We start from the raw sequence: 57,671 nt of genomic DNA on the forward strand, positions 1-57,671 counted from the left end.
CGCTGCGCAAGCTCGTCTTGACGGCATGAGCGACATGTCGATGTCGGCCGACATGCCCTGCTGCCCCGACGACCAGAAGAGCAATGACTGCCTGGACTGCCCGCTGCTTGCGATGTGCGTTCTGAAGACGACCCAGGCGGGACCCTCCGCGGCCGTCGCTTTGCCGCTGCGACACGCGATCCGGACCACCCACTCGGTGGCGGACGATTTGGTCGGCGACGGTTTGGTCCGTCCACCTCCCGACCAACCCCCTCGAACCCTGGCCTGAGCGGCGCTTGACGCCGATCGCGTCCGTGCGCCTCGCGCGCGCGGATGACGCGCGCCGCCTCGGCGGCGAATTCAGGACATCGAGGATACAACATGAAGACGTCTACCTTCGCGCGCGCCGTCCAGGCCGCGTTGATCGCTGCGGCCATCGGCGGCGCAAGCTCGGCCGCATTGGCCGACATCAAGGACTATAAGTTCGAGCTCGTCGACCAATCGGTGCAGGCCGGGCCAGACAAGGTCGTCACCGTCCGGCTCGTGAACACCAAGACCGGCAAACCGGTGCCGGATGCGGTGATCTTCGCCAGCCGTTTGGACATGGCTCCGGACGGCATGCAGGAGATGGCGACCAAGGTCGCGCCCATGCCGGGGACGGAGCCGGGCACGTACCGCTTCAAGGCGACCTTCGGCATGGCGGGGCGGTGGCAGCTTTCGCTCGGAGCCAAGGTCCAGGGCGAGACCGGCACCGTCGAGAACAAGCTCGTCATCACGGCGCAGAAGTGACCCGCCCCATCGCAGCAAGCCTGGCCGCCGCGTTGATCGCGGCGGCGGGCATCGCGTTCGTCGTCGCCGGCCCGCAGCGGCCGACGGCGCGAATCGCCGCCGTGATCGGCCCCGCTGCGGCCGAGGAGAGCGGCGCCGCGATCTACTACCAGGATCCGGACGGCAAACCGTCGTACTCGCTGGTGCCGAGAAAGACCCGGGATGGCCGGGATTTCCGCGCGGTGCCCGCAGGCGCCGACGTCAGCTTCGACGACGAGCAGGTGGCAGCCCCGCCGCCGGCGACACCGGCCGGCGCCTCCGGAGAGCGCAAGATCAAATACTACCGCAATCCCATGGGCCTGCCGGACACATCGCCGACGCCGAAGAAGGATTCGATGGGAATGGACTACATCCCCGTCTACGAGGGCGACGACAGCGACGACGGGTCGATCAAACTCTCGCCCGGCAAGATCCAGCGGGCCGGCGTCAAGTCGGAGCCCGCAGCGATGCGCGTGATCCGGACCGTCATCAGGGCGCCGGGCACGATCGCGCTGGACGAGCGGCGGATCTCCGTCGTCGCCATGCGGGCGGAAAGCTTCATCCTGAAGGTCGCCGACGTCACGACCGGATCTCACGTGATCAAGGGGCAGCCGCTGATGGAGGTCTACAGCCCATCCGTCTCCTCTGCTGCCGCCGAGTACCTCACCACCATCACCTCGAAGACGACCAGCGGCGACGTTCAGTATGGCCGTGGATCGCGCCAGCGCCTGATGAATCTGGACGTGCCCGATGCTGCGATATCGGCGATCGAGAAGAGCCGGACCGTGCCGACGTCGATCGGATGGAGTTCGCCGCGCGACGGCATCGTGCTGGAGCGCAACGCCATCGAGGGCATGCGCGTCGAGCCGGGCGGCGTCCTGTTCCGGATCGCTGACCACTCGATGGTGTGGGCCCTGATCGACGTCGCCGAACGCGACCTCGGCATGATCGCCACGGGCCAGCCCGTCACGGTCAAGGCGCGGAGCTTTCCGGGACGGGAGTTCACGGGAAAGGTCCAGGTCATCTACCCCGAGATCAACAAGGAGACCCGGACGGCGCGCGTGCGGATCGAACTGCAGAATCCGGACCTGATCCTGCTGCACGACATGTACGTCGACGCCGACATCGACACCGGCAGCGGCGATGCCGTCCTCGCAGTGCCGGAGAGCGCGGTGATGGACACCGGCAGCCGGCAAGCCGTTTTCGTCGATAAGGGCCAGGGTCGGCTGGAGCCTCGTGAGGTCAGGCTCGGCCACCGGGGCGGCGGCTTCGTGGAGGTCCGTCAGGGTCTCGCGGAGGGCGAGGCCGTGGTGGTCTCGGCGAATTTTCTGATCGATGCCGAAAGCAACCTGAAGGCAGCGCTGAAGGGCTTTACCGAGGGGGCGCAGCAATGATCGCGCGTCTCATCGCCTGGTCCGCCCGCAACCTGCTGCTGGTCCTGTTCGGGACCGGCTTCGCCGCCGCGGCGGGGCTGTACGCGCTTCTGCATCTGCCGCTCGATGCCATCCCGGATCTCTCGGACACCCAGGTCATCGTCTACACGGAGTACCCGGGCCAAGCCCCGCAGGTGATCGAGGACCAGGTCACCTATCCGTTGACGACGGCGATGCTGACCGTGCCGAAATCGAAGGTCGTGCGCGGCTTCTCTTTCTTCGGCGTCTCCTTCGTCTACGTCATCTTCGAGGACGGCACCGACATCTACTGGGCGCGCTCGCGCGTGCTGGAATTCCTCAACGGCGCCAGCGCGCGCCTGCCTGCCGGCGTGAGCCCCACGATCGGCCCCGACGCGACCGGCGTCGGCTGGGTCTACCAGTATGCCGTGATGTCGAAGGAGCTGAATCTCGCCGACACCCGCACCATCCAGGACTGGAATCTGAAGTTCGCCCTGGCGAAGGCCGAGGGTGTCGCCGAGGTTGCGAGCGTCGGCGGCTTCGTCAAGCAGTACAACGTGATCCTCGATCCGCAACGCATGCGCGACCGCGGCATCACCATGCAGAAGATGCGCGATGCCATCCGCGCCAGCAATGCCGACGTCGGCGGCCGGACCGTCGAACTGTCCGAGTTCGAGTACGTCATCCGCGGCAAGGGCTACATCAAGTCGACCAACGACCTCGGCGACATCGTCCTGAAGACGAACAACGGGACGCCGGTGCTGCTGCGCGACGTCGCGCGTGTCGAACTGGGCCCCGACGAGCGGCGCGGCATCACGGAGCTGAACGGCGAGGGCGAGGTCGCCAGCGGCATCGTACTACAGCGCTTCGGCGTCAATGCGCTGGAGGTGATTGAGAACGTCAAGAAGCGCTTCCGGGAGATCGCCTCCAGCCTTCCGAAGTCGGTCGAGATCGTGCCGGTCTACGATCGCTCCAACCTGATCTACGCGGCCATCGACACGCTCAAGCACACGCTGTTCGAGGAAAGCGTCGTGGTCGCGCTGGTCTGCATCGTGTTCCTGCTGCACGTCCGTAGCGCCCTTGTCGCGATCCTGATGCTGCCCATCGGGGTCTTGATGGCGTTCGGCGCCATGAAGCTGCTGGGCTTAGGCTCCAACATCATGAGCCTCGGCGGGATCGCGATCGCGATCGGCGCCATGGTCGACGCGGCCATCGTCATGATCGAGAACGCCCACAAGCACCTCGAACGCGCCGAGCCGGGAAAGCCCAGGATCGACGTCCTGATCGCCGCCGCCTCGGAGGTGGGGCCTGCACTTTTCTTCAGCCTGCTGATCATCACTGTGTCCTTCATGCCGATCTTCACGCTGGAATCGCAGGAGGGGCGGTTGTTCAGCCCGCTGGCGTTCACGAAGACGTTCTCGATGGCGGCCGCTGCGCTCCTGTCGGTGACGCTGGTGCCGGCTCTGATGGTGATCTTCGTGCGCGGGCGGATCGTTCCGGAGCACAGGAATCCGATCAACCGCGTCCTGATCTGGATCTACTGCCCGGTGATCAAGGGCGTCATGCGCGCCAAGACGCTGGTGGTGGTGCTCGCGCTCGCCATTCTGGCCGTGAGCATCTGGCCGGCGCGACAACTCGGTACCGAGTTCATGCCGAACCTCAACGAAGGCACGCTGCTCTACATGCCGACGACGCTGCCGGGCATCTCGGTCACGAAGGCCGGCGAACTGATGCAGACCCAGGACCGGATCATCCGCTCGTTTCCGGAAGTGGCCTCGGTCTACGGCAAGGCAGGGCGCGCCGCGACGGCGACCGATCCGGCACCGTCCGAGATGTTTGAGACGGTGGTCAACCTCAAGCCCAAGCAGGAGTGGCGGCCCGGTGTGACCATCGATGGACTGATCGCCGAAATGGACAAGGCACTGCAGTTTCCTGGGGTCTCCAACGCCTGGACCATGCCGATCAAGGCCCGCATCGACATGCTGTCCACGGGCATACGAACGCCGATCGGCGTCAAGGTGATCGGGACCGACCTGGTCGAGATCGATAAGCTCGCCAAGCAGATCGAGCAGGTCCTCAAGGCCGTGCCGGGCACCTCATCGGCCTACGCCGAGCGCGGTATCGGCGGCTACTATCTGGAAGTCACCCCGGACCGTGCCGCGCTGGCGCGTTACGGCATCATGGTCCAGGACGTTCAGGACACGATCGCGACTGCACTCGGCGGCCAGACCGTGACCACGACCGTGGAAGGGCGGCAGCGCTTTACCGTGAACATGCGCTATCCGCGCGATCTGCGCGACAATCCGCAGGCCATCGCCAACGATGTGTTGGTGCCGATGCCCGCCGGCGGCGCGGTACCGCTCGGCGAGGTCGCGAAGGTCGCGCCGGCGCGCGGGCCGACCTCGATCCGGACCGAGAACGGCCAGCTCGCGACCTACATCTACGTCGACATCCGCGATCGCGACCTCGGGGGCTACGTCGCGGACGCTAAAGCCTCTGTGCAGGCCAGCATCAAGTTTCCGCCGGGCTACTACGTGATGTGGAGTGGTCAATACGAATATCTGGAGCGCGCAACCGCGCGGCTGAAGATCGTCGTGCCCGTGACGCTGCTGATCATCTTCCTGCTGCTGTACCTGAACTTTCGTTCGATCGCGGAGACGATGATCGTGATGCTCTCGCTGCCGTTCGCGCTGGTCGGCGGGCTTTGGCTGATGTGGTGGTTGAGCTTCAACCTTTCAGTGGCGGTCGCCGTTGGCTTCATTGCGCTCGCTGGCGTCGCCGCAGAGACCGGCGTCGTCATGCTGATCTATCTCAATCAGGCGCTGGCTGAGACCGCGGCCAGGCGTGCCGCCGAGGGGCGGGCCCTGACCCGCCGCGACCTCTATGACGCCATCATGGATGGCGCGGTGGAGCGCGTACGCCCCAAGATGATGACAGTCGTCGCGATCATGGCGGGCCTGCTACCGATCATGTGGAGCAGCGGGACGGGCTCGGAGATTATGCAGCGCATTGCGGTGCCAATGATCGGCGGGATGATTTCGTCGACCCTGCTCACGCTGATCGTCATCCCGGCCATATTCGGGCTTGTAAAGGGTATTGGCTTGCCAGGTGACGAACAGGGATGTTTTGGGCTGGCCAAGGTGACCGACAAACGAACAGGAGAGCGGGGCAGATTGCAGCACTGATCTTCACGCTGGCGGCGGTGGTGCTGGCGAGGCGGTGGGGCCATTACTCCGCGGCGACAATCCGCACCAGCTTGCCAGCCGGGGCGACGTCCTGCCGCCGGCCCAGCCAGACCTGCCAGGCCTGCGCGGCCAAAGCGAGGGAGCAGATGCCCCAGAACACCGGATATTCGTATCCGCCCGTGTTCCAGGTCCAGCCAAAGCCCTTCACAGTCTGGAGCGAATAGACCGCCACGGCCATCAGCCCGACCGAACCGAGCGCGGCGAAGCGCGTGCAGATGCCAAGCGTCAGCGCAATGGCGACCGACAATTCGGCCGCGGCGGCGACGTAGACCCAGGCCTCGGGCGGCGACAAGCCAGCAGACGCGAAGAACTTGACGATGGCCGGATTGAGAACGCCGAAGCCGACGAACTTTCCGGCGACGTGAGGAAGATAGAAGGCGCCGCACGCGATGCGAATGACGTTGTCCATTCGCATGAGGTCGAAGTTGTCTGCTTTGATCCGGAAATCGTCGGGCGCTATGAACATGGCTGCTCTCCTTTCGAACAAGCCTAAACGTCGAAGCGGCAGACGTCCTTGATGCAACTCAAGTCGAGGCTTTCGCAAATGCCTGGGACGGACGCGAAGAAATCGCCGGCCAGGAAAGCTGCGCGATTAGCCTGGCCGAGCTGCGCAAGATCCGATGCGACTGGATCAGTCGAGAAGTGTGAGTGCTGCCGGTGACGACATCGTCGGGATCTCCTGCCTGTTATCTTGCGTCACGGATATCGACCAACTGACGTATTCCGGCGAGCCAACTCCGCTGCCGCTCGATTCCGGCCCTCAATTCGCTTGCGGTTCCGGCAAGCACGTTGTGCCCGCCGGCTTCGAGCTTGCGACGAACCTCGCTGTCTGCACAGATGGCGGCAACGTCGGCCGCAATCCGCGCCTTTACGATCTCCGGCATGTTGCGGCCGCCATAGATTCCGGCGAGACCATCGATCTCGAGTTCGGGGTAGCCAAGCTCGCGCACGGTTTTCACCTCAGGCAATAGCGCAGCTCTGCTTGGATTGATCACCGCCAAGAAGTGCGCCTTGCCGGTTTGCACGGGAGATTGGGATGCCGTCAGCGAGGTGACAAGCACCTGGATTCTGCCCTCTCCCAGATCGGCTTGCGGCTGAGCTCCGTCGCGATAGCTCACATAGTTCATCGAGAGCGAGTGACGCTTGAGAAAGCCCGCAAACACGTATCTCGGCAGCGTGGGAGCCGAAGCCCAGGCATACTTGCCGGGCTGCGCCTTGAGGACGTCGATTAATTCCGGGATGGTACCGACGCCAATGCCGTTGCTAACCGTGAGAGTGAGAACGATCGATGTAGTGGAGGCGATCGGCAGCAGATCGCGATCCACATCATAAGGAAGCTTGTCGATCAGCAGCGGCGCGACCGTCACCGAACCGATTACAGTATAGAGCAGGGTGTGATCGTCCTGCGCTGAAACGAACGCGCCGACGCCGATTGTCCCTTCGGCACCCGTTCGATCTTCGACGATCACCGGTTTGCCCCACCGTTTGGACAACGCATCCGCGAAAATACGTGCTGCCGCGTCGTTGGCGCTGCCTGGAGGAAACGTCACCACGATCTTCACAGCCCGCTCGGGCCATTCGGCCATGGCTGCCTTTGGCAGCACAGGCGTCAGGCTGCAAAGCAGCAACATCAACAAAGTCCAGCGCTGACGACGCATGACATTCTCCTCAAGACACAGGATATGAGCCGGACCGCTTTGGTTACAAAACGAGGCAGCCGTCGACTGACGACTTCGAAACGCCTAGCCCGTCGGGAGCCCGGCGACATGTCGTTAAAGCTGGCTTCCTCATCACGCTTCCTCGACAATGCAAATTCTGGGATGCAGCGTAGGCACCAGGGCCGGTCGCGTCGAGAAGCTTTGACGAACTTCAGTCGTGAGTTAATATCACGAATACGGGTACCGCCAAGCTTGTGAGGTTTCGTCTTGAATCGCGGCCGTCGCCTCGAAATGCTGATCTGCGCCGCCGACAGCGGCAGCTTTGCTGCGGCGGCACGGATCATGGAGCTGACACCGTCGGCGGTCAGTCGCGGTATCGCCGAGCTGGAGCGCGAGCTTAAGGTCCCCTTGTTCAACCGGACGACGCGTCAGCTCAAGCTCACCCAGGAAGGGATCGACGTCTATCGCAGGGCCGTGGACATTGTTGCCCGCATTACCGAGCTAACAGAAGGCTACACGAAGAGGCATGGGCGGATCAGCGGAATTGTGCGGGTAGGCGTGCAGGCGCCTCTCGCTCGCTATGTCCTGATGCCGAGGCTGGCCAGTCTGAACGATCGATACCCCGAGTTGCTCGTCGAGACGCGGCTGACCCAGGATCCCCGCGACATGCAGTCTGAAAACCTCGACGTTCTGCTGCATGTCGGCGAACCTCCGCCGTCCCGGCTGGTGGCGCAGCGGCTCGGTCAGGGTAAGCCGGCCGCGTATGCCTCGCCGGACTATGTCCGTCGTTTCGGCGCACCGGAGCAGCCTGCCGACTTCGTCAATCATCGCTGTCTGCTGTTTCGTCCAGCTTGGTCGATTGGTTCCGTCGACCATTGGAAATTCGAACGCAATGGGATGCTCGAAACGATCCAAATCCGACCTTCGTTCGTCACACCGGATCGCGAAGGCCTGATCGTGGCGGCCTGTGCAGGCGTCGGCGTCATCTACATGGCCTGCTTCGATCCGACTTTCCTGACGTCGGGTCGGCTCACGCGACTGCTGCCGGAATGGTCATGCCCGCCAAGCTTCGGCATTCATCTTTTATACCGGCGTGGCAGCGCCGGCATTCCGCGCGTGGCGGCATTCTTGCGCTTCATGCGCGAGGCGTTTGCCGAGTTCGATCCTCATGAGCTCACGGTGCTTCATGCCAACACGGGGCAAAACCCCGTGCATCGCCGCGGTTGGTAAGGACCTGAACTCTGGGGCTGAACCCGATCGGCATCGATCGACGGCCAGTTCTAGCTAAACTCCTGCTGTCCGAAGCCGTTGCTCAGAGAGAAGCATCATACCAGAAGGCCACTCGCGGGGAGATCTCCTATGTTGCCGGCGGGCGCAGTGGACTTTCCGCCTTCTTCCGGTCAGTCGGGTCGTGCAGCGGGCCGGCCGACCGGCTTCGCCTCGGACGGGATTGCCAACCCTGCCCAAAGGCGATCCAGTCTGCACCAGGAAGCTGAACAGGCCATAGAACATTCCCGGCATTTATTCACCGCTCCGACGCAGACCTGTACAGCGGAATGACCGCAAGGGTCCACAAGCGAGAATGCCAACGAGCAGCTCCTTGCTCGAGCCTCACAGCGCAAGGAACGGGTGGAGTTATCTCGCTTCAGGCGCTTGGCAGGCGCCGAGTAAGGAGCTGCCGGCGAGCCTTCTTCAGATCGGTCGCCAGTTTTATTTTCTCTCTCAAAACGAGGATTTCGGAATATTCCTTTTGGATCTCTGGGCGGGTGCGGAGTGCTTCAAGCTGCTGGGCGGTCAGTTTCAATATCGCGGCAATATGCGTACTCTGGATGTGGTGCATGGCAATCAAATCCGCTGTTGGAAAAACGGAACGATACAGCGAACTGCGGTGCGGCGTCGCTGGAAATAAACAGCCAGCCTTACTGTCGTTTTTTGCAGCGCGTCACTGCCCTCGTCAGGTAGGGGGCTGCCGTCTGCTGAAAATGAATTTCTTGACTGCATCAATCGTGCGAGCAAGTTGTCGCGGCCGGCGCCTACGCGGCGGAGTGACTAGCACAACGAAGAGCACGTTCAGCAGCAGCCAGCAGCCGACCGCGATGAAAATGTACTTCATAACTCCTCAAGGGTGCCCTCGGAAGAGCACTGCAAGAAGAGCGGCAGCAACGACCGCCAGCCAGATCATCGAAACAACGAAGCCGGCGAAATGCCAATCTACGTCGCGGCGCCTGGGCTGCATTGTGTCTCCTTCCGGAGGCCGTGCGTCGTCGTCTCAGCGGCCTCTATCGTCCTTGCCGTTGGGGCTGCCGTCTCCGCCGCCGTTGCCCCAGCCGTTGTTACCGTGATGGTGATGGTCGTGGTGGACCGCGCCTGCGCCCGACTTCGCGATTGCATCCGATGTGAGGGATGTCGACAGGAGTAGGGTGATGGCTGGAGGCGTCACCGCCGCGAACCTTCCGCAGGTTTTTAAGAACTCGCGACGGTCGTCCTGATCCGGCATGCGTTTTCTCCGTCCAGAGGTAAGCCCAAAAATTAAATCACAATAACTAAATTAAATCAATTTAATTTGGTTCCAGAAGAAAGCGGCCCGCCGACTCGTCCACTCCTTTAGGGGCAGCTCGACGCGCGAGAGTCCGCTGTGGTCACAAGCCGCGGATCACGCCCAAGGTGGGAGCTTCCGCTTTGCCTTGGTAAGCCCGACGTTTACGAGGTCACGTCCTAGGCGAGAGCGGCTTCGACCGTTCGGCTCGGCGTCAGGCCAAGAGCAAGTCAGGAACTGGTCCAAGCGTTGCGGATTAGCTCTGTCGCCCGGACTGAGTGCCCCTATCGAGACGGTTATGGCGAGCGAGCGCAATACATTCCTCGGCGTCGCGGCGTGCGACCTTGCTCTGCCTGTTCCGCTGACTCTTGGCGAAGCCGACATTGTCATCTTCGGAGCTGCGGATGCCACGCCGCATTTGAAGGGCAGGACGAGCCATGCCGCGAACGGCCCAGCGGCCATTCGCAATGCGTTGCGCGTTTACCAGACCGACCTTGCCAGGTGGGATTTCGACCAGGACGGAATCCTGCTCGACCCGGAGCAAATCCGGGTCGTTGATGGCGGCGATCTTGCCACGTCACCCGATGCCTCCGAGCAAAACCGGAATGCAATCAGGACGGCCACCAAAAAGATCCTGAGGTCCGGCGCGGTACCCATGCTGCTGGGCGGAGATGATTCAGTGCCCATACCGTTCTTCGGGGCGTTCGAAGACATGGGCAAGCTGACCATCCTGCAGATCGACGCGCATCTGGATTGGAAGGACCGGCGCGACGGCTCAGCACATACTTTTTCCAGTACGATGCGGCGCGCCAGCGAGTTGCCTTGGGTCGAACGCATTGTGCAGGTTGGTTTACGGGGTATCGGCGGCTCGGGCTCGCAGGAGCTCAGTTGCGCGCGGAATTGGGGCTCCAGGATTTTTACAGCACGAGAGGTCAAAAGCCGGGGCGTTCATGTCGTCCTGAGTGCCATCGAGGAAAACGCGAATTGCCTGATCACGATCGACTGCGACGGCCTGGATCCGTCCGTCATTCCGGGTGTGCTTCTGCCGCAGCCTGGCGGCCTGTCCTATTTCGACGTCATAGACCTGATCGCGGGCGTCGCCTCGAAGGCCAGAATTGTCGGTCTCGATCTGGTCGAATTGGTGCCGGAGCGTGATCTGCAGAATATTGGGGCGATCTGCGCAGCGCGGATCATCTGCAACGCCATTGGATGTGTCGCCAAGCAGAAGCGCTAGCCGACCGGCATGTTTCCGAGCGCCTTCCGGATCATCTCGGCGAGCTGGTTGCGGCGGTAGGGTTTTGTCAGGAGCATGACGCCGTCGTCGAGCTTGCCATGGTGGACGATGGCGTTGTCGGTGTAGCCGGAGGTGTAGAGCACCTTCACGCCGGGGCGGATCGTCGCCACCTTGTCCGCGAGCGCGCGCCCGCTCATGCCGCCGGGGATGACGACGTCGGTGAACAGCAGGTCGAACGGCTGGCCGGCCTGGATCAACTCCAGCGCGGCCTTGCTGTCGGGCGCGGCGACGGTCCGGTAGCCGAGGCTCTGGAGCTGCACGGTGACGAAGTTGCGCACCAGCGGATCATCCTCGACCACGAAAATGGTCTCGGCGCCGCCTTCCGCCTGCGGAGTCGTGGTGGGGGCAACCTCGGCCATGCCTTCGCCCGGCGGCAGATAGAGCTTGATCGTGGTGCCGTGGCCTTCCTCGCTGTAGATCTTGATGTGGCCGCCGGACTGCTTGACGAAGCCGTAGACCATGGAGAGGCCGAGGCCGCTTCCCTTGCCGACCTCCTTGGTGGTGAAGAACGGCTCGAACGCCTGCTGCTGCACCTCGGCCGGCATGCCGGTGCCGGTGTCGCTGACGGCGAGCATCACGTAAGGGCCGGGCCGCACGTCGGGATTGTTTTGCGCATAGGCCTGGTCGAGCACGACGCGGTGGGCCTCGAGTAGCAGCTTGCCGCCGTTCGGCATGGCGTCGCGGGCGTTGATTGCCATGTTGAGCAGAGCATTGGTGAGGCGGGACGGATCGATGTGCGCGGTCATCTGCCCCTGTTCGAGCACGGTCTCGATCTCGATCTGCTCGCCGAGAGTGGGGCGCAGCAGTTTCGCGATATCCGCAACCGCGCCGTTGATCTCGACGTTGCGCGGCTGCAGCGGCTGCCTGCGCGCAAAGGCGAGCAGATGCTGGATCAGCTCGGCGCAGCGTTCGGCGGCCTCGTCGATCAGGCGCGCCACGCGCTGGAGCTCGGGCTGCTGCTTCAGGCTTGCCACCAGCGTCTCGGTATTGCCGGAGATCACGGTCAGCATGTTGTTGAAGTCGTGCGCGACGCCGCCGGTGAGCTTGCCGATCGCATCCAGCTTCTGTGACTGGTACAATTGCCGCTCGGTCTCGCGCGACGTGGTCGCGTCGTGATAAACCAGCACCGCGCCGGAGACGTTGCCTTGCCCGTCCAGCATCGGCCGGCCGCTGATCATGAGATGGCGGGAAGGATTGCCGCTGTGCGGGCGGACGATCATCTCCATATTCTCGAACGGCTCGCCGCGCAGCACGCGTGCCGACGGCAGCTCGTCGGGCTTGAGCGGGGTGACGCCGTCGCCGTGAAACACGCTGGACAGCGCGCGCAGATTGCGCAGGTTCATGCCGGTCCGGTGCAGCAGCATGCGCTCCGCGGCGGGATTGGACAGAAGGACATTGCCTTCGGCATCGATGACCAGCACCGCCTCCGCCATGCTGTGAAACGTGCTCTGGAGCACGTTGACCGACAGACGCAGCTCGTCATGCGCGGTGACCAGATGCTCGGTGCGCTCGGCCACTGCGGCCTCGAGCTGCTGCTTGGCGGCCGTAGTCTCCAATAGCGTGCTCTTGAGTGCTCCCTCGGTGCGCCGGCTCTCACGCATCATCATCACGACCAGCAGCAGGATCACCAGCGCGCCGGCGACGTCGATGCCGAGCAGCACGATGCCGGTGCGGCGCGAATCCTGGGAGCGCGCCGCGAGCAGTCGTTCTTCCTCTGCGCTCAAATGATCGAAATTGCCCATCACCGTGTCCATGAGGCCACGGCCCTCGCCCTTGCCCTGGACCGCGGCAATCCCGGCCTGATCGTTTCCGGCGCGCAGGCGCATCACTTCGGCGGCGATCTCAATCCGGCGCAGCGCCAGCGGCTCGGTGCCCTCGAGCAGCGCGACATGTTCGGGAGTGTCGCGCACGCTGCGCTTGAGATCGGCGAGTGCCGGTGCGATCCGGGCGTGCACCGCCTGGAATTCTTCGCTGAAGCTCGGGTTGCGATAGATCTCGTAGCCGCGTGCGGCGCTCTCGGCACTGCGCATCAGCACGCGCAGGTCGGAGATCTTCTTCAGCACCTCGACTGTATGATTGACCCAGGCCGCATCGGACCGTGACTTGACGTCGAGGCCGATCGAGGCTGCGGTGATGATCAGGAGGATGGCAAGTCCAGCACCGAGAATGACGCGCTGCGTTGGGATCAAGGGGCTTCTTTCTTGTCCTTCGGCTGTGAGCCATCGCCCGGCTCGGCGATGCATTCCCGGATCGTGGTCAGCAGCGCGTCCGGCGTGAACGGCTTGCGCAGGCAGCGGGTCGCGCCGAGCTCCAGCGCCATCCGGAGGAAGTCGGGAGAGGGCGAGGCGGACGACGCGAAGGCGTAGCCGGACATCGCGATCAGCGGAACCGCCGGCGCGCGCTCGTGAAAGATGCGAATGGACTCGAAGCCGCGCATGTGCGGCATGAAGATGTCGACCAGCATCACGTCGAAATTCTGAGTTTCGAGCGCAGCCAAACCCGTTTCTCCGCCGTCAGTCAACGTGACGTCGAAGCCCTGACGTTGGAGGAGGACCTCGATGGTCGCACCGACCATCGGATCGTCATCAACCACGAGAATGCGCGGCATGACACTTCCCAGTCATCGAAGTCCCCACAGCCAAGTTGATACAGGTGAATCGCGCGTCGGGTCAATTTGGGATTAATAAGGGTGGATATGCACGGTGCGGTGAATAGAGGTCCACTCGCATCGATTGTGCGCGGCATCGCCGATGACGAAGACGAGGCGACCGACACAGGTGACGTGCCTGAATGAAAAAAGCGCCGCATCGCTGCGACGCCTTCTTCTTCAAGTGCTGCAGGTCGTGTTACGGGCAGGGATGACGCTGGCCGTCATAGCCGAGATAGGTGCCCGACGCCGGATCGTAGGACTTGTAGCGCTGCGCGCAGTAGCCCGCGGAATCGCCGCCGCTATCGGGCACGACTGCCACTGACGGTTCGTCATAGTAGCTGTCGCCATAGTAGTAGGGATCGTCATAATACCCGCCGCCGTAATAGGCGTAGGAGCCGAGTCCGCCGATCGCAGCACCCGTTGCGAAGCCGGGCCAGAAGCCGCCGCCGTGACGATGATGCCACGGACGACCACTCCAATTGCCGCTACCGCCCTGCCAGTTGCCCGCAGTCGCGACGCTGCGTGTCCCGCTGTAGGACGGCGAGAAGGCCGGTCGGCTCGCCATGCCGCCTACGAAGCTGCCACCGCCGGGACGTACCGCTGCGCCGGCGGCGAAATTGCCACCGCTGCCACCGATCCGCGCGCCGCCGAAATTGCCGCCGCCCATGCGGGCGCCGCCACCACCAAAGTGAGCCCCGCCACCACCGAAGTGAGCGCCGCCGCCGCCGAAGTGGGCACCGCCGCCACCGCCGCCAAAGTGTGCTCCGCCTCCGACCGCTGCGGCCCGACTCTGGGCGAAGCTCGGCGTCGCCAACGGGAGAACCAACGCCACTGCCGCAGCCGCGCTCAAGACTTTCAGACTTTTCATGATCAAAACTCCTTTTCCCGGAAGCAAACCCCATGAAAGGGCCGGAGTTCCTGGGATCACGGGGGTTTGCGTGCGACGAAAAGTTCTCATGGCGACGCTGTATCCGGCATGAACGGATCGCGTCCGATTTGCGGCAGCGTTCCGTGCCGGTAGACCGCATCTGCAGCGGGGCACCGCCGCCCGCGCCGAACTGGACATTTCGCCGTCCGGATGGCATCAGGACCCGACGAAGCAGGGCCCTTGCCGCATGAAACAGTTCTTCCTCAAGTTTTTCACCTGGTGGAATGGCCAGACGTTTGGCACCCAGCTCTGGACCAAGCGCTATGGCGAGCTGGTCGGCCAGGACGAGCAGGGCAACCTCTATTATCGCACCCGTGGCGGGGTGATCGACCCGACGCTCGGCTTCGAGCGGCGCTGGGTGGTCTATAACGGCTATGCCGAGGCCAGCCGTATTCCGCCGTCCTGGCACGGCTGGATGCATCACACCGTCGACGTGCCGCCGACGCAGGACAATTACCAGCCGCGCGAGTGGGAAAAGCCGCACCAGCCCAATCTCACCGGCACGGTCAACGCCTATCGTCCCTCGGGCTCGACGCTCGCCAGCGGCAAGCGGCCGAAGGCGACCGGCGACTATCAGCCCTGGACGCCGAGCTAGGCTTCCGATCCCCTCTGACTCCTTGTCGTGGGAGTGGATGCACCCGCATCCGCCTCGCTTTGCTGTGGACAACGGGAACAGCGGGGATGAGTCCCGCGCGCTGATTGCAGCCACGCGAGCGATGCGGCTCAATGGTCGCATCTTACGGAGATGGGAGACCATCGCGTTCGGTTCGGGCAACAGTTCGCGACTGTCCCGAAATGCAGCGGCCGCCGACCAGGACTCGATCGGGAGATAGGCCCCCGGTCTGGAAGCTCCGAAATCGCCCGATGAAATGTGCAGCCGCCGTAAGACAGGAAAGGCCGCTCGGGAAACCGGGCGGCCTTTTTCTGTTGGGGCTTGTGGATGTCTCGTGCCCCGGACGCAGCGCAGCGCTTCTCCAGCGATGCGCTGCAGAGCCGGGGCCCATGCATCAGCACCCGCGTGGCTTCCTGGGTCCCGGCTCTGCGGAGCGTCACTGCGTGCCGCGCCGCGTCCGGGACACGCGAGCAACTACATCACCCGTTCCGCCGCCCGTTGGACGGCTTCGAGACGGCGGACCTGGTTCGGCGCGATCCGTTGCTTGACCTGCTCCAGCACGTCGGCTGACGCAGTATCCGGCGAACCGGAATTGAACGGAGGCGCCGGATTGTATTCGATCCCGAGCTGGATCGCTTCCGCCGTCGTGCGGTCGACCAGGATCGACACCAGCGTCAGCGCGAAATCGATTCCGGCGGTGACGCCGCCGCCCGTAACGCGATTGCGGTCGATGCAGACGCGCGTCTTGGTCGGCGTCGCGCCGAACTGGCCCAGCATCTCCATCGCGCTCCAATGCGTGGCGGCGCGGTAGCCCTTCAGGAGGCCGGCAGCGCCGAGCGCCAGCGATCCCGTGCAGACTGAGGTGACATACTTGGCGCCTTCGGCCTGCCTGCGCAGGAAGTTGAGCACCTCCTCGTCATTGAGCAGATCGTCGGTGCCGCGGCCGCCGGGCACGCAGATCACATCGAGCTGCGGGCAACCGGCGAACGTCATGGTCGGTGTCAGCGTCAGCACGGTATCGCTCGGCACCGGCTCGATCCGTTTCCAGATCAGATGCAGCTTCGCGCCCGGCAGAGACGAGAACACCTGCAAAGGACCCGTAAAATCGAGCTGGGTGACGCGCGGAAACACCAAGAGACCGATCTGGAACGGGGACGACATGAGAGCCTCCAATTATGAGCTTGACGGACGCAGCCTCTCATGATGCCCTTCCGTCCAAAATGGCGTATTTCCCTCGCTTTCGGACATGACCATGATCGGCATCCTGATCTTCCCGGACTTCCAGTTGCTCGATGCGGCCGGCCCGATCTCGGTGTTCGAGATCGCGGCGCGCTGCACGGGAAAGACGGTGACCGGGATCCGCGTGCTGGCGGTGAACGCGGGGCCCGTGCGCAGCTCGTCCGGCGTCGAGATGATGGCGCGCGACTTCAAGTCGGCGAATGCGATCACGACGCTGGTTGTGGCGGGAGGCGCGGGCGTGACGGATGCCGCGCGCTGCGAGGTCACGCGTGCCTTCGTGCAGCGGCTGGCGCGGCGCGGCGTGCGGGTCGCCAGCGTCTGCTCGGGTGCCTATGTGCTGGCCGAAGCGGGTCTGCTCGACGGCCGTCGCGCCACCACGCATTGGGGACGCACGCGGGATTTCGTCGCGCGCTATCCCAAGGTGAAGTTCGAGCCGGACCAGATTTTCACGCGCGATGGCAATGTGTGGACGTCGGCAGGCATCACGGCGGGCATCGACCTTGCGCTCGCGATGGTGACGGAGGATTATGGCGAAGAGATCGCGCAACAGGTCGCGCGGCAGCTCGTGCTGTATCATCGCCGCAGCGGCGGCCAGTCGCAATTCTCGTCACTTCTGGAATTGAAGACGCCGAACGGCCGCTTCGGTGCGCTGCTATCCTGGGCGCGCGAGAACCTCGACGCCCGCTTGACGGTGGAAGATCTCGCCGACCGCGCCGGCATGAGCGCGCGGCATTTTGCCCGCGCCTTTGCCGCCGAGACCGGCACGACGCCCTCGAAGGCCATCGAACGGCTGCGCATCGAGGTCGCGCGCGAGCGCGTCCAGTCCTCGCGCGAGGCGATCGAGCTCGTCGCGGAGGCGACCGGCTTCGGCGATCCCGAGCGCATGCGGCGCGCCTTCATCCGCGCCTTCGGTCAGCCGCCGCAAGCGCTGCGGCGCGCGGCAAGGGCCGGGTAGGGAGAATTGATCGAGTTAGAGAGCCCGCTTGAGCGGGTGAGCAGACTTGCATAATGCCCGGTCTTCCGCCTTTTGGCCCGGAACGGACCTCGTCAAGCGAATGCACCCGTTGTAGACGATGTCTACAACACGTACCGTCGCCGATACCGATGCAAGGAACTCCAATGACTGATCGAGAAAAGATTCTGATTGCCCTTCGCGAAAAGCCCCTGAAGACTTTCGAAGTCATGAAGCGCGTGAACATCAAGAACCAGGACGACTGTCAATCGCTCCTGTTGAAGATGCGTGACGAAGGCGCCGTGAAGTTCGACATTCACAAGGGACATTGGCGTCCTGCGTGACGACATTCGCCTGGTCACCAGCGGTTCGCGACGGCAGAGCGGGCATGACTTGCGTGTTGGCAAGACTTGCGTGTTGATTCAGCCCGATGCGGCCTTGCCGCCGGTTGCCGCGGCGCCCGAGGCCTGTGCGCGCGCCGTCAAGCGCCGCGCGATCGGCATCAGCATGTAGGGCGCCAGGTGAATGGGAAACTGCGTCATCGCGAAATAGAGCCAGGTGGTGGGCGGCAGCGCGCCGGCGGTCGCGGCGAGCATCAGGCCCAGATTGCGCTGTGACACCATCAGCCCGAGCGCCAGCGCGCGCTCGTAGCCGATGCGGCGGAACAGCAGCGTGGTGACGGCGAGCAGCGTGAAATAAATCGCGAAGGCGAGCGCGGCGAAGCCGATGGTGGAGACCGGCCGGGCGACGAGATCGCTCGCGACGTCGCCCATGATCGCGGTCGCGAAGACCAGCAGGATGACGATGTTGAAGCCGTCGATCGGCTGCCTGTGACGCTGGATCGCGGCCGCGCCGAAGACCTGCCGGATCACGGTCGCCGCGAGCAGCGATGCTGCGAGGATGCCGAGCAGCTTCAAGCCCAGCGCAGGCGGCGAGATGCTGAGCATGCCGTCGAGGAACAGGCTTGCGAACAGCGATGCCGTGAACGGCACCAGCGCGGTCGCGCTCACCAGCGTGACCAGCACCAGCGTGGCGTCGAGGCCCATCAGCGCGGCCAGCGCCGGCGCGGCCATCATCGGCGAGGCCATGCTCTGCAGCATCAATGCCAGGGCAAGGTCGGGCGCGCGCGCCGTGAGCCCGGTGACATGGACGATCAATCCGACGATCACAGGCACGCCGATCATGGTCCAGGCGCTCGCGGTCGCGACCAGCGCCGGCCGACGCAGATGACTGTAGAGTGCGGCGAGATCGACCCGCATGAAGGAGATGCAGAGCAGAACGAAGATCGCCTCGGTGACGAAGGGGCGCAGCAACGCCCCGAGCGGCGGCACCGCGAGCGCAATGAACACGACGGCCGCCACCGCGCGGGTGCCCTGGCCGCCAAGCCATGTCAGCCCGCGCAGGGGGAGGGCGAATATGCTTTGAAGAACGGGCGGCATGGGAGCGGCGTCTCAGCCCAATCCTTTCAGCCACGTGCCGATCTCGCTCACGGCGACATTGGCCTCTCGCAGCAATTTTCCCATGGTGAAGAAGCCGTGGAACTGGCCGGGATAATACTTGGTAGCCACGGGCACGCCCGCTTGCCTCAGCCGCTCGGCATATTCGTTGCCTTCGTCGCGCAGGGGATCGGCACCGGCGGTGAGCACATAGGCCGGCGGCAGGCCGGCCAGGTTCGTCGCCCGTGCCGGCGAGGCGCGCCAGTCGTGGATATCGGCGGCGCCGTTGAGATAATGGTCGCGGAACCAGCGGATCACCGAATGCGTCAGCAGCACGCTGGTCTCGGGCTCGCTGTGGGAGCCGTGCGTCATCGCGAAATCGGTCGCCGGGTAGATCAGCAACTGGCCCGCGATGGCGGGACCGTTGCCATCGCGCGCGGCGAGCGCGACGACTGCGGCGAGATTGCCGCCGGCGCTGTCGCCACCGATCGAAAGCCGGGAGGCGTCGATGCCGAGTTCGCGCGCGTTGGCGGCGACCCATTTGGTCGCGGCGATCGCGTCATCGATGGCGGCGGGAAATTTGTGCTCGGGCGCGAGGCGGTAGTCCACCGAGATCACGATCAGCGCGCCAGCGTCGGCGAGCTGGCGGCAGACGACGTCATGGGAGTCGAGATCGCCGATCACCCAGCCGCCGCCGTGGAAGAACACCAGCGCCGGGGACAAGCCATCATGCCGGCGCGGCTCTTTCGGAACATAGAGGCGTGCGGGAATGGCGCCGTGCGGTGCCGGGATCGACAGCGGCGTGATGCGTGCGAGGTCCGGTGGCTCGGGATTGGTCGCAAAGCGCGCCTGCGCGTAATAGGCCCGCGCTTCCGGCGCGGTCAGGCTCTCGTAGGCGGGCCGGCCGGCCTCCTGGAAGGCCTTGTAGACGGCGGCGGCATCGGGATCGAGCACAACGGGCATGGGAAGCGACCTTGCGGGTTTCTGATTGTTCGTTGGACGTCGTTTTCGGGGGCGATGCCCGCCTGACCCCTGGGAGGAGTGCTCGACTATCCCATCCGGGGGCCGATCTGGCCAGACCGGGCCGGGAAGGGCAGGGGTGCCGCCCTTCCCCCGCCGTATTCGCCGTGTTAACCGGATGGCCTGCGAGCGGCGGTATCCCCTGTAGAATGTCCAGCAAGCCCGATTCGCTGTTGAAGCCGCGCGAGATGTTTCGAACATTTACTCTGACAGGTCTTGCGGCGCTTCTGGCCGCCACCGCACTGACGGCTGCGACGCCGGCGCAGGCGCAGATCGGCACGATCTTCTCCGATCCGCCGCCGCTGCGGCCGCCCGGCAACATTCCGCGTGGCCAGCCTCAGCCGCAGCCGCAGATTCCCGATGACGACGAAGAGGTGCCGGAGCTGCCGCCGCAGGGCCGTGTGCTGCCATCGCGTCCGATGGCGCCGCCGCCGGGTCGGCAGGGCAATGTGATGCCGGGTCCGGTCGAGACCCAGCCTCTGGCGCCGCCGCCCGGTTCTAGCGCCGCTCCGCCAAACCAGCCGCCGCCCGTCGCGGTCGCTCCGACCAATCCGCAAGGCGCCCCGGGTGCGCCCGGTCAACGCCAGCCCCAGCAGAAGGGCGGGCCGGGCGGCGCCGTCCCGCAGACGCCGGCGAGCCTTCAGCCGGGCGACGAGGTCGTCACCGAGCCGCCGGCCCAGAAGATCGTGAACAAGAAGGCGACCTTCTCCGGCCTCGACAAGATCACCGGGCGCATCATCAATTTCGACGAGGAGATCGGCGAGACGGTGCAGTTCGGTGCGCTGCGCGTCAAAACCGACGCCTGCTACACGCGGCCGGCGACCGAGGCCGCCAACACCGACGCCTTCGTCGAGGTTGACGAGATCACCTTGCAGGGTGAGGTGAAGCGCATCTTTTCGGGCTGGATGTACGCGGCAAGTCCGGGCCTGCACGGCGTCGAGCACCCGATCTACGATATCTGGCTCACCGACTGCAAAGAGCCGCAGCAAACGATTGCGACCGCGGCACCGGATCCCGGCACCAAGCCGGCAGCACCGCCGCCGCCCGCGCAGAAGAAGGCCGCGCCCAAGCAGGTGCAGCAGCGTCCGCCGCAGCAATTGCCGCCGATCCAGCAGCAGCAGCCGGCACCGCCGCCGCCACCTCCGCCGCCCGAGCAGCGGCCGGGTCTGTTCGGTATCCCCGGGTTTGGCCGCTAGGCCAATCGCCCCGGGTTTGGCAGGCAATTGCTGATTATTGCCGCGCGGCGATGATCTCGAGCGCGCGTGCACCCGGGATCGCTTCACCGGCGGAGAGCCTCAGGAAATCGCCGGGCTCGCCCGCGAGCGCCTTGTCGAGCAGCGCGGTGTAGCGCCGCCGCGAAATCTCGGCCGCGCCGAAACTCTTCAGGTGCTCGGTGACGTACTGGGTGTCGAGCAGCTCGAAGCCGCCATGGATGAGCCGCGCGACCAGATGCACCAGCGCGACCTTGGAGGCATCGCGCGCGGTGTGGAACATGCTCTCGCCGAAAAAAGCCCGGCCCAGGCTGACGCCGTAGAGCCCGCCGACGAGGTCTTCGCCCTGCCAGGCCTCGACGCTGTGGCAATGGCCGAGCTCGTACAGCCCGCCATAGAGGTCGCGGATGCGCTTGTTGATCCAGGTGTCCTCCCGCCCGGCCTGCGGCGCGGCGCAGCCGGCGATCGTGGCCTTGAAGGCGGTATTGACGGTCACACGAAATGAATCCGAACGCACGGTGCGCGCGAGCCGCGAGGCCACGCGAAATCCGTCGAGTGGGATGACGCCGCGCAACTCGGGCTCGACCCAGAACAGGGTCGGATCATCGGCGCTTTCGGCCATCGGAAAGATGCCGCAGGCATAGGCGCGCAGCAGCACGGCTGGCGTGATTTCAGATGGGGCAGAGTCGCGCGAAGTCATGGCTCGCGACAATAGCAGGATCGCAATGCGGTTGCGATGGGCGGGAGCGGATCAGTTCGCTGCGGCAGCAGCCGGCTTGTCGGCGGCAGCCGGGACACGGCGGAACCTCAACATGATTCGGGTTCCGGAATGGGTGGGGTCGCGCTCGACCGAAGCGTCGAGCTTGCTGGCCATGGCTGCGACGATGCGCTGGCCCATGCCGGTGGAGCGCGGATCGGCCTTGACGTTGTCGCCGACGCCATCGTCGCTGATCGACAGCAGGAGATCGTCGCCCTGCGAGGTCAGCTCGACATGGATCGGGCCGGCGCCGTCAGGGTAGGCGTATTTCACCGCGTTCATCACCAGCTCGTTGACGATGATGCCGACGGCGACCGCACGGTCCGGATCGATCTCGATCGGTTCGGCCTTCAGCGTCAGGCGCGACATCCGGTTGCCCTCGGCCGACCGCCTGAGATCCTCGAGCAGCGAGTCCAGATACTGGTTCAGGACCACGCTCTTCAGGTCCTGCGAGGTGTAGAGGCGGCGGTGCACCTGCGCGACCGCGGCGACGCGGCCCATCGCATTGGTCAACGCAGCCTTGACCTCGTCCTGCGCGGCGGAGCTGGCCTGCAGGTGCAGCAGGGAGGCGATGATCTGCAGCGAGTTGCCGACGCGGTGGTTGACCTCGCGCAGCAGCAGCTCGCGTTCGGCTGCAAGAGCAGCGTAGCGGTCGCGCGAGGCATGGATCTCGGCTTCGGCTTCCTCGCGGGCTTTCTGCAATTCGGCCTGGCGCAGCGCGCCCTCGGCCGCGACGTGAAGCAGGGGGATGAAGTCGCCCTTGACGTCCTTGACGAGATAATCGGCCGCGCCCGCCTTCAGCGCCGTCACCGCGATGCTGGAATCCTGCGACGCCGTGACGAACACCACCGGCGGCGCGCCCGGGATCGCCATGATCTGCTCCAGCGTCTCCAGTCCGTCGAGGCCTGGCATGTACTGATCGAGCGCCACGACGTCGATGCCGCCGTCAATGCTGTCCCGCGCACCCGCGCGGCGGATGAGCTCGAGGCCTTCCTCGCCGCTCGCGGCGTGAACGACCTTGAAGCCGCGCCGTGTCAGGCCGCGATCGACCAGGCGCGCAAGCGCCCCGTCGTCGTCGATGTAGAGCAATGTGGGCATGCGCTGGTTCATGAGGCGGCGGGCGGGACCTGGATGACCGAGAAGAACAAGCCGAGCTGCCGGATGGCATTGGCGAAATTCTCGTAGTTCACGGGCTTGGTGATGTAGACGTTGCAGCCGAGCTCGTAGCAGCGTTTGATTTCCTGGGAATCGTCGGTGGTGGTCAGCACCACCACGGGCGAGGCCTTCAGATATTTGTTCTCCTTGATCTGCTTCAGAATGTCGATCCCGGTCATGTCGGGGAGGTTGAGATCGAGCAGGATCAGGAGCGCATTGCCCTTCTGCACGAGCCCGCTGCCATCGGGGCCGAACAGATGTTTCATCGCGTCCGTGCCGTTGGCAAAGGAGATGATCTCGTTGTTGACGCCGGACCTACGGATGTTCCGCTCGATCAGCCGCGCGTGTCCTTCGTCGTCCTCGATCATGATGATGCTGACGGGTTGGGTCATTGATCCGCGTTCCGGTTGCTGGCGTTCCAGGTGATGGGCAGCGTGATGGTGAAGGTACTGCCCGTATTCAGTTCCGATGATACCGACATGGTGCCGCCGAGGCGACGCACAAGTGCACGCACATGCGCAAGACCGATGCCCTGACCGGGCTTGTCCTGGGTTCCGGCGCGGCGAAACAGGTCGAAGATCCGCTGGTGGTCCTTGGGGTCGATGCCGCGGCCGTTATCGCTGATCTCGAAGATAGCGTAGCCGAGCTTGGTGCGCCCGCGAATTCTGATCTCGCCGGCGACGCCGGGCTTGAGATATTTGATGGCGTTGTCGATCAGATTGGAGAAGATCTGCTCCAGCGCCAGGCGGTCGCTGACGAGATCCGGCAGCGGCGCGACATGGATGTCCGCCTGCGCCTCGGCGGCCTGATGCGCCAGCGTCGACACGATGGCTTCGATCAGCTCGCGCGTGTCGATCTTCTGCGGCTGGAACTCGCGCCGACCCTCGCGGGTGAGATTGAGGATCGCCGAGATCAGGCGGTCCATCTTGGCGATCGACGACTTGATGAAGCCCAGCGCTTCGGAAAAATCCTCTGACAGCTGCTTGTCCGGACCTTCGAGTGCGATCTCGCCGTCCGGCAACGGCGGCCCGTCGGCCGGGACATGGGTGAGGCTGCCGATACGGCGGAAAATGTCGCCGCCGAGCTCTTCGAGCTCGCTGGTGAAGCCCATGATGTTGACGAGTGGCGAGCGCAGATCGTGGCTGACGATATAGGCAAAGCGCTGGATCTCGTTGTTGGCTTCGCGCAGATCGCCCGTGCGTTCGTCGACCACGGCCTCCAGATTGACATTGGCATCGCGCAGGCGTCCCTCGGCATCGTCGCGGGCAAGGGCCGAGCGCCGCACCAGCCAGATCGAGATCAGGGCCAGCAGCACGACGAGGCCGGAGCCGATGCCGGTCATCGACGCGGCCAGGGTCTGGCTGTGGTCCGAATTGACCGTTCGGAGCCGGAACAGCCGTTCTTCTTCCTGGATCATCCCGGTCGCGACATTGGCGATCGCGGCCGTGGTGTCCGTGGAGGCGATCTCGCGGACCAGTGCTGCGGCCTTCTCCGGCTCGCCCTTCCGGATGAAATCCATCTCCTGCACGAACTGGCCGAGCCTGGTCTCGATCGCCGCGCTCAGCTTCTCGATGCTTTGGCGTTGCTCCGGATTGTCGCCGATCAGGCGCGTGAGCCTGTCGAGAGCCGGGATGATCGCTGCCACGGCCTTGTCATGGTCGACCTTGAAATCCTCGCCTTGTGTCAGAAGGTAGCCCCGGGCGGTGCTCTCGGCGCGGCGGATTTCCAGCAGGAGCGCGTTGATCTGGTTCTCCGCCTCGATGGTGTGAATCACCCATTTGCTGTCGTCTCTCGCCTTGTTGACGAGGTAGACGGAGCCGGCGCTGATCACGGTCAGCACCAGCAGTCCCGCTGCGAACAGCAGGATCTGCCAGAATGTACGCCGTCGCTGCGCGTCAGCGATCACGACGGTCTCGCTCGATCAGGATTGCGGACTTCAAAACGCCCCCTCGGAACTGTCCCCATCGTGCCAAACGCGATTGGGGCCAAAGGGTTCCATAGGCAGGGACGGCTACTTCGGGGCGGGTTCCGCCTTGCCGGCAAGATATTGTTCCAGCCAGTGGATGTGATAGTCGCCGTTGATGATGTCGTCTTCGCGCACCAGAGCGCGGAACAGCGGCAGGGTGGTCTCAATGCCCTCGACCACCATCTCGTCCAGCGCCCGGCGCAGCCGCATCAGGCACTCGCCGCGGGTCTTGCCGTGCACGATCAGCTTGCCGACCAGCGAGTCGTAATAAGGCGGGATCGTGTAGCCCTGATAGACCGCGGAATCGATCCGCACACCGAGCCCGCCGGGCGGGTGATATTGCGTGATGCGGCCGGGCGAAGGACGAAAGGTCTCCGGATTCTCGGCGTTGATGCGGCACTCGATCGCGTGGCCGATGACCTGGACCTCTTCCTGCTTCGCCGGCAGGTCGCCGCCGGCGGCGATGCGGATTTGCTCCAGCACGAGGTCGATGTCGGTGATGCTCTCGGTGACGGGATGCTCGACCTGGATGCGCGTGTTCATCTCGATGAAGTAGAACTCGCCGTCCTCGAACAGGAATTCAATCGTGCCGACGCCGAGATATTTCATCTCGCGCATCGCCTTGGCGCAGGTCTCGCCGATCTTGGCGCGTGCAGCCGCGGTCAGCACGGGCGAGGGGCCTTCCTCCCAGACCTTCTGGTGGCGTCGCTGCAGCGAGCAGTCGCGTTCGCCAAGGTGGATCGCGCCGCCGCGGCCGTCGCCGAGGATCTGAATCTCGATGTGACGCGGCTTCTGCAGATATTTCTCGAGGTAGACAGAGGCATCGCCGAAGGCGGATTTGGCCTCGTTGGCCGCCGTCGACAGCGCGACCTGAAGATCGGCCTCGCTCTCGGCCACCTTCATGCCGCGACCGCCGCCGCCTGCCGCGGCCTTGACCAGCACGGGGAAGCCGATCTTCCTGGCGATCGCCATCGCGTCGTCGTTGGGGCCGACCCCTCCGTCGGAGCCGGGCACCACCGGAATGCCGAGCTTCTTGGCCGTCCTCTTGGCCTCGATCTTGTCGCCCATCAGGCGGATGTGCTCGGCCTTCGGGCCGATGAAATGCAGATTATGCTCGGCGAGGATTTCGGCGAAGCGCGCGTTCTCCGACAGGAAGCCGTAGCCGGGATGCACGGCATCGGCGCCGGTGATCTCGCAGGCCGCGAGCAGTGCGGGCACGTTGAGATAGCTGTCCTTGGACGCCGGTGGCCCGATGCAAACGCTCTCGTCCGACAGGCGCACATGCATGGCATCGGCGTCGGCGGTGGAGTGCACGGCGACGGTCGCAATCCCGAGCTCCTTGCAGGCCCTGAGGATGCGAAGGGCGATCTCGCCGCGATTGGCTATGAGGATCTTGTCGAACATGGTGTCCTTATTGGACTGACGCGCGGAAAGCGGCGAGGGCGATGAGACCGCCCTCGACCGTCACTCAATAATCACGAGCGGCTCGCCGTACTCGACCGGCTGACCGTCCTCGATCACGATCTGCGTCACCGTGCCGGCGCGCGGCGAGGGGATCTGGTTCATGGTCTTCATGGCTTCGATGATCAACAGCGTCTGGCCGACCGAGACCTTGCTGCCGACCTCGATGAACGGCTTGGCGCCGGGCTCCGGCGCCCAATAGGCGGTGCCGACCATCGGCGAGGTCACGGCGCCGGGATGCTTCGACAGGTCGGCAGCGGCAGGCGCGGCGGCAGCTGCGGCCGCCGGGAGGGCAGCGGGAGCGGCCGCCATCTGCATCGGCATGGTCGCGGCGACGCTGATGTTGCGGGCGACGCGCAGGCGCAGGCCGGCACGCTCGATCTCGATTTCGGTGAGGCTGGTCTCATCGAGCAGCAAGGCGAGCTCGCGGACGAGGGCGGAATCCTCGCTGGAAAACTTTGCGGCTGCTTTGTCGTCTGGCTGGCGCGCCATGTTGTTTGATCCGAATGTTCTGTGTGAAGGGGGAGCGTCAGGCTTTGGGCTTGATGCCGAGCTTGGCGGCAAGGCCCTGAATGGCAAGGCGGTAGCCCTCGATGCCGAAACCGCAGAGCGAGGCGAAGGCCGCGCGCGCGGTGTAGGAGTGATGACGGAAATTCTCGCGGGCGTGAATGTTGGTGACGTGCACTTCGACCGTCGGGATCTGCACCGCGAGGAGCGCGTCGTGCAGCGCGATCGATGTGTGCGAATAGCCGCCGGCATTGATGATGATGCCCTTCATCTTGCGGGCGTGTGCCTCGTGGATGAAGTCGATCAGCTCGCCTTCGCGGTTGGATTGCCGGCAGTCGGCCTTGAGGCCGAACGTGGCCGCCGTCTCCCGGCACAGCGCCTCAACGTCGGCCAGCGACGCATGCCCGTACTTCTCGGGCTCGCGCGTCCCCAACATGTTGAGGTTCGGCCCGTTCAGGACAAGGATCGTGTCGGTTGCTGGTTCGGCCATTCCAATCCCGCAAGAGGTGCTTCGGCGTGGCGGGGGTTATAGGTAACAAAGCGCGTGAGGGGAAGCCTTGAAGGACCTCCGAGGTGGCTTCAGATGCCTCATCCGGGGTGCAAAAATCTGTGCGCAAGCTACGGAAATTGCTTGTTAACCAGTCCGAAGCATGGCTGCCGGCCGAACGGCAAAGGGGCGGGCATTGCTGCCCGCCCCCGATGGTTGCCGGGTATCGTCTTACGTGTTCAGGACAGCCACGATCTCATAGGTGTCCGGATTGACGATCACGATCTCGTCCTTGACCAGGACGTAGCGATAGGTCCGCCATTCCGGATAGATCGTCACGACACGGGACGGCAGGGTGTGCAGCTCGACACCCTCGCGCGGAATGCGAGTGCCGACCGAGATCGAGAAGTTCACGTTCGTCACCGGACGCACATGCTCCTCGCGGATCACCGAGGTGATCTGCGTGCGTTGCTCGGTCGAGAGCTTGGCGCCCGCGCCGGCCTGACCGACCGTCGTGTTGGTGCTGCTCTGACCCTGCGCATTCTGGTTGGTGCTGGTGCCGGTCTGGCCCTGAGCGTTCTGGTTGGTGCGCGTCTCGGTACCCTTCTGGTTCTCGGCATTGTTGGTGCTGCTGGTGCCGCTCTTGGCGCCCTCAGCCTTCATGTCCTTCTGGTCCTTGGCGCCGGTCTTGCTCGAGTCCTTGCTCGTGTCCTGACTCGTGCTCTTGGACTTGTCCTGCTGACCCTGCGCGCGTTCGTCGGTGCGCTGGCCCTTGGTAGCGCCGGACTTGTCCTCAGCCGCGTTCTTGTTCATCTCGCGGCCGGAGTGCTCGTCCTTGGTCGCGCCGGAGGATTTGTCCTCGGCGGACGTGCCGGATTTCATGCTGCTGGAGCCACCAGCCTGGCCGACGGTGCCCTTCTCATGGGCGGATTCCTTACCCATCGAGCCGCCGCGTTCGGCGGCGCCGCCGGAAGGCTGCGAATGCTGCATCTGCGCACCACCGGCGCCGCCACCGCTGTCGCGGTTCATGGTGCCCTGTGCGTTCGCCAGACCGGTGCCCGCGACGAGCGCGAGTGTGGCAACCGAGATCATAAAGCGGTTAGACATGGAATTCTCCTCACGTGTTCAATTGCGTCATTGCCCGCGCCGACAACGAAAGGAGATTTGAGTTGTTCCGGAACTTCGGTGGTTCCGGGGCTTTTGTTTGTTGAATGCCAGATGAATGCGCGCGCCAGATTTCGGCGCAATGAAAAGGCCGGCGTTTCAGCCGGCCTTTTGGATGCGTGAGTTGTAGAGCAGATCGCTTATCAGCAAGTCGCCTTGTCAGCAGGTCGCCTTGTTAACAAGTCGGCTAATTAGCAAGTCGCTTTGCCGCAGCGGGCCACAGCGATCTTTTCCTTCAGGCTTTCGACACCGACGGCGCCGACAACGATCTGCTTGCCGATGACATAGCTCGGCGTGCCGTTCATCCCCATCGCTTCGGCGAGTTTGAAGTTCTCCTCGATGGTGGTGCGTACCTCGGCGCTGCCGATGTCCTTCTCGATCTTCGCGACGTCGAGGCCGGCTTCCTTGGCCGCCTGAAGTGCGCGCGCCTTGTCGGCCGCCCCACGACCGCCGAGCAGCTTCTGGTGGAAATCGAGATACTTCTTGCCGGAGGGATCTTGCATGCGCACCGCGACGGCGACCTGGGCTGCTTCGACCGAGCCCTGGCTCAGCACCGGAAACTCCTTCAGCACCACCTTCAGCTTCGGATCGGCCTTCATGAGGTCGAGCATGTCGCCCATCGCGCGCTTGCAGTAGCCGCAATTGTAGTCGAAGAACTCGACGAAGGTGACGTCGCCGTCCTTGTTGCCGAGCACGACCTGGCGCGGCGAATTGAAGATCGCATCGGAATTCTGGGCGACGCTGGCTTCGTGCTTCTGCGTCTCAGCCGCGGCCTGGCGCTTGGTGAGCTCGGTCATCGCTTCCTCGAGCACCTCGGGATGGGTGACGAGATAGTTCTTGACGATCGCCTCGATATCCGTGCGCTGGGCATCGGAGAAGCTGTCGGCCGACGCGGGCACGGCTGCGCCGAACATGGCGAGCGCAAACAGCGCGGGAGCAAGCAGGCGCAGCGAAGGCATAGGCAAATCCTCTTATCCAAAGCAGGTTTCGGAAAACGTCCCGGCGGACTTAAGCTCGGTGTCGTGACGTCGTTTCGTAAGGCGTCGTGGCGTAAGGCGTCGTTCTGGTCAGTTGCGCGGCGGTTTCGACGCCACGATGTCGTCGGCCTTGACCCATCCGGGTGTGCCGACGGCGAAACGGGTTTTCGCGCGCGTCGCAAGCTCGCGGGCGGTCTTGTTGTCGCCGCGCAGATAAGCGGCCTGCGCCGACGCCAGATCGGCCTCGGCATAGTCGCCCTTCCGGCCATAGGCCATCGCGAGCTGCATGTAGCCGAGCACGGCCTCCGGTTCCCGTGCCACCGCGGCCCGGAGAATCCGAACGGCGTCATCGGTGTAGGCCTTATTATCGGACCCAACCAGAGCCTGCCCAAGTAACATCTCGATGAGGGGCGCGTTGTTCGAAAGTGCGACAGCCTTGCGCAGGGCCGGAATCGCCTCGGCCGGCTTGCCGCCCTCCAGCAGGGCCTGGCCGCGCACCTCGTAAAAATACGCATTGTTGGGCTGGACCTGGATCAGCGCGTCAATCTGGGTGAGCGCGCTGCGCAAATCCCCATGCAAATAGGTGCTGATGGCGCGGGCGTAGCGCGCCGGCAGGCTGTCGTTGGTCAGGGGATAGCGGCGGTACACCGTCTCCGGCCGTTCCATGAAGGCGGAGATCTTGGCGCGCACCATGTCGTGGCGCAGCTGAAGCGCGGGATCGTCCTTCTTGTCCCAATAGGGGCTGGCGCTGGCGAACTCCTGCAGTGAAGCGACGCGCTCGGCGGGCATCGGGTGCGACTGGAGATAGGGATCGGCGCCCCGTGCTGCGAACAGGCTCTCGCTGGTGAAGCGCTTGAAGGTCTCGTACATGCCCTTCGGCGACTGCTGGGTCGCCGTCAGGAATTTCACGCCGGCGCGATCGGCGTTCTCCTCCTGCTGCCGCTGGTAGGACAGCAACGTACGGCGGATCATCTCCTGCGGGCCGGCGAGGGCGGCGGCTCCCGCATTGGCAAGGCCATTGTTGCCGGCGCTGCCGCTGCCGCGGGTGCTGCCCACGGCCATCGCGCCGGCGCCGAGCAGCATGGCGATGATCATCTGGGTCTGGGCATTGGCGAGCTGCTCGCGCAGCTTGGACAGATGTCCGCCGGCCAGATGCCCGGTCTCGTGCGCGAGCACGCCGATGATCTGGTTCGGCGTCTCCGACTGGAGGATCGCGCCGTAATTGACGAAGATGCGGCGGCCGTCGGCGACGAACGCGTTGAACGAGCCCTCGTTGACGATCACCATCTGGATGTTCTGCTTCTCCAGACCGGCGACGCGCAGGATCGGGCGGGTGTATTCGCGCAGCAGCTGCTCGGTCTCGGTGTCGCGCAGGACCGGCGGCCCCTTGGCCTGCGCATGCGCGGCCGAGAACGGCGTCAGCGCGATCGCAGCCGCCGCGAGGAGGGAGATGAGGGCGGTGGCCTTCTTGCGCAATGCGATCTGGAACAACATCAAGCGGTCTGGGTCAAAGGATCTTGTCAGCAGGCTGGTCAAGCATTCTTGGTCGAGCAGTTCAGTGATTGGTTTTGGCGATTGGCGGCGGACCGGATACGCGATATGCCCTTTTGAGCCGTTCCCCTTATGAGCCGTACAATGCGGCCAGTCTGGGGCGCAAGAACCCCGTTCTCAGGCCGGACGGATCAGTCCGCCAGCGAATAGCAGAAATCGATGCACGATGCGACCTTGAGGAACCGGTTGGGGCAGTGGCTTGAGCCCTCCCGCCGTAGCGATGTTCCCCCGTTCATGGTGATGGACGTGATGGCCGCGGCGGCCCGGATCGAGGCGGCCGGGGGCCATGTCATCCACATGGAGGTTGGCCAGCCCGCCGCCGGCGCGCCGAAGACCGCGATTGCGGCCGCCCATGCGGCGCTCGAGGCAGGGCGGATCGATTATACCTCCGCGCTGGGCATCCCCTCCTTGCGCGCGCGCATCGCGCGGCATTATCGCGATGCCTATGGCTGCGATGTCAGCCCCGAGCGAATCGTGGTGACCACCGGCTCCTCCGGCGGGTTCATTCTGGCTTTCCTGGCGATGTTCGAGCCGGGCGACCGCGTCGCCGTGACGGTGCCGGGTTATCCGCCGTACCGTCATATTCTCACCGCGCTCGGCTGCGAGCCGGTGCTGATCGAGACTACGAACGAGACGCGCCATGCGCTGACCGGCGAGGCGCTGCTGGTCGCCCATCGCAAGGCGCCGCTCAAGGGCGTGCTGGTCGGGAGTCCCGCCAATCCGACCGGGACCATGATGTCCCGCGAGGCGCTCGCAGGCCTGATCGCTGCGGCGGAAGACGCGGCCATCCGTTTCATCTCGGACGAGATCTATCACGGGCTCGACTACGCGTTTCCCGCGGTGACGGCTGCGGCGCTGTCGGACCACGCGCTCGTGATCAACTCGTTCTCGAAGTATTTCTGCATGACGGGCTGGCGCGTCGGCTGGATGGTCGTGCCCGAGATTCTGGTGCGGCCGATCGAGCGGCTGCAGCAGAACCTGTCGATCTCGGTGCCGTCGCTGTCGCAGATCGCAGCCGAAGCGGCCTTCGACGGCGCGGCCGAGATGGAGGAGATCAAGCACGGCTATCAGGAAAACCGGCGCATCCTGATCGAGGGATTGCCCAAGGCCGGCCTGACCAGGTTTCTGCCGGCCGACGGCGCGTTCTATCTCTATGCGGACGTCTCGGACTTCACCTCAGACAGTTTCGACTTCGCCAAGCAGATGCTCGAACAGGCCCATGTCGCGGTCACGCCGGGGCTCGATTTCGATCCCATCCATGGTCGTTCATTCATACGGCTCTCTTATGCGCGTTCGGCTGCGGAGATGCGGGAAGCAGTTGACCGGATCGCTCACTGGATTAAATAGCCGCCAGTTTTCGACAGCCTTCTGGAGTGCAACTTGTCTGACCGTTCCGTCCCGTCTACCGCCACGCATTCTCCTCTCGCCGCATTGATGTGGCCAGTCCGGCCCGGTGAAACCGTCGGCGCCTTGCGCGCTGTCGTGCTGATTGCGCTCGGCACCGCCTTGATGGCGCTGTCAGCCAAGGTGAACCTGCCGCTGCCTTACGTGCCCATGACATTGCAGACGCTGGTCGTGTTGATGATCGGCGCCGCCTATGGCTGGCGGCTTGGCAGCGCAACCATGATTGCCTACCTCGCCGAGGGCGCAATGGGCCTGCCGGTGTTCGCCGGTCCCGTTGGTGGAATCGCACCGCTGGTCGGCCCGACCGCGGGCTATCTGTTCGGCTTCATTGGCGCCGCCTTCGTCACCGGCTGGCTCGCCGAGCGCGGCTGGGATCGCAGCGTCATGCTGCTGTTTGCGGCCATGGCCGTCGGCCACATCCTCATTCTGGCCGCGGGCTTTGGCTGGCTGGCCTTCGGCCTCGGCCTTGGCGCCGCAAAGGCTTGGCAGGTCGGCCTGATGCCGTTCGTTGCGGCGTCGTTGGTCAAGAACGCGCTGGGCGCGACGTTGATGCCGGCGATACGCCGGGTGGTCGATCGCGGGTAAAGCGCGCAATAACGAGCAGTTCCGATTGACAGGGCCGGCCAAGTTGATCTTGGCTGGCCCGGCGTTTTGAGGGGGAGTGAAACAATGACGACGACAACGATGGTGGGGGCGCCGGTCGCGCCGCCCGCCGCCAAGCCGTGGTACAAGGTACTTTATATCCAGGTGCTGATCGCGATCGTGCTCGGCGCCATCGTCGGCTGGCTCTGGCCGTCAGTCGCCACCAATGAGTGGATCAAGGCACTCGGCGATGGCTTCATCAAGCTGATCAAGATGGTGATCGCGCCGATCATCTTCTGCACCGTGGTCTCGGGCATCGCCCATATCCAGGATGCCAAGAAGGTCGGCCGCATCGGCGTCAAGGCGCTGGTCTATTTCGAGATCGTCTCGACCTTCGCGCTGGTGATCGGACTCATCATCGGCAATCTGGTGAAGCCGGGTGCGGGCTTCGGCGGCGCCGCCGCCAACGCACAGGCCGTCGCCAACTACGCCAAGCAGGCCGAAGGCCAGAGGTCGGTCGACTTCGTGCTGCACATCATTCCGGACACCGTCGTCGGCGCTTTCGCGCAAGGCGAGATCCTGCAGGTGCTGCTGTTCTCGGTGCTGTTCGGCTTCGCCATCATGGGGCTCGGCGAACGCGGCCACACCATCCGCAGTTTCATCGACGACGCCGCGCATGCGGTGTTCGGCGTCATCTCCATCGTGATGCGCGCGGCGCCGATCGGCGCCTTCGGCGCGATGGCCTACACCATCGGCAAGTTCGGCACCGGGGCGATCCTCAACCTGATCGGCCTGATAGCGACATTCTACCTGACCGCGGCGCTGTTCGTGTTCGTCGTGCTCGGTATCATCGCGCGCTTCGCGGGCTTCTCCATCTTCAAGTTCCTCGCCTACATCAAGGACGAGCTGCTGATTGTGCTCGGCACCTCGTCCTCGGAAAGCGCGTTGCCGTCCTTGATGGAAAAGCTTGAGCGCCTCGGCTGCTCCAAATCGGTGGTCGGCCTCGTGGTGCCCACGGGCTATTCGTTCAATCTCGACGGCACCAACATCTACATGACGCTGGCGACGCTGTTCATCGCGCAGGCGCTGGGCTTCGATCTCACCTTCGGCCAGCAGCTCACCATCCTGGTGGTGGCGATGCTGACCTCGAAGGGCGCCTCCGGTATCACAGGTGCGGGCTTCATCACGCTGGCGGCGACGCTCGCCGTGGTCGATCCGCGCCTCGTGCCGGGCATGGCGATCGTGCTCGGCATCGACAAGTTCATGAGCGAGTGCCGCGCGCTGACCAATCTCTGCGGCAACGGCGTTGCCTGCGTGATCGTCGCCTGGTGGGAGGGCGAACTTGATCGCGACAAGCTCAACGCCAACCTCGCCAGGCAGATCGATCCGACCGACATGGAAACGGCTGTCACGACGGACTGATCTGCATTTGACGGTGCCGGGCGCCGTCAGATCTTGAAGTAATAGGGCTGGTCGAGATCCTCGATCAGCCCTTTTTCTTGCGGCGACCAGCCGAGAGCAGCACGCGTCTTCGCGCTCGAGGTCGGAACGTCGGCGCCCGCGAACTGTGCGAACCAGCCGAAATGCGCGGTCGCTTCCTCGGGCGATTGGGACACCACGGGCACGCCGAGCCGCCGGCCGATCACTTCCGCAATCGCCTTGAACGGCACGCCTTCCTCGGCGATCGCGTGATAGTGCTTCGCGGTTGCGCCTTGCTCCAGCGCCAGCCGGTAGACGCGCGCGGCATCGAAGCGGTGCGCGGCGGGCCAGCGGTTGCTGCCATCGCCGACATAGACCGATACGCCTTTCTGGCGCGCGAGGTTGATCAGGATCGGAACGAAGCCGTGGTCGCCCTCGCCATGCGTGGAGGGCGGAAGACGCACAACGGCGGCGCGGACGCCGGCCAGGGACAGCGCGGTCGCTTCCGACACGCGCGGAAAGCGCTGCGCCGACACATCGTCCTCGGTGGCGAGGCGGCCGGGCGCAAGCAGCGCGACGCCGGAGGTGACGATGAGAGGGCGACCGGAGCCCTTGAGCTCCTCGCCGATCGCCAGGATCGCGTGGCGGTCGAGCTCGCAATTGTCCAGAAACTTCGAGAAGTCGTGGTTGAAGCCGAGGTGCAGGACGCCGTCGGAGGCGGCCGCGCCGCTGCGCAAGGACGCGTGATCCTCCAGCGAGCCGCGGTGGATCTCGGCGCCCATCGCGGCGAGCGTCGCGGCTCCCGCGTCGGAGCGGGCGAGGCCGGTGACCCGGTGGCCGGCGGCGATCAGGTCGCGAACGACGGCGGAGCCGACGAAGCCGGTGGCGCCAGTGACGAAAACACGCATGAGTATCTCCAGGGTTGGTGGAGACGACCATCCGCGCTAGGATTATCCGGGTAAAGTAGTGACATTATCGGGGTATAATAGCTAACAGGATGAGCGAGACCGCTTCAGCCGAAAACCTGCTCGGGACCTACCTCAAGGACCGCCGCACCCGGCTCGATGCCACCGCGTTCGGCTTCGCGGGTAGCCGCAGGCGTACGCCGGGACTCCGCCGCGAGGAGGTGGCGCAGCGCGCCAATATCAGCCCGACCTGGTACACTTGGCTCGAGCAGGGCCGCGGCGGCGCGCCGTCGCCCGATGTGCTCGACCGCATCGCGCGAGCGCTGATGCTGACCGATGTCGAGCGCGAGCACCTGTTCCTGATCGGCCTCGGCCGTCCGCCCGAGGTGCGCTACCAGGCGAGCGAAGGCGTCTCGCCGCGGTTGCAGCGGGTGCTCGATGCGTTCGCGTTCAGCCCGGCGCTGGTGCGGACCGCGACCTGGGACGTCGTCGCCTGGAATCGTGCCGCAAGCGCCGTGCTGACCGACTACGGCGCGATCCCGCCGGGACAGCGCAACATCCTGCGCTTCATCTTCTGCGATCCGCGCGTGCGCGCCGCGCAATACGATTGGGACAGCGTGGCGCGCTTCGTGGTCGCGGCTTTCCGGGCGGACGCCGCGCGGGCCGGCGCAGTCTCGCATGTCGCCAATTTTGTCGACGAGCTGTGCCGGACCAGCCCGGAATTCGCCGCGCTCTGGCGCGACAATGACGTGCGTTACCACGGCGACGGCACCAAGCGGCTGCGGCACCCCGTTCACGGCACGATGTCGTTCGAATATTCGAGCTTTATCGTCGAGGGACGCTCCGATCTCAGCATGATCGTCTACAACCCCGCGACTCCCGACGACGCCGAACGCATCAGGACACTGCTCGCCGAGCGCGCCGACTGACGGAAGTTGCGAACTCGCGCGTTCAACCTGCATCTGGCGACGCGCACGCGGTGCTTGCCGTCAACCCTGATCTAGAACCGCTCCGGCCGGTACGGCGTCGGATCGATCGCCGGTGTTTCGCCGCTCATCATCTCGGCGAGGAGGCGCCCGGTCGCGGGTCCCAGCGTAAAGCCCTGGTGGCCGTGGCCGAAGTTCATCCAGAGGCCGGGATGGCGTGGGGCGGGGCCGAGCACCGGCAGCATATCGGGCGTGCAGGGGCGGGTGCCGAACCATGGGTCGGGCTCGACCCGCTTGCCGAGGTCGATCAGCTCGCGCGCGGAGGCTTCCGCGCTGGCGAGCTGCACGGGCGTTGCGAGCGCGTCCAGGCCCGTCAACTCCGCGCCGGTGGTGATGCGGATACCCTTCGCCATCGGACCCATGGCGTAGCCACCGGCCTTGTCGACCAGCGGCAGATCGAGCGAGGCGCCACCGCTGTAATGCATGTGGTAGCCGCGCTTGCGCACCAGCGGAATGCGATAGCCGAATTTGAGCAGGAGATCGGGCGACCACGGCCCGAGCGTCACCACGGCGTTGGCGGCGTCGATGTGCCCCTGGTCTGTCTTGACCGACCAGCCAGTGGCGGTCTGCTGCAGGCTTTGGGCATCACCGAGCACGATGGCGCCGCCGAGGCGCTCAAACAGATTGGCATAGGCCGTGACCAGCGCGCCGGGATCAGACACGGTCCAGGTGTCGAGCCAATGGATCGCGCCGGGCAGGTCGTCGCGCAGGACAGGTTCGGCCTTGGCGAGCTCGGCGCCCGAGAGCGCACGAAACCTCACGCCGAATTCGCGCTGGTCCTCTTCCGCCGCCTTGACGGCAAGATCGAACGAGGCAGCGTCGCGATGCAGGTGCCGGTATCCCGCGCGGCGGATCAGATTGTCGGCATGGGCTTCGCGAATGAGGATGTCGTGCTCCGCCGTCGCGTAGGCGATCAGCCGTGCCCAGGCGTCGATCGCCTCACGATGTCGCTTCGGCGCCGAATGCCACCAATAGCGGAGCAGGGGTTCGATATGAAGATGAAGAGATGACAGGCTGTAGCGCACGTCGTTGGTGCGGCCGGTCGCGATCTTCAGGAGCGTGGCGAGGTCGCGCGGCATCGGATAGGGGCGCACCGCTTCCGCCTGGATCATCCCGGCATTGCCGTAGCTGGTCTCACGGCCCGGCTCCCTGCGGTCGATCAGCGTGACGGACCAGCCGCGCTGCTGGAGGTGCAGCGCCGCGCTGACGCCGATCATGCCGCCGCCGAGGACGATCGCGCTTTGCATCGGAAGAAATTCTCCTGTCAGGCCGTCTGCGGCATGAGCTTCGGCTGGGCCGTGTTGATGGTTGCGGCGACCACGACTGATAACGCCGTCATCGCCACGAGGAAGCCGAAGGCGGCATCGAACGATCCGGTTCCGGTCACGATGAAGCCGATGGCGACGGGTGCGACGAAGCCCGCGCTCTGGCCGCCGAGATTGACCATGCCGATCCCGGATCCGATCTGGTCGTCGCGGAGCAGCTTGGTCGGAAGCGCAATCACCGAGGCCAGCACGAAGGATTTGAAGAAATAGACCACGGACTGGTAGGTGATCAGCATCGCGATCGTCTCCGCCTTGTACATGGCGTAGAGGAAGATGCCGGTCAATGCGGAGGCGCCGATCAGCAGATATTTTTCGCGCTCGGCGAAGAACGTCGTCATCACCCAGCCGCCGATCGCGGTCGCGATCGTCGCCATCACGAACGGGATCGGCGCCACGATGCCGACGGTCTTGAGGTCGAGCCCGCGCTGCTGGAGCAGATAGAGCGGCATCCAGGAATCCAGGCCCTTGTTGACGCAGCTGAGGCCGAACCACACCACCATCAGCTGCCACAGCAGCGGATTCTTCATGAGCTCGCGCATCGGCGCACGGCTCTCGGCTTTCGTCCCCGACAGGTTCGGATCGTTCGCGCCCAGGCGGCCCAGATACGGGACGAAGACGAAATAGGCGACCGCAAAGACGATGCCCGCAATGCCGATGGTGTTGAAGGCATGGCGCCAGCCCAGCCAGAGGATCAGCGGTGCCATGATCAGCGGCGCGATCATGCTGCCGGCATAGTTGGACGACAGCAGCAGCGCCGACATCTTCGGCCGGCTGTCCTTGTTGAACACCTCCGCGACGGCGCGGATGCTCGCCGGCGGGAAGCCGCCCTCGGCGATACCGAATAGGAAGCGGATCGCGATCAGCGAGGTGAGCGACCAGGCAAGGCTCGTGAACGCCGTGAACAGCGACCACATCACGATGGTGATGATCACCACATATTTCGATCCGAAGCGGTCGGAGAGCCATCCGCCCGGCACCTGCATCGCGGCGTAGCCGAGGAAGAACGCGCTGATGACGATGCCGAGATCTGCGGCCTGGAGGTTGAAGTCCTTGCCGATCTGCGCCAGCGCCAGCGAGATCGCCGCGCGGTCGACATAGGAGATGCAGTAGGCGACGTAGAGCAGGACGAATGCGATGACGCTGGTCTTCCTCGGCAATTCCGTCATCCTCGTCTCCATCGCGCCGCCAGGGCTGGTTTCGGTCGTTGCCGAGTTCAGGTCATGCCCGAGTTCTGATCATTCCCACGTTCTTCATTCCCAAATCAGGAAGCCGGGTGCAGCCGAGAGCGGCGGCGCCACGGCAAGCCGGGCCAGATCGGGCGCCGGCCGGCACAATTGCGCGTCGCCGGCGAACGCTGCTTCGAGGCTCGCGGCCACCGCGAGCACGGCGGCGTCGCCGCCACGCTGACCGACGATCTGCAGGCCGAAAGGCAGCCCGGCTTCATCGAGGCCGAGAGGAATGCTGATGGCGGGATGGCCGGGAAGCGTCACGGCATAAGCGAGCGCCAGCCAATGGAAGTAGGATTTCGTTGCTACCCCGTCGATCTCCGCGGGATGCGGCTCCGACCACGGCCGCGGACTAAGCGTGATGGTGGGGCTGATCAGCACGTCGCAGCTTTCGAAGAAGCTTTGCCAGGCGCGATAGATCCGCGTCTGCGTCGTTGCGGCGCGCGCGTGATCTTCGAGCGTGTAGCCGAGGCCTTCCTCGACATTGGCGCGGACATTGGGCCCGAGCATCTCGGGCCGCTCCTTGTAGTTCTTGCCGTGCGTCGCCAGGAACATGCCTGCACGCAGCACGGCGAAGGCGTCGTCGGCACCGGAGCAATCCGGCGTCGCCTCGCGGCACTCGCCAAAGAGCGGTGCAAGCTTGCTCACGCGATGGCGGAACACGCGCCGGATCGCCTGCTCTGTCGGGGCGAAGCCGAAGTCTTCGGTGAAGGCGAGGCGCAGCCTGCCGAGTTCTGCGGGGCGCGGTACGGCCCAGCGTTCGGCACGCGCGCGCACGGACTCGCCGGGCAGCGTATAGGCGAGCGGATCGCGGGTATCGTCGCTCGCCATCACCGACAGCATCAGCGCGGTGTCGGTGACATTGCGCGCCATCGGCCCGTCGGTCGACAAATTGGACCAGCCGAACACGCGCTTCTCGCTGGCGACGAGGCCGAAGGACGGGCGCATGCCGACAATGCCGGCGAAGCCGGCCGGATTGCGCAAGGAGCCGCCGGTGTCCGAGCCCGAGGCGAGCGGAGCCATGCCGCAGGCGAGCGCCACCGCCGAGCCGCCGGAGGAGCCGGCTGCCGAGCGCATCGGATCGAACGGATTGCCGGTCGCCCCGAACACGGGGTTGCGGGTGTTGCCGCCGGCCGCCCATTCCGGTGTGTTGGTCTTGCCGAAGATGATGGCGCCAGCCGCGCGCAGCCGTGCCACCGAGCCCTGGTCAGCGAGTGGGACGTTGTCCCTCAGCAACGGACTGCCATAGGTGGTGCGCAGTCGAGCGGTGTCCTGGGTGTCCTTGATGAGAACGGGGAGCCCGTGGAGGGCGCCATGATCCTCACCGCGCAGGATGGCGGCCTCGGCTTCCTTGGCAGCGGCGCGAGCGCCAGGCTCGTCCAGTGTCACGACGGCATTGACAGCGGGATTGACGGTGGCGATCCGCGACAGGCACGACTCCAGCAGCTCGACGGGCGAGATGTCCCGGGCGGACAGGCGGCGGCGCAGCTCAACGGCGCTGGAATCGCAAAGGTCGGACAATGCCAATCCCTTTCAAAATTTGAAAACGATTTAGCATATCGGAAAGTGGAGGCCGCGCACCAATATTCGTCAGAACCGGCCATTTCATGCACAAATGCTGGTTTACCTGCCCAAACGACGGCCAGATGCGGAACCCAGGGCCGGCTTCAGTCGAAAAGATTAGGTGGATCGATCAAACAATTTTTCGGCCGCCGTGATAGCCTTGCTGGATGAGCGAGATCGTGACGACGCCGGAGGGCGCCAACTCCCAGCTGGGCCAATGCCTCAAGGCAGCCCGCCAGGCGCGGGGGCTGACGCTCAAGCAGGTGGCGGAGCGGACCGGCATGGCGCTGTCGACCCTGTCCAAGGTCGAGAACGGTCTGATGTCGCTGACCTACGACAAGCTGCTCCAGCTCACCTCCGGCTTGAAGATGGAGATCGCCGAGCTGTTCAATCCGGTGCCCCCGCGTCCCGAGCAGAGCAGACCGGTCACGGCGCGACGGAGCATCAGCCGTGCCGGGCAGGGGCAGGTGATCACGACTGGATTCTACACCTACACCTATCAATGCACCGATCTGATCGGCAAACGCATGGTGCCGATCCTGGCCGAAGTCAGGGCGCGCTCGTTGGAGGAGTTCGGTCCGCTGCTGCGCCACGCCGGCGAGGAATATTTCGTGGTGACGAGCGGACGCGTTGCCGTCCACACCGAGTTCTACGCGCCGGAGATCCTGGGCGAGGGCGACGGCATTTATCTCGACAGCACCATGGGCCACGCCTACCTCAACGCCGGCGAAGGGCCTGCTGCGACAGGCGTCTGCCTTTGCACCAGCGAAGCGCCTGACCTCTACGATCAGCTCCGCCGGATCGCATCGCGCGACGTGGCGCCGATCGAAGGCGATCCACCGTCGCTCTGAACAGCAAAGAGAGCGTGGAACGAAAAACGCCCGGCCGAAGCCGGGCGTTTTTGATTGGGGCTCGTCTATTCGCCGCCGCCGAAGCGGCGCGACCACCAGCCGGCGCGACGCGGTGCGGCCGAGGTTTCGCTTGCCGCTGCGGGCGCGGGCTCCGGAGCCGGTGCGGGCGGGGCAACCGGCTCGGCCGCCTGCGTGACCGGTGCCGGTTCACTCTGGCTGCTCGACAGGAAGCTCACCTTTTCGCGAACCGTCGAACGGCGTCGTGCGGCCTTGTCGTCGGCGTGCTCTTCGTCCGCGGCAGCAGGAGCCGGCTCAGGCCTGGCCGTTGCCTCAATCCGTGCTTCGGCCCGCGGCTCAGGCTGGGTGACCTGAGGTTCCGACGTGTGCTCGGCCTGCGCGATCGAGGGCGCAGCCTCGCCGCTAAAACCGTCGAAATCGGCGACTGCATCGGTCGCTTCCGACGGCGCGTTGGCGGCGAGCTCGTCGCCGATGGAGCCGGCGAGACCTTCCTCGCCAGGACCACGACGCCGACGTCCGCCACGGCGACCACGCCGGCGACGGCGATCGGCGCTGCCCTGCTGTTCGCCACGGGCTGCCTGTTCCTCGCTTTCCTCGCCATCCGGCTCGGCCTCGGCATCCTCTTCGGTTTCGCCGGCCGCCATGGCCGTCTCGGCAAGAGCGGGAGCGCCATCCTCGCGCGTCTCCTCGTCGCGCGGGCCACCGCGACCGCGGCGGCGACGGCGACGCTTGCGGCGCTGGCCGTCCTGCTCGGTAGCGGCGTCGCCTGCGGTCTGCTCCTCGGCGAGACCTTCGGTCTCTTCGGTCTCGACCTCGGATTCGGTCTCCGGATCGAACTCCTCGTCGTCATAGGCCTCTTCGACCAGGGGCGGCGGGCTTGCGGCCGCCTGCGCCGCCAGCAGAGCCTTGGCGGCTTCCAGCGTATGCACCTGCTCGCCGCGGTCGATGACATAGGCCTGCGGCCCGTTGACGCTCGGGTCGGCGATGACCGACAACGTGACCTTGAAGCCGTTCTCGAGGTCGCGCAGATGGCCGCGCTTGTGGTTCAGCACATAGAGCGCGACGTCGGTGCGGGTGCGGACCACGAGGTTGTGGGTCGCGCCCTTCATCAGGATCTCTTCGAGGCCGCGCAGCAATTGGAGCGCAACCGAGGACACCGAGCGCACATGGCCGGTGCCACCGCAATGCGTGCAGGGATCGGTCGAGGACTCCAACACGCTGGCGCGGATGCGCTGGCGTGACATTTCGAGCAGGCCGAAATGCGAGATGCGTCCGACCTGGATCCGCGCGCGGTCCTGCCGGAGGCAATCGGACAGCTTGCGTTCGACCGCGCGGTTGTTGCGCTTCTCGTCCATGTCGATGAAGTCGATGACGATCAGGCCGGCGAGGTCGCGCAACCGAAGCTGACGCGCGACCTCCTCGGAGGCTTCGAGATTGGTCTTGAGCGCGGTGTCCTCGATATGATGCTCGCGCGTCGAACGACCGGAGTTGACGTCGATCGAGACCAGCGCTTCGGTCTGGTTGATGACGATGTAGCCGCCGGAGCGCAGTTGCACGGTCGGCGAGAACATCGCATCCAGCTGGCTTTCGACGCCCATGCGCGAGAACAGCGGCTGGCCGTCACGATACTGCTTCACCGCGCTCACATTGGCGGGCATCAGCATCTTCATGAAGTCGCGCGCTTCACGGTAACCGGATTCACCGGCAACCGAGATCTCGTCGATCTCCTTGTTGTAGAGGTCGCGCAGCGAGCGCTTGATCAGCGAGCCTTCCTCGTAGACGAGGGTCGGGGCCTGTGACTTCAGCGTCATGTCGCGCACCGTCTCCCACATCCGGATCAGGTACTCGAAATCGCGCTTGATCTCGGGCTTGGTGCGGGCGGCGCCAGCCGTGCGCAGAATGATCCCCATGCCCTCGGGCACGTCGAGATCCTGCACCACTTCCTTCAGGCGCGAACGGTCCTGCGCGCTCGTGATCTTGCGGCTGATGCCACCGCCGCGCGCGGTGTTCGGCATCAAGACGGCATAGCGGCCGGCGAGCGAGAGGTAGGTCGTCAGCGCCGCGCCCTTGTTGCCGCGCTCTTCCTTGACGACCTGCACCAGCATCACCTGGCGGCGCTTGATGACTTCCTGGATCTTGTACTGGCGGCGGGGACGGAAGGTGCGCTCCGGCACTTCTTCCAGCACATCGTCGCCGCCGACGGATTCAACGACGTCCTCTTCGGCTTCCTCGTCGTCCTCGTCTTCGTCGTCATCCTCGGCCGTCGCTTCGGATTCGTGATGCGGAGCCTGCGTGCTCTCGCCGGGGGCGTACACGGCGTCGGCAGGCTCAGTAGCCGACGTCACGGCCTCGGCAAGATCGTCGGCGTGGGCGTCGGAGGCAACCTCCTGCGGCTCGGCAACGGCTTCGGTGGCGACCGCGGGCTCGGCGCCGATCGCTGCGACAGGCGCCGGTGTCTCGTCGGCATGATCATGGTCGTGATGGTCGTGCTCGCCATGATGATCGTGCTCGTGGCCGTGGTGATCATGGGCGTGATGATCGTCACCATGGGCATGATGATGGTCGTCGTGGTCATGCCCTTCGTGGTCATGTGCCTCGTGGTCGTGATGATCGTGGCCTTCGTGCTCGCCGTGATGCTCTGCGCCGGCGTGCAGGTGCTCGCCCTCGTGCGAAGCGCCTTCGGGCAGGGCCTCGCCCTGGACCTGCCGGGCCGCGGGATCGCTGCCTTCGACGACGTCGCTGCGGACGCGCTCGCCATGGCTACGGCGGCGGGAATTGCGGTGGCGGGAGCGGCGGCGGCCCTGGGAGCGGTTCTCGCTCTCTTCCTCGGCCTCGCGATGGGCCTGCTCCTCGGCTTCGATCAGCGCCTGCCGATCGGCAACCGGGATCTGGTAGTAGTCGGGATGGATTTCGCTGAAGGCGAGGAAGCCGTGGCGGTTGCCGCCATATTCGACGAAAGCGGCCTGGAGCGAGGGTTCGACCCTTGTGACCTTGGCGAGGTAGATATTCCCGCGCAGTTGCTTGCGTTGCGCGGTCTCGAAATCAAACTCTTCGACGCGATTGCCGCGGACCACGACGACCCGGGTCTCTTCCGGGTGGGTGGCATCGATCAACATCTTGTTGGGCATGTCTTAACTCTTGGCGGCGGCGGGCGCGATTCACCGTGGGCGCCATCAGCGCTGCCGGGTGACGCGACGGTCCACCTGATTCGGGGGTGAGGGGAAGGCCGAAACGCCGTCTCTCGCGCCTTGCCGAACCGGACGCCGGAGGACCAAAGTGGCGCGCGGAATTTTCACTCCGCAGCGTCGCGAATGGTCCTTCAGAATTGGTCGGCACAGTCTGGCGCATCAAGCGTCGGCCCGTATGAAACATTGGGCGGCGGGGCCGCCCCTCAATCAGTTGCTGTTGGCCAGGCATGGCGCGAGCGCGCTCGCCTTGGGTATTACGAACCGCTCCCTTGGGATTAAGGGATCGGGTAACGGGTTGCGCCGCTGTCAGAACCGTCCCGGAAACGTGGTGGTAACCGGGAACCGTCCGCCGCCGGGGCTTGCCCCGCTCCACCTTGCTGCCGCGCACCGCGCTGGACTTAGAGGGGAACGGAAAAACGCTGGAATTCCCAAACCTTGAGAGTTCCGGCGCTGCACCGGGAGGCTGAATGCGACACAACCGGAAATATCGGCCGTCAGCACTCCGTACATACGTGGATTGGGCCATCCGTGCAAGGAGCGTCGCACGGCGGTCACAGTCAGCGAGTTTCGCGTGTCCGTCATTAAGGATCGTTTAACCCTGTGGTTCTATTGCGTTAAAGAGGCTGCTCGGAGGCACGGAATCGGTGGCGAGCCGCGCAAATCAAAGGATCTTGCTGGGATGCGTGCTGCTCTGCGCGGCGGCATTGCCCTGTGCTGATTCCTCGCGCCTGAAGGCTGCGGAAGGTCAGCCTCAACCCGCTGTTGCATCAGCGAATTTCCCGACGGCCTCGGCCGCCCGGCTGGCCGGTGACGGCAGGCAAACCCGCTTTGTCCTCGACATCGACCAGACCGTTAGCTTCCGCGCCGTCACCTTGGCCGACCCGTATCGGGTGGTGGTCGACGTTCCCCAGGTCAATTTTCAACTTCCCGCCGGCACCGGGTCCGGCGGACGCGGACTGGTCAAGGCCTTCCGCTATGGGCTGGTGATGCCCGGCGGCTCCCGAATCGTGTTCGACCTGACGGGCCCGGCCAAGATCGCCAATTCCTACGTGGTGGAGGCTGCCAACGGTCAGCCCGCGCGACTGGTGCTCGAACTGGAGGAGGTCGAGCGCACCGCCTTCGTACCGTCGCTGGCTCCGGAGAACCGTCCTGAGCTGCGGCCGGCAATTGCCGATCCGCCGCCCGCGACGGTTCCCGCTGCGCACCCCGAAGCCGGGCAGAAGGCCGATGGCCGCGCGGTGGTCGTCATCGATCCCGGCCATGGCGGCATCGACAACGGCACCCAGTCGAGCGGCGAGAGCGAGAAGAATCTGGTGCTGGCCTTTGGCCTGGCTCTGCGCGAACGGCTGGAAAAGACCGGCAAATATCGCGTGGTGATGACACGCGAGGACGACACCTTCATCCCGCTCAACGACCGGGTCAAAGTCGCCCGCAGCCTCAAGGCGGCGTTGTTCGTCTCGATCCATGCCGACGCGCTGCCGCGCGCCGAGGGCGATGCGCAGGGCGCGACCATCTACACGTTGTCCGACAAGGCCTCCGACGCCGAGGCGCAGCGGCTGGCGGACGCGGAAAACCGGGCGGACGCCATCGCCGGCTTCAACCTCGCGGAGGAGCCGACCGATGTCGCCGACATCCTGATCGATCTCACCCAGCGGGAAACCCGCACCTTTTCAAGTCGTTTTGCCCACCTGTTGATGGGCGAAATGAAGTCGACCGTGCGGATGCACAAGCATCCCCTGAAATCGGCCGGCTTCCGGGTGCTGAAGGCGCCCGACGTGCCGTCGGTCCTGGTCGAGATCGGCTATGTCTCCAACAAGGGCGACCTCGAGCATCTGGTCTCGGAAGGATGGCGTTCGCGTGCCGTGGGCTCGATGGCACAGGCGATCGACGGGTTTTTGGCCAAGCGGATGGCCACGGCCGGATCGTCAAATTGACGACCGGAGGATCGTCGAATTGAGAAGGGATTTTCCGTCCCGCCGCAAAAGCCCTAGTTTGGCCACAGCGGGCGCTTTATAAAAACGCCGCAGGGGGGTCCGGAATCGGCGAGAATCCCGCTCGGCAAGCGTCTTGGGTCCGGCACCGATAGTATTGAGTAAGGCCGGTGAATTCGCGATGGTTTGGCGCCTGTTTCGGGCGCCAGGGCTGATCTTTGGGCTGATCCAGAGTTTGAACGGATAAACAGATAATGCGCTTGCTGGTGCGGTTCATGGGCTTCCTGTTCGCCGCGGGAACGGTGTTGTTCCTTGTCGGGGTCGGTGCCGTCGCAGGCCTGATCTGGCATTTCTCCAAGGACTTGCCGGACTACTCTCAGCTTCAGGATTACGAGCCGCCGGTGATGACCCGCGTGCACGCGACCGACGGCTCGCTGCTCGGCGAATACGCCAAGGAGCGGCGGCTTTACCTGCCGATCCAGGCGGTGCCGAAACTCGTGATCAACGCCTTCCTCGCGGCCGAGGACAAGAATTTCTACGAGCATGGCGGCATCGACTACACCGGCATGGCGCGCGCCGGCGTGGTCTACATCCAGAACTACGGCTCCAACCGCCGGCCGCAGGGCGCTTCGACGATCACCCAGCAGGTCGCCAAGAACTTCCTTCTGACCAATGAGGTCTCCTTCGCGCGCAAGATCAAGGAAGCCTTGCTGGCCATGCGGATCGAGAAGACCTACTCGAAGGACAAGATCCTCGAGCTGTATCTGAATGAAATCTATCTGGGTCTCGGCGCCTACGGAATCGCCGCTGCGTCGCTGGTTTATTTCGACAAGTCGGTGAACGAGCTGACGGTGGCGGAAGCGTCCTATCTCGCGGCGCTGCCGAAGATGCCTGCGACGCTGCATCCCGTCCGCAACCGCGACCGCGCCATCGAGCGCCGTAACTACGTGATCGATCGTCTCGTTGAGAACGGCTGGGTCAAGCAGGCCGACGCCGACAAGGCGCGCAAGGAGCCGCTGGTCGTTACCAGCCGCTCCAATGGCGCCCACACCTTCGCCGGCGAATATTTCGCCGAGGAAGTGCGCCGCGACATCTTCGAGCGCTATGGCGAGAAGAAACTTTACGAGGGCGGCCTCTCGGTCCGCACTACGCTCGATCCCAAGATTCAGGTCATGGCGCGCAAGACCATGGTCGCCGGTCTCGTCAACTATGACGAGCAGCAGGGCTATCGCGGCGCCATCAGCAAGCTCGACATTTCGGGCGACTGGGGCGTGAAGCTCGCCGAGATCAAGTCTCTGTCCGATATCTCGCCATGGCGCATGGCCGTGGTGCTGGAGACCAGCGATCAGTCGGCGCGCATCGGCTTCCAGCCGAGCCGCGAGCTCGGCGGCGCCATCAGCAAGCAGCGCGAGACCGGCCTCATCACGCTCGACGGCATCAAATGGGCAAGAGCGGCCTCCGGGGCTGCGAAGGGTAGGGCGGCAAGCGCAGTGTCGCAGGTGCTCCAGCCCGGCGACGTGATCTACGCCGATCCGCTGTACAAGGACGCCCAGCCCGTCGAAGGTCAGTACCGGCTGCGCCAGATTCCCGAAGTGTCCGGCGCGATGGTGGTGATGGACCCCTGGACCGGCCGCGTGCTGGCGATGGTCGGCGGCTTCTCGTTCGACCAGAGCCAGTTCAACCGCGCCACGCAGGCCTATCGGCAACCCGGTTCGTCGTTCAAGCCGATCGTCTATTCGGCCGCGCTCGACAACGGCTATACGCCTTCGACTGTCGTGCTCGACGCCCCGATCGAAATCGACCAGGGCCAGGGCGCGGGCGTGTGGCGGCCTGAAAACTTCTCCTCGGGCAAGTTCCAGGGGCCGGTGACGCTGCGCAACGCGCTGCGGCAGTCGCTCAACACGGTGACGGTGCGCCTCGCCCAGGACATCGGCATGCCCCTGATCGGCGAATATGCCCGCCGCTTTGGCGTCTATGACGAACTGCCGAACTATCTGTCCTACGCGCTCGGCGCCGGCGAGACCACGGCGATGCGCATGGTCACGGCCTATTCGATGCTCGCCAATGGCGGCCGCCGCGTGAAGCCGACCTTGATCGACCGCATCCAGGATCGCTACGGCCACACCATCTTCAAGCACGACCAGCGCGAATGCCGCGGCTGCGACGCGCCGGGTGGTTGGAAGAACCAGAACGAGCCGCAGCTGATTGACCGCCGCGAGCAGGTGCTGGATTCCATGACCGCCTATCAGATCACCGAGCTGATGGAAGGCGTGGTCCAGGCCGGTACCGCGACCGTGGTCAAGCAGGTCGGCAAGCCGATCGCCGGCAAGACCGGCACCACCAACGAGGCCAAGGACGCCTGGTTCGTCGGTTTCTCGCCCGACGTCGCCGTCGCCATCTACATGGGCTACGACAAGCCGCGTCCGCTCGGCAAGGGTAACGCCGCGACCGGCGGTCATCTCGCAGCTCCCATCGCACGCGACTTCCTCCAGCTCGCGCTCGCCGACAAGCCCGCGGTCCCGTTCAAGGTGCCGGCCGGCATCAAGCTGGTGCGCGTCGTTGCCAAGACCGGCATGCGTGCCGGTCCGGGCGAGACCGGCGGAACCATCCTCGAAGCCTTCAAGCCGGGCACGGCGCCGCCGGATAATTATTCGGTCATCGGCGTTGCCGATGCCGACGGCCGGATGCCGGCGTCGCAGCAGCAGCAGCCGGATTCCGGTTTCTTCATGCGGCCGGGCACTGGCGGGCTGTACTAAGGCTTAGGACAAGACAGACGTTCGTCGCCGCGGCGGTTGCGCTTTTCAGCCGCCGCCGCTACATCCCGTTGTCATTAGACGCGGAACAATTCCGCGAGACCAGAGAACCACATGCGCGCCGAAATCGAACGGTTGGTAGAAGAGATCAAGCAGTCGGTCGGGCTGCTGAGGAGGCATCTTTGACGTCGAGAAATCGACGGCGCGCCTCGCTGAGCTGAACAAGCTCGCAGAAGATCCCAACCTCTGGAACGATCCCCAGAAAGCCCAGAAATTGATGCAGGAGCGCACCTCGCTTGAGGACTCGCTCTCCGGCATCGGTAAGGTCGAGCAGGAGCTCGAAGACGACATCGGCATGATCGAGCTCGGCGAAGCCGAGGGCGATGAGGGCGTCGTCAAGGAAGCCGAAGCCGCACTGAAGAGCCTCAAGAAGGAAGTCGCCCGGCGCGAGCTCGAGGCGCTGCTGTCGGGAGAGGCCGACGGTTTCGATTCCTATCTCGAAGTGCATGCCGGCGCCGGTGGCACCGAGAGCCAGGACTGGGCGCAGATGCTGCTTCGCATGTACTCGCGCTGGGCCGAAACCCACGGCTTCAAGGTCGAGGTGCTGGAAGAGTCCGAGGGCGAAGAGGCCGGCATCAAGTCCGCGACGATCCAGGTCTCCGGCCACAATGCCTATGGCTGGCTCAAGACCGAGGCGGGCGTGCACCGCCTGGTGCGGATCTCGCCATTCGATTCCAACGCGCGGCGGCACACCTCGTTCTCGTCCGTCGCTGTGTTTCCGGTGATCGACGACACCATCAAGATCGACATCAAGGAATCCGACGTCCGCGTCGACACCATGCGCTCAGGCGGCGCCGGCGGCCAGCACGTCAACAAGACCGAGTCCGCGGTGCGGCTGACGCATATCCCGACCGGCGTCGCCGTGGTCTGCCAGGCCGGCCGCTCGCAGCACAAGAACAAGGCGCAGGCCTGGGACATGCTGCGCGCACGGCTTTATCAGATCGAGCTGAAGCGGCGTGAAGAGAAGGCCGCCGCCGACCAGGCCGCCAAGACCGACATCGGCTGGGGCCACCAGATCCGCTCCTACGTGCTCCAGCCCTACCAGATGGTGAAGGATCTGCGCACCGGTGTGCAGACCTCCGATACATCAGGCGTTCTCGGTGGCGATCTCGACGACTTCATGGCCGCGACCCTGGCGCAGCGCGCCTTCGGCACTCCCGGCGCCGACATCGAGGACGTCGACTGATGGCCCGGATCGCCTTCATCGGGCTTGGGCGGATGGGCCATGGCATGGCCGGCCGCTATCTCGATGCCGGCTTCACGGTGACGGTTTGGAATCGTAGCAAAACAAAAGCGGAAGACCTGATCGCGCGCGGCGCGCTGTGGGCGACCTCGCCTGAGGACGCGGCGATCGACGCCGACGCGGTCGTGACGATGGTCGCCGATGACGAGGCCTCGCGCGCGGTCTGGCTCGGGCCCGAGGGCGCAGCCAAGACGGCGAAATCAGGCACCATCGCGATCGAATGCTCCACCGTTTCCTATGACCACGCCCGCGAGATGGGCCGCGAAATGAATGCGCGCGGGCTAATCTATATCGATTGCCCCGTGACGGGATTGCCGGATGCGGCAGCGAGCGGAAAGCTGACGCTGCTCGTTGGTGCCGATCCCGCCGATCTCGAACGCGCGCGGCCCTATCTGACACCGATCGGCTCGACCATCCGCCATTTCGGCGCGGTCGGTGCCGGCACCGTCTACAAGCTGATCAATAATCTGATGGGCGCGATCCAGATCGCCGGCCTCGCCGAGGGACTCGCCATCGCCGAGCAGGCCGGGCTCGACATGAATCTGGTGCTGGAATCAATTCAGGCGGGCGTCGCCGCAAGCCCGCAGGTGCAGCGCCACTCCAAGCGCATGGTCGCCCGCGATTTTTCCGGCGCAACGTTCACGGCGGCGCTGCGGCACAAGGATGCCGCCTACGCAGTGAAGCTCGCCGAGAGCCTGCTGGCCGACAAGCCGCTGGTCGCGCGCGCCGCCGTCGAGGCCTACGCGCAGGCGAAGGCTGCGATGCCTGACGACGATGAAGGCAAGATGATCGAGCTGGTGTCGCGGCCGAAGAAGCCGTCCTAGCGGATCACATCGACATGGGGCAGCGTCGTTTGCCTCGTTCGCACGTTGGTCTTGTAAACGGATGCGTCATCGGAAATCGGGTGGCGCTGTTCGCAGGATCGTCCTAGGCGGCTGTCTCGCCTAGCGACATGAGACGCCATGCCCCTGAATCGCAGCCGGATCGACGCGCGCGACTGGTCGCTGCTCGCTGTGCTCTCGGTGCTCTGGGGCGGGTCGTTCTTCTTCAACGGCGCGGCGCTGCGGGAATTGCCGCCGCTCACGCTGGTGCTTTTGCGCGTTGCACTTGGCGCGGCCATTCTACTGCCGCTGCTCCGTATCCAGGGCATTGGCTTTCCCAAGCGCATCGCCGGCTGGAAACCGTTCGTCGCGATTGGGCTCCTCAACAACGTCATCCCGTTCTCGCTGATCGTGGTCGGCCAGACCTTCATTCCAAGCGGGCTGGCGTCGATCCTGAATGCCACCACGCCGCTGTTCACGGTGATCGTGATGGCGGCGGCAGGCGAAGAGGCCTTACGGCTGCGTCGCGTCGCCGGCGTGGCACTGGGCCTCGCCGGCGTGATCATCCTGCGCGGATGGGGCGCTGAAACACGGGCGGGGCAGGGGCTCGGTATTCTGCTCTGCCTCGGCGGCGCCTTCAGCTATGGCTTTGCGGCGCTGGCAGCGCGCCGGTTGTTGAAGGACTCCCCGCCGCTGGTGACGGCAGCCTATCAACTGATGGCTTCCACGGTGATGATGGTGATCGTCGCGGGCGCAGCGGAGCAGCCGTGGCGTCTGCCGATGCCGGGCATGACGACGTGGCTTGCAGTGCTTGGCCTTGCCGGCCTGTCGACGGCGCTCGCCTATATCGTCTTCTTCCAGATCCTGCGGCGGTCGGGTGCGATCAACGTGATGCTGGTGACGCTGCTCATTCCCGTCACCGCCGTTCTTCTGGGATGGCTGGTGCTGGGCGAACCGATCTCGATGCGAGAGATCGCGGGCGCGATCGTGATCGGCAGCGCGTTGCTGGTGATCGATGGGCGCGTTCTGGACCTGCTTCGGCGCGGCACATAGTTCCAGAGTCGTCGTTTCACCTCACGGAAAATCGCGGCGCTTGCCAGCCGCCGCTCCCCTTGCGACACTCTCGGTAAAACAAGACTACAAAACAGGGGAGAGAACGATGCCGGGTCGTCGCGAAAGCCTTGCTGCCCTCGCCATTCTTGTTGCCGGAGTGCTCGTCACGACACCGGCCCTGGCGCAGAAGAAATACGATCCCGGCGCCACCGACACCGAAATCAAGCTCGGCAACATCATGCCCTATAGCGGGCCGGCGTCGTCCTATGGCGTGATCGGCAAGACCGAGGCTGCGTTCTTCAGGATGATCAACGACCAGGGCGGCATCAACGGGCGCAAGATCAATTTCATCAGCTATGACGACGCTTATTCACCGCCGAAGGCGATCGAGCAGGCGCGCAAGCTGGTCGAGAGCGACGAGGTGTTGCTGATCTTCCAGCCGCTCGGCACGCCCTCGAATTCCGCGATCATGAAGTACATGAACGCCAAGAAGGTACCGCAGCTCTTCGTCGCCTCCGGCGGCACCAAGTTCGGCGACTCCAAGAATTTCCCATGGACCATGGGATTCCAGCCGAACTACCAGAGCGAGGGGCGGATCTACGCAAAATATATCCGTAACAATTTTCCAAACAGCAAGATCGCGGTGTTCTGGCAGAACGACGACGCCGGCAAGGACCAGTTCAAGGGCCTGAAGGATGGGCTCGGCGACAAGGCCAATATGATCATCGCCGACAAATCCTATGAGGTCAGCGATCCCTCGATCGACTCGCAGATCGTTGCGCTTCACGATTCCGGTGCCGACATCTTCTTCTCCTGGGCTGCGCCAAAGGGATCGGCACAGGCGATCCGGAAGGTCGGCGAGCTCGGCTGGAAGCCAAAATTCTTCCTCGCCAATACGGCTACGTCGATCGCCTCGGTGCTCAAGCCCGCCGGACTCGACTATTCCAAGGACATCATCTCGACCGCATATTTGAAGGATCCGACCGACCCGACCTGGGACAAGGACCCAGCGGTCATCGCGTGGCGTACCTTTATGGACAAGTACTATCCCGAAGGGGACAAGACCAACGCCAACAACCTTTATGGCTACGTTCAGGCGGAGGCGATGGCGCAGGTGCTGAAGCAGTGCGGCGATAATCTCACGCGTGACAACGTGATGAAGCAGGCCTCGAACCTGAAGGATTTCCACACCGACCTGATGCTGCCCGGCATCATGGTCAACACCTCGGCCGACGATTATTTCCCGATCGAGCAGATGCAGCTGATGCGCTTCAACGGGCAGGCCTGGGAGCTGTTCGGCGACGTCATCACCGGAGAGGTCGGCCACGAGCGCGGCCAGTAGAATGCGAGAAGCGCAGGCCTAGCCCGCGCTGAGCCGCACGCCGGCGCGCAGGAATTTCTGCGGATCGACCGCTTCGCCGTCGATCCGGGTTTCGTAGTGTAGATGCGGGCCGGTGGAACGGCCGGTCGAACCGACGAGACCAACGACCTGGCCGATTCTCACGATCTCGCCGACCCTGACGTTGATCTCGGAGAGATGGCCGTAGCGAGTCGCAAGGCCATTGCCGTGATCGACCTCGATCATGCGGCCGTAGCCGCCGGACCAGCCGGCCGAGACGACCTTGCCGTTGGCGGTGACGCGAACGGGATCGCCGCTCGCGGCGCGGAAGTCGAGCCCGGTGTGCATCGCGGGCCGGCCGAGGAACGGATCGCTGCGCACGCCGAAGCCGGAGGTGAATTCGACTTCGCCGATGACGGGCTTGCGATAGGGCACGAGTGCGAGGGTGCGATTGAGCCGGTCCATCTCGGCGCGGGTGCTGTTGATGCGATAGAGCTGCTTCTCGAACGGCCCCGAACTGGCGGTGAGTTTTACGGGTACGAAAGGCCCGCCCATCGCCGTGCGCGGCACGGCGGCTTCGAGATTTGCGAGGTTCAGGCCGAGATCGCTGACGACGCCGCGCATCCGGCGCATGCGTGAGTCCATGCCTTCCTCGACGGCGTTGAGCGCCGCCATCTGGCGACGCTCGACCTGGTCAAGCGAGGTCGTGAGCCGAACGACGACGTTGTCGAACCCTTGATTCTTGGCGAATTGATTGACGGGCGGAGCTGCGAGGGTCGGCGCGCGCGATTCGAGCCGCGCTTCGCGATCCGGCGGCGCCACGAAGATCACGGTGTCGCTGATCGGCGAGGGTTTTGGCGTGCCCTGCGTCGTCTGGCTGGCGTCGCCACGCTGCGGGGTGGAGCGGGGAATCGATCCGGTCACGTCCGGCATGGACCCGAGCGCCGTGGCACGGGACTCCAGCGCCGTCTGGCGCTTCATGATCTGGTCGAGCTTCTGGTCGAACTGCTCCTGGTCGAGCAGTTGCCGGCTGGTGGTGCGGTCGACCTTGGCGCGCAGCTCGGCGATGCGGTCCTCATAGGCGTATTGCATCTCGGCCTGCCGGGCGATCAGCCGGGTGAGGACGTCGTCGCGGAAGGCGAAATAGGTCGCGGTTGCGGCCGACCAGAGCCCGAGCAACACGACGGTGCCGACCACGATCCAGAACACCACAGGTCCCAGGCGAACCTGCTTGCCGTGATGCACGATGGTGTAGGCGTCGTCGGTATCCGGAAGGGGAAGCGCTGTTGCCACAGCGGCGGCACGGCGATGAAAGGCTCGTCCGTGGTCGTGGGGGTGATGTTGGGGGTACTGCGAGAATTGGGCAGAACTTTTCGACATCGGCACTCCCGCGCCGGTCGGATGAGTCCGTACGGCCTAATTGCCGCGGCAATCTGGGCCAGTCATGGTTAATTTTCCGGAAACGGAACCGCTTGAATTTAAAGGATTGGTTAAAGGCTTCTTGCGGCCTCCAGCACCTCGTCGGCGTGGCCGTCGACCCGGACATTGCGCCAGATCCGGGCGATCTTGCCGTCGGCGCCAAGCAGCATCGTGGTACGAAGAACTCCCAGGAAGCTCTTGCCATACATGGACTTTTCGCCCCAGACGCCGTACGCTTCCAGCATCTCGTGTGTCTCGTCCGAGATGAGGGGCACTCCGAGACCATGCTTGTCGCGGAACTTGTCCTGAGCCTTGACTGGATCAGCGGAGATACCGAGCACGGCGGTGCCAGCCGTGGCGAAGGCGCCGGTCAGCCGGGTGAAATCGATGGCCTCCCTGGTGCAGCCCGGCGTGTCGGCGCGGGGGTAGAAGAACAGGACCAGCTTCTGGCCGGTATAATCCGACAGCGCGACGACACCGCCACCGTCGCGGGGCAGGCGGAAGGCGGGAGCCTTCTGACCCTCGACCAAGCCGGCCTTCGCCGCCGTTTTGGGGGCGGATGCCGATTTGGAAGAATTTAACCGTTTCGATGCGGCCTTATGCGATGCTGTCTTTGCTATGGTCCCAGTTGATTTGCTCGCCGGTGTCCGCTGTGTTTTCGCGGACTTGGTTTGAGTCGCAGCCCGCGCTTTCACGGGCGTCTTTTTAGCCGTCGGACTGCCGGAGGGCGTTTTGGACGATTTCTTTCGGGATTTCTTGGACATACGCCTTCCTTTCGTCGCTTTCGGCGGGTCAACCAAAGCGGTATTGCAGCCCTCTTCCGGTCTACCGGAATCGTGCCCTCGGCTGGGCGAGTCTGACGACGCCGGAGTCTGGTTACAAGGAATTCCACGCACCACCCCACTGCTCGTTGAACGCGCTCCCGGGGCGACATGACGAACAGAAGGAATATTCGAGGTATGGCGGCAATGCCGGCGCGGGAAGCTTCGCTTCCCGTCGACGGCTGCGGCCCCGGCGGCGCTCAATCCCACGACGGGCGCCTGTATCGAGAGGCAATGGCAAGGAATACGTCGCCCCAGGATTACAATCGGGATTTGGATCGGCGCGGCAGCCAACCAGAGCAGCAGCAATGGGACGACGCCGATTGGGATCCGGATCAGGAAGCGGCGGCGGGCTATCGGGCACGCCGGCTGTTGTCGCGTTCCAATTCGGGCTTCCATCGGTTCGCTGACGGGTTTGGGCCGCTGCGCCGCTGGATGGGCGGCGGTCGCTGGCTGAAGCGCGTGGCCGTGGTCGTCGGTGCCCTGGTTGTCATCTTCGTCGGCTGTTTCGGCGCACTGTGGTGGCGGCTCGGTGCCGGTCCCATCAATCTCGACATTGCGACGCCGTGGCTCGCCGCCGCGATCGAGGACAATATCGGTCACGGCAACACCGTGGAGGTCGGCGGCACGCAGATCGAACGGGCCGGGCGGATCCGCATCGCCGTGCGTATCCGTGATATCGTCGTGCGCGACCACGATCACGTCATTGTCGCCACCGCACCGAAGGCCGAGGTGAAGCTGTCGGGTGCAGGCCTGCTGATGGGGCATCTGCGCGCCGAAAGCCTCAACCTCGTCGATGCCGAGCTCGCGATCCGGATCGCGCCTGACGGGACGGTCACAGTGTCGGCTGGCGACACCGCAAAGCCGCTCGCCACCGGCGTCGCCTCCAAGAAGGACGCGGGGCTGCCGCCGACTTTCCCGCGCAACGGTGTCCCACCGCCGCCATTCGCAACCGAGCCTGCGACCCCCGACACATCGCAAGTCGCGACCCAGGTCACGGCCCCGACCGGCATTCTTCAGGGCCTCGACTGGCTCGACAGTCTGAGCATGACCGGCCTCGACGGCCAGAACCTCAATGAGATCGGTCTGAAGAACGGCAATCTGATCGTCGACGATCAGCAGCGCGGCAGCAAATGGACATTCGAGAACATCACGCTCAGCCTGCGCCGACCGAGCCATGGCGGCGTCGCGCTCAGCCTCGGCGAGGAGGGCGCGCGTCCGTGGTCGTTGCGTGCCACGATCGGACCCACCGAGAACGGCGTGCGCTCGGTCGATATCCGCGCCGACAAGGTCTCGACCGCCAACATCCTGCTGGCGTTGCGGGTGAAGGACCTCACCTACACCGCCGACCTGCCGCTGACCGGCGAGCTCAAGGGCGAGCTCGGCCGCGACGGCGTGCCGACCTTCTTTCGCGGCAAGATCACGGTGGGTGCGGGCAACATCATCGACACCGATACGCCCGACTATCCGATGGCGATCGACTCGGCCGAGATCAATGTCGAGTGGGACGCCAACCGGCGGGTGCTGGTCGCTCCGTTCAAGATCCTCTCGGGCGCGAACCGCCTGACGCTGCTGGCTCATGTCGAGCCGCCCAACGGCAACGTCAATGACTGGCAGCTCGGTTTCAGCGGCGGCTCGATCCTGCTCGGCGGCATCGACAACGAGCCGCCGCTGGTCTTCAACCGTATTGCGATCGGCTTCCGCTTCGATACCGACCACAAGAGGCTGCTGTTGACGCAGGCCGATATCTCCAACGGAGAGATCGGCGTCGCCGGCACCG

At 64.7% G+C, this 57,671-nt stretch carries 49 protein-coding genes (2 of these 49 only partly in view); 22 read left to right on the forward strand and 27 right to left on the reverse strand.

Annotated features, from left to right (window positions below):
* The 4 genes from AC0L3A_RS05220 to AC0L3A_RS05235 form a co-directional block, all read left to right on the forward strand.
* Positions 1-268 carry the 3' portion of a hypothetical protein gene (locus tag AC0L3A_RS05220; protein WP_473253772.1) on the forward strand. It extends 86 nt beyond the left edge of the window, so 268 of the gene's 354 nt are visible here — the last part of the coding sequence; the start codon falls outside the window, past its left edge; the stop codon is at positions 266-268.
* Between the two features lie 92 nt (positions 269-360).
* Positions 361-768: a FixH family protein gene (locus tag AC0L3A_RS05225; RefSeq protein ID WP_007591658.1), complete on the forward strand. Its 408-nt coding sequence runs from the start codon at positions 361-363 to the stop codon at positions 766-768.
* Positions 765-2,180, forward strand: a complete 1,416-nt coding sequence (locus AC0L3A_RS05230) for an efflux RND transporter periplasmic adaptor subunit (RefSeq protein ID WP_473253773.1) — start codon at positions 765-767, stop codon at positions 2,178-2,180. The genes AC0L3A_RS05225 and AC0L3A_RS05230 overlap by 4 nt, the downstream gene beginning before the upstream one ends.
* Complete coding sequence (locus AC0L3A_RS05235) at positions 2,177-5,362, forward strand: efflux RND transporter permease subunit (RefSeq protein ID WP_473253774.1); 3,186 nt, start codon at positions 2,177-2,179, stop codon at positions 5,360-5,362. Before AC0L3A_RS05230 ends, AC0L3A_RS05235 begins: the two co-directional genes overlap by 4 nt.
* 43 nt (positions 5,363-5,405) lie before the next feature.
* Here the strand turns inward: AC0L3A_RS05235 and AC0L3A_RS05240 are convergent, their stop codons facing one another.
* Together AC0L3A_RS05240 and AC0L3A_RS05245 are read right to left on the reverse strand one after the other, a co-directional pair.
* Positions 5,406-5,888, reverse strand: a complete 483-nt coding sequence (locus tag AC0L3A_RS05240; RefSeq protein ID WP_007591652.1) for a DoxX family protein — start codon at positions 5,886-5,888, stop codon at positions 5,406-5,408.
* A 220-nt stretch (positions 5,889-6,108) separates the two neighbouring features.
* Positions 6,109-7,080, reverse strand: coding sequence for a Bug family tripartite tricarboxylate transporter substrate binding protein (locus tag AC0L3A_RS05245; protein ID WP_473253775.1), 972 nt, complete (start codon positions 7,078-7,080; stop codon positions 6,109-6,111).
* Positions 7,081-7,347: 267 nt separating this feature from the next.
* Between AC0L3A_RS05245 and AC0L3A_RS05250 the strand changes: the two genes are divergently transcribed.
* Entirely contained in the window at positions 7,348-8,310 is a 963-nt protein-coding gene (locus tag AC0L3A_RS05250; RefSeq protein ID WP_473253776.1) for a LysR family transcriptional regulator, read from the forward strand.
* A gap of 415 nt (positions 8,311-8,725) precedes the next feature.
* Here AC0L3A_RS05250 and AC0L3A_RS05255 read toward each other — a convergent pair whose 3' ends face one another.
* Positions 8,726-8,920, reverse strand: coding sequence for a hypothetical protein (locus tag AC0L3A_RS05255; protein WP_219683931.1), 195 nt, complete (start codon positions 8,918-8,920; stop codon positions 8,726-8,728).
* Positions 8,921-9,349: 429 nt separating this feature from the next.
* The gene (locus AC0L3A_RS05260) at positions 9,350-9,577 is read right to left on the reverse strand and encodes a hypothetical protein (RefSeq protein WP_007591641.1); all 228 of its coding nucleotides are present in this window, start codon (positions 9,575-9,577) and stop codon (positions 9,350-9,352) included.
* Between the two features lie 337 nt (positions 9,578-9,914).
* Here AC0L3A_RS05260 and AC0L3A_RS05265 point away from each other — a divergent pair, with 337 nt between their 5' ends.
* Positions 9,915-10,850, forward strand: coding sequence for an arginase family protein (locus AC0L3A_RS05265; RefSeq protein ID WP_473253777.1), 936 nt, complete (start codon positions 9,915-9,917; stop codon positions 10,848-10,850).
* On the opposite strand, the gene AC0L3A_RS05270 is transcribed toward AC0L3A_RS05265, so the two are convergent.
* From AC0L3A_RS05270 to AC0L3A_RS05280, 3 genes are all read right to left on the reverse strand, one after another.
* A complete protein-coding gene (locus AC0L3A_RS05270) occupies positions 10,847-13,099 on the reverse strand; it encodes a CHASE3 domain-containing protein (protein ID WP_473253778.1) in 2,253 nt (750 codons plus the stop codon). The two genes, AC0L3A_RS05265 and AC0L3A_RS05270, sit on opposite strands and share 4 nt — an antisense overlap.
* Positions 13,096-13,518: a response regulator gene (locus AC0L3A_RS05275; protein WP_007591637.1), complete on the reverse strand. Its 423-nt coding sequence runs from the start codon at positions 13,516-13,518 to the stop codon at positions 13,096-13,098. The genes AC0L3A_RS05270 and AC0L3A_RS05275 overlap by 4 nt, the downstream gene beginning before the upstream one ends.
* 238 nt (positions 13,519-13,756) lie before the next feature.
* Positions 13,757-14,428 (reverse strand): BA14K family protein, encoded by a 672-nt coding sequence (locus tag AC0L3A_RS05280; protein WP_473253779.1) that lies wholly within the window; start codon positions 14,426-14,428, stop codon positions 13,757-13,759.
* Positions 14,429-14,675: 247 nt separating this feature from the next.
* Here AC0L3A_RS05280 and AC0L3A_RS05285 point away from each other — a divergent pair, with 247 nt between their 5' ends.
* Positions 14,676-15,083 (forward strand): NADH:ubiquinone oxidoreductase subunit NDUFA12, encoded by a 408-nt coding sequence (locus AC0L3A_RS05285; protein ID WP_473253780.1) that lies wholly within the window; start codon positions 14,676-14,678, stop codon positions 15,081-15,083.
* A gap of 492 nt (positions 15,084-15,575) precedes the next feature.
* Here the strand turns inward: AC0L3A_RS05285 and AC0L3A_RS05290 are convergent, their stop codons facing one another.
* Positions 15,576-16,262 (reverse strand): DJ-1/PfpI family protein, encoded by a 687-nt coding sequence (locus AC0L3A_RS05290; RefSeq protein ID WP_007591634.1) that lies wholly within the window; start codon positions 16,260-16,262, stop codon positions 15,576-15,578.
* 91 nt (positions 16,263-16,353) lie between these two features.
* On the opposite strand from AC0L3A_RS05290, the gene AC0L3A_RS05295 reads away from it, so the two are divergent.
* Both AC0L3A_RS05295 and AC0L3A_RS05300 read left to right on the forward strand, forming a co-directional pair.
* A complete protein-coding gene (locus tag AC0L3A_RS05295) occupies positions 16,354-17,295 on the forward strand; it encodes a GlxA family transcriptional regulator (RefSeq protein WP_007591632.1) in 942 nt (313 codons plus the stop codon).
* 164 nt (positions 17,296-17,459) lie between these two features.
* Entirely contained in the window at positions 17,460-17,636 is a 177-nt protein-coding gene (locus AC0L3A_RS05300) for a hypothetical protein (RefSeq protein ID WP_007591624.1), read from the forward strand.
* Between the two features lie 78 nt (positions 17,637-17,714).
* Here AC0L3A_RS05300 and AC0L3A_RS05305 read toward each other — a convergent pair whose 3' ends face one another.
* Positions 17,715-18,731 (reverse strand): bile acid:sodium symporter family protein, encoded by a 1,017-nt coding sequence (locus AC0L3A_RS05305; RefSeq protein ID WP_219682591.1) that lies wholly within the window; start codon positions 18,729-18,731, stop codon positions 17,715-17,717.
* Between the two features lie 12 nt (positions 18,732-18,743).
* Entirely contained in the window at positions 18,744-19,691 is a 948-nt protein-coding gene (locus tag AC0L3A_RS05310) for an alpha/beta hydrolase (protein ID WP_219682592.1), read from the reverse strand.
* A 206-nt stretch (positions 19,692-19,897) separates the two neighbouring features.
* Between AC0L3A_RS05310 and AC0L3A_RS05315 the strand changes: the two genes are divergently transcribed.
* Positions 19,898-20,944 carry a DUF2155 domain-containing protein gene (locus AC0L3A_RS05315; RefSeq protein WP_007591621.1) on the forward strand — a complete coding sequence of 349 codons (1,047 nt, stop codon included), beginning with the start codon at positions 19,898-19,900 and terminating at the stop codon, positions 20,942-20,944.
* Positions 20,945-20,978: 34 nt separating this feature from the next.
* Here AC0L3A_RS05315 and aat read toward each other — a convergent pair whose 3' ends face one another.
* The 10 genes from aat to AC0L3A_RS05365 all read right to left on the reverse strand — a co-directional run bounded on the left by aat (position 20,979) and on the right by AC0L3A_RS05365 (position 30,927).
* Positions 20,979-21,659, reverse strand: a complete 681-nt coding sequence (gene aat / locus AC0L3A_RS05320; RefSeq protein ID WP_026232743.1) for a leucyl/phenylalanyl-tRNA--protein transferase — start codon at positions 21,657-21,659, stop codon at positions 20,979-20,981.
* A 51-nt stretch (positions 21,660-21,710) separates the two neighbouring features.
* Complete coding sequence (locus tag AC0L3A_RS05325; protein WP_473253781.1) at positions 21,711-22,826, reverse strand: sensor histidine kinase; 1,116 nt, start codon at positions 22,824-22,826, stop codon at positions 21,711-21,713.
* The gene (locus AC0L3A_RS05330; protein WP_007591617.1) at positions 22,823-23,263 is read right to left on the reverse strand and encodes a response regulator; all 441 of its coding nucleotides are present in this window, start codon (positions 23,261-23,263) and stop codon (positions 22,823-22,825) included. The genes AC0L3A_RS05325 and AC0L3A_RS05330 overlap by 4 nt, the downstream gene beginning before the upstream one ends.
* Positions 23,260-24,777: a sensor histidine kinase gene (locus AC0L3A_RS05335; protein WP_007591615.1), complete on the reverse strand. Its 1,518-nt coding sequence runs from the start codon at positions 24,775-24,777 to the stop codon at positions 23,260-23,262. Before AC0L3A_RS05335 ends, AC0L3A_RS05330 begins: the two co-directional genes overlap by 4 nt.
* A gap of 105 nt (positions 24,778-24,882) precedes the next feature.
* Positions 24,883-26,241 carry an acetyl-CoA carboxylase biotin carboxylase subunit gene (accC, locus tag AC0L3A_RS05340; protein ID WP_007591613.1) on the reverse strand — a complete coding sequence of 453 codons (1,359 nt, stop codon included), beginning with the start codon at positions 26,239-26,241 and terminating at the stop codon, positions 24,883-24,885.
* 60 nt (positions 26,242-26,301) lie between these two features.
* Positions 26,302-26,790, reverse strand: a complete 489-nt coding sequence (accB, locus tag AC0L3A_RS05345; RefSeq protein ID WP_007591611.1) for an acetyl-CoA carboxylase biotin carboxyl carrier protein — start codon at positions 26,788-26,790, stop codon at positions 26,302-26,304.
* A gap of 37 nt (positions 26,791-26,827) precedes the next feature.
* Positions 26,828-27,295, reverse strand: coding sequence for a type II 3-dehydroquinate dehydratase (aroQ, locus tag AC0L3A_RS05350; RefSeq protein WP_007591609.1), 468 nt, complete (start codon positions 27,293-27,295; stop codon positions 26,828-26,830).
* Positions 27,296-27,523: 228 nt separating this feature from the next.
* Complete coding sequence (locus AC0L3A_RS05355) at positions 27,524-28,399, reverse strand: DUF1236 domain-containing protein (protein ID WP_473253782.1); 876 nt, start codon at positions 28,397-28,399, stop codon at positions 27,524-27,526.
* 248 nt (positions 28,400-28,647) lie between these two features.
* Positions 28,648-29,415, reverse strand: coding sequence for a DsbA family protein (locus tag AC0L3A_RS05360; protein WP_007591607.1), 768 nt, complete (start codon positions 29,413-29,415; stop codon positions 28,648-28,650).
* Between the two features lie 108 nt (positions 29,416-29,523).
* Positions 29,524-30,927 carry a M48 family metalloprotease gene (locus tag AC0L3A_RS05365; protein WP_007591606.1) on the reverse strand — a complete coding sequence of 468 codons (1,404 nt, stop codon included), beginning with the start codon at positions 30,925-30,927 and terminating at the stop codon, positions 29,524-29,526.
* Positions 30,928-31,143: 216 nt separating this feature from the next.
* On the opposite strand from AC0L3A_RS05365, the gene AC0L3A_RS05370 reads away from it, so the two are divergent.
* From AC0L3A_RS05370 to AC0L3A_RS05380, 3 genes are all read left to right on the forward strand, one after another.
* Positions 31,144-32,331, forward strand: coding sequence for a pyridoxal phosphate-dependent aminotransferase (locus AC0L3A_RS05370; protein WP_473253783.1), 1,188 nt, complete (start codon positions 31,144-31,146; stop codon positions 32,329-32,331).
* Between the two features lie 87 nt (positions 32,332-32,418).
* Positions 32,419-32,973, forward strand: a complete 555-nt coding sequence (locus tag AC0L3A_RS05375) for a biotin transporter BioY (RefSeq protein WP_063992558.1) — start codon at positions 32,419-32,421, stop codon at positions 32,971-32,973.
* Positions 32,974-33,057: 84 nt separating this feature from the next.
* A complete protein-coding gene (locus AC0L3A_RS05380; protein ID WP_007591601.1) occupies positions 33,058-34,392 on the forward strand; it encodes a dicarboxylate/amino acid:cation symporter in 1,335 nt (444 codons plus the stop codon).
* 26 nt (positions 34,393-34,418) lie between these two features.
* On the opposite strand, the gene AC0L3A_RS05385 is transcribed toward AC0L3A_RS05380, so the two are convergent.
* Entirely contained in the window at positions 34,419-35,297 is an 879-nt protein-coding gene (locus tag AC0L3A_RS05385; protein ID WP_007591600.1) for an SDR family oxidoreductase, read from the reverse strand.
* Between the two features lie 89 nt (positions 35,298-35,386).
* On the opposite strand from AC0L3A_RS05385, the gene AC0L3A_RS05390 reads away from it, so the two are divergent.
* A complete protein-coding gene (locus AC0L3A_RS05390) occupies positions 35,387-36,223 on the forward strand; it encodes a helix-turn-helix transcriptional regulator (protein ID WP_473253784.1) in 837 nt (278 codons plus the stop codon).
* Between the two features lie 71 nt (positions 36,224-36,294).
* Here AC0L3A_RS05390 and AC0L3A_RS05395 read toward each other — a convergent pair whose 3' ends face one another.
* From AC0L3A_RS05395 to AC0L3A_RS05405, 3 genes are all read right to left on the reverse strand, one after another.
* On the reverse strand, positions 36,295-37,527 hold the full coding sequence (locus tag AC0L3A_RS05395; RefSeq protein WP_473253785.1) for an NAD(P)/FAD-dependent oxidoreductase: 1,233 nt from the start codon (positions 37,525-37,527) through the stop codon (positions 36,295-36,297).
* Positions 37,528-37,544: 17 nt separating this feature from the next.
* Complete coding sequence (locus tag AC0L3A_RS05400; RefSeq protein WP_473253786.1) at positions 37,545-38,771, reverse strand: MFS transporter; 1,227 nt, start codon at positions 38,769-38,771, stop codon at positions 37,545-37,547.
* An 84-nt stretch (positions 38,772-38,855) separates the two neighbouring features.
* Entirely contained in the window at positions 38,856-40,352 is a 1,497-nt protein-coding gene (locus AC0L3A_RS05405) for an amidase (RefSeq protein WP_473253787.1), read from the reverse strand.
* A 209-nt stretch (positions 40,353-40,561) separates the two neighbouring features.
* Between AC0L3A_RS05405 and AC0L3A_RS05410 the strand changes: the two genes are divergently transcribed.
* Positions 40,562-41,245: a helix-turn-helix domain-containing protein gene (locus AC0L3A_RS05410; protein ID WP_007591591.1), complete on the forward strand. Its 684-nt coding sequence runs from the start codon at positions 40,562-40,564 to the stop codon at positions 41,243-41,245.
* 65 nt (positions 41,246-41,310) lie between these two features.
* Here AC0L3A_RS05410 and AC0L3A_RS05415 read toward each other — a convergent pair whose 3' ends face one another.
* Entirely contained in the window at positions 41,311-44,391 is a 3,081-nt protein-coding gene (locus tag AC0L3A_RS05415) for an Rne/Rng family ribonuclease (protein WP_473253788.1), read from the reverse strand.
* A gap of 704 nt (positions 44,392-45,095) precedes the next feature.
* Between AC0L3A_RS05415 and AC0L3A_RS05420 the strand changes: the two genes are divergently transcribed.
* The 6 genes from AC0L3A_RS05420 to AC0L3A_RS05445 all read left to right on the forward strand — a co-directional run bounded on the left by AC0L3A_RS05420 (position 45,096) and on the right by AC0L3A_RS05445 (position 53,654).
* Positions 45,096-46,385 (forward strand): N-acetylmuramoyl-L-alanine amidase, encoded by a 1,290-nt coding sequence (locus AC0L3A_RS05420; RefSeq protein WP_473253789.1) that lies wholly within the window; start codon positions 45,096-45,098, stop codon positions 46,383-46,385.
* 251 nt (positions 46,386-46,636) lie between these two features.
* Positions 46,637-49,138, forward strand: coding sequence for a penicillin-binding protein 1A (locus AC0L3A_RS05425; protein ID WP_354167628.1), 2,502 nt, complete (start codon positions 46,637-46,639; stop codon positions 49,136-49,138).
* Positions 49,139-49,249: 111 nt separating this feature from the next.
* Positions 49,250-50,381 (forward strand): peptide chain release factor 2 gene (prfB, locus tag AC0L3A_RS05430; protein WP_007591586.1). Its coding sequence is split into 2 segments (ribosomal slippage): positions 49,250-49,318 and positions 49,320-50,381, totalling 1,131 coding nucleotides; the frame shifts between segments, so codons are not numbered across the junction.
* Positions 50,381-51,262 carry an NAD(P)-dependent oxidoreductase gene (locus tag AC0L3A_RS05435; RefSeq protein ID WP_473253790.1) on the forward strand — a complete coding sequence of 294 codons (882 nt, stop codon included), beginning with the start codon at positions 50,381-50,383 and terminating at the stop codon, positions 51,260-51,262. Before prfB ends, AC0L3A_RS05435 begins: the two co-directional genes overlap by 1 nt.
* 138 nt (positions 51,263-51,400) lie before the next feature.
* Positions 51,401-52,312, forward strand: a complete 912-nt coding sequence (locus AC0L3A_RS05440) for a DMT family transporter (protein WP_473253791.1) — start codon at positions 51,401-51,403, stop codon at positions 52,310-52,312.
* A gap of 106 nt (positions 52,313-52,418) precedes the next feature.
* Entirely contained in the window at positions 52,419-53,654 is a 1,236-nt protein-coding gene (locus tag AC0L3A_RS05445; protein ID WP_473253792.1) for an ABC transporter substrate-binding protein, read from the forward strand.
* Positions 53,655-53,672: 18 nt separating this feature from the next.
* Here the strand turns inward: AC0L3A_RS05445 and AC0L3A_RS05450 are convergent, their stop codons facing one another.
* Both AC0L3A_RS05450 and AC0L3A_RS05455 read right to left on the reverse strand, forming a co-directional pair.
* The gene (locus AC0L3A_RS05450; RefSeq protein ID WP_473253793.1) at positions 53,673-55,031 is read right to left on the reverse strand and encodes a M23 family metallopeptidase; all 1,359 of its coding nucleotides are present in this window, start codon (positions 55,029-55,031) and stop codon (positions 53,673-53,675) included.
* A gap of 110 nt (positions 55,032-55,141) precedes the next feature.
* Positions 55,142-55,834: a peroxiredoxin gene (locus AC0L3A_RS05455; RefSeq protein WP_473253794.1), complete on the reverse strand. Its 693-nt coding sequence runs from the start codon at positions 55,832-55,834 to the stop codon at positions 55,142-55,144.
* 204 nt (positions 55,835-56,038) lie between these two features.
* Between AC0L3A_RS05455 and AC0L3A_RS05460 the strand changes: the two genes are divergently transcribed.
* Positions 56,039-57,671: the start of a YhdP family protein gene (locus AC0L3A_RS05460; RefSeq protein ID WP_473253799.1), read on the forward strand. The gene runs 2,165 nt beyond the window's last position; 1,633 of the gene's 3,798 nt are visible here — the first part of the coding sequence; the start codon lies at positions 56,039-56,041; its stop codon lies off the right edge, out of view.

It is taken from the genome of Bradyrhizobium sp. MI1.3 (assembly GCF_055811695.1).

Bases quoted from the DNA above. Each gene is read 5' to 3' on its own strand.
- AC0L3A_RS05225 (WP_007591658.1), top strand. From the start codon at position 361: ATGAAGACGTCTACCTTCGCGCGCGCCGTCCAGGCCGCGTTGATCGCT.
- AC0L3A_RS05235 (WP_473253774.1), top strand. From the start codon at position 2,177: ATGATCGCGCGTCTCATCGCCTGGTCCGCCCGCAACCTGCTGCTGGTC.
- AC0L3A_RS05240 (WP_007591652.1), bottom strand. From the start codon at position 5,888: ATGTTCATAGCGCCCGACGATTTCCGGATCAAAGCAGACAACTTCGAC.
- AC0L3A_RS05245 (WP_473253775.1), bottom strand. From the start codon at position 7,080: ATGCGTCGTCAGCGCTGGACTTTGTTGATGTTGCTGCTTTGCAGCCTG.
- AC0L3A_RS05255 (WP_219683931.1), bottom strand. From the start codon at position 8,920: ATGCACCACATCCAGAGTACGCATATTGCCGCGATATTGAAACTGACC.
- AC0L3A_RS05260 (WP_007591641.1), bottom strand. From the start codon at position 9,577: ATGCCGGATCAGGACGACCGTCGCGAGTTCTTAAAAACCTGCGGAAGG.
- AC0L3A_RS05265 (WP_473253777.1), top strand. From the start codon at position 9,915: ATGGCGAGCGAGCGCAATACATTCCTCGGCGTCGCGGCGTGCGACCTT.
- AC0L3A_RS05275 (WP_007591637.1), bottom strand. From the start codon at position 13,518: ATGCCGCGCATTCTCGTGGTTGATGACGATCCGATGGTCGGTGCGACC.
- AC0L3A_RS05280 (WP_473253779.1), bottom strand. From the start codon at position 14,428: ATGAAAAGTCTGAAAGTCTTGAGCGCGGCTGCGGCAGTGGCGTTGGTT.
- AC0L3A_RS05285 (WP_473253780.1), top strand. From the start codon at position 14,676: ATGAAACAGTTCTTCCTCAAGTTTTTCACCTGGTGGAATGGCCAGACG.
- AC0L3A_RS05290 (WP_007591634.1), bottom strand. From the start codon at position 16,262: ATGTCGTCCCCGTTCCAGATCGGTCTCTTGGTGTTTCCGCGCGTCACC.
- AC0L3A_RS05295 (WP_007591632.1), top strand. From the start codon at position 16,354: ATGATCGGCATCCTGATCTTCCCGGACTTCCAGTTGCTCGATGCGGCC.
- AC0L3A_RS05300 (WP_007591624.1), top strand. From the start codon at position 17,460: ATGACTGATCGAGAAAAGATTCTGATTGCCCTTCGCGAAAAGCCCCTG.
- AC0L3A_RS05305 (WP_219682591.1), bottom strand. From the start codon at position 18,731: ATGCCGCCCGTTCTTCAAAGCATATTCGCCCTCCCCCTGCGCGGGCTG.
- AC0L3A_RS05310 (WP_219682592.1), bottom strand. From the start codon at position 19,691: ATGCCCGTTGTGCTCGATCCCGATGCCGCCGCCGTCTACAAGGCCTTC.
- AC0L3A_RS05315 (WP_007591621.1), top strand. From the start codon at position 19,898: ATGTCCAGCAAGCCCGATTCGCTGTTGAAGCCGCGCGAGATGTTTCGA.
- aat (WP_026232743.1), bottom strand. From the start codon at position 21,659: ATGACTTCGCGCGACTCTGCCCCATCTGAAATCACGCCAGCCGTGCTG.
- AC0L3A_RS05325 (WP_473253781.1), bottom strand. From the start codon at position 22,826: ATGAACCAGCGCATGCCCACATTGCTCTACATCGACGACGACGGGGCG.
- AC0L3A_RS05330 (WP_007591617.1), bottom strand. From the start codon at position 23,263: ATGACCCAACCCGTCAGCATCATCATGATCGAGGACGACGAAGGACAC.
- accC (WP_007591613.1), bottom strand. From the start codon at position 26,241: ATGTTCGACAAGATCCTCATAGCCAATCGCGGCGAGATCGCCCTTCGC.
- accB (WP_007591611.1), bottom strand. From the start codon at position 26,790: ATGGCGCGCCAGCCAGACGACAAAGCAGCCGCAAAGTTTTCCAGCGAG.
- aroQ (WP_007591609.1), bottom strand. From the start codon at position 27,295: ATGGCCGAACCAGCAACCGACACGATCCTTGTCCTGAACGGGCCGAAC.
- AC0L3A_RS05355 (WP_473253782.1), bottom strand. From the start codon at position 28,399: ATGTCTAACCGCTTTATGATCTCGGTTGCCACACTCGCGCTCGTCGCG.
- AC0L3A_RS05360 (WP_007591607.1), bottom strand. From the start codon at position 29,415: ATGCCTTCGCTGCGCCTGCTTGCTCCCGCGCTGTTTGCGCTCGCCATG.
- AC0L3A_RS05365 (WP_007591606.1), bottom strand. From the start codon at position 30,927: ATGTTGTTCCAGATCGCATTGCGCAAGAAGGCCACCGCCCTCATCTCC.
- AC0L3A_RS05370 (WP_473253783.1), top strand. From the start codon at position 31,144: ATGCACGATGCGACCTTGAGGAACCGGTTGGGGCAGTGGCTTGAGCCC.
- AC0L3A_RS05375 (WP_063992558.1), top strand. From the start codon at position 32,419: ATGTGGCCAGTCCGGCCCGGTGAAACCGTCGGCGCCTTGCGCGCTGTC.
- AC0L3A_RS05380 (WP_007591601.1), top strand. From the start codon at position 33,058: ATGACGACGACAACGATGGTGGGGGCGCCGGTCGCGCCGCCCGCCGCC.
- AC0L3A_RS05385 (WP_007591600.1), bottom strand. From the start codon at position 35,297: ATGCGTGTTTTCGTCACTGGCGCCACCGGCTTCGTCGGCTCCGCCGTC.
- AC0L3A_RS05390 (WP_473253784.1), top strand. From the start codon at position 35,387: ATGAGCGAGACCGCTTCAGCCGAAAACCTGCTCGGGACCTACCTCAAG.
- AC0L3A_RS05395 (WP_473253785.1), bottom strand. From the start codon at position 37,527: ATGCAAAGCGCGATCGTCCTCGGCGGCGGCATGATCGGCGTCAGCGCG.
- AC0L3A_RS05400 (WP_473253786.1), bottom strand. From the start codon at position 38,771: ATGACGGAATTGCCGAGGAAGACCAGCGTCATCGCATTCGTCCTGCTC.
- AC0L3A_RS05410 (WP_007591591.1), top strand. From the start codon at position 40,562: ATGAGCGAGATCGTGACGACGCCGGAGGGCGCCAACTCCCAGCTGGGC.
- AC0L3A_RS05415 (WP_473253788.1), bottom strand. From the start codon at position 44,391: ATGCCCAACAAGATGTTGATCGATGCCACCCACCCGGAAGAGACCCGG.
- AC0L3A_RS05425 (WP_354167628.1), top strand. From the start codon at position 46,637: ATGCGCTTGCTGGTGCGGTTCATGGGCTTCCTGTTCGCCGCGGGAACG.
- AC0L3A_RS05435 (WP_473253790.1), top strand. From the start codon at position 50,381: ATGGCCCGGATCGCCTTCATCGGGCTTGGGCGGATGGGCCATGGCATG.
- AC0L3A_RS05440 (WP_473253791.1), top strand. From the start codon at position 51,401: ATGCCCCTGAATCGCAGCCGGATCGACGCGCGCGACTGGTCGCTGCTC.
- AC0L3A_RS05445 (WP_473253792.1), top strand. From the start codon at position 52,419: ATGCCGGGTCGTCGCGAAAGCCTTGCTGCCCTCGCCATTCTTGTTGCC.
- AC0L3A_RS05450 (WP_473253793.1), bottom strand. From the start codon at position 55,031: ATGTCGAAAAGTTCTGCCCAATTCTCGCAGTACCCCCAACATCACCCC.
- AC0L3A_RS05455 (WP_473253794.1), bottom strand. From the start codon at position 55,834: ATGTCCAAGAAATCCCGAAAGAAATCGTCCAAAACGCCCTCCGGCAGT.